Source organism: Microcoleus sp. S13C4 (genome assembly GCF_036700865.1).
Classification (GTDB): domain Bacteria; phylum Cyanobacteriota; class Cyanobacteriia; order Cyanobacteriales; family Microcoleaceae; genus Microcoleus.
In genome coordinates this window covers 1-48,027 of the sequence record NZ_JAUBPS010000051.1, presented here as the reverse complement: position 1 = coordinate 48,027, position 48,027 = coordinate 1, and the positions used below count along the sequence as shown (strand labels likewise).

Here is a 48,027-nt window from a genome sequence, read left to right as displayed (position 1 = left end):
TATTTATTGCACCGCCTCTTAAATGAAGGGCAATTAATAATTAAGTGGGGTCGTAAAATCAAAAATAAGGGCAATGCTTGTATCACAGTTTAAATGTGCAACAGCTTATTGAAGAAGGATATCAAAAGTTATCGATTCCACAATCAGAGACCAAGAGTGGACGGATTGCTATTTCCACGGGTGTAACCCTCCAGAACACTGTTAGGGTAGAAATTTCGGACAACGGTACGGGCATTCCGCAGGGAATACTGGATCGAATTTTTAACCCGTTTTTTACTACGAAAGCTGTGGGGAAAGGTACGGGGTTGGGAATGTCGATCGCGCACTCGATTGTGGTGGAAAAGCACAAGGGCAAGATTGACTGTATTTCGTCCATAGGATACGGAACAACTTTTAAGATTGAGATTCCGATCAACAAAGTGTATAAATAGTAGGGTACACCAGTCGATTTGAGAGTTGAGAGTTGAGATTTGAGATTGACTCCACAGTGGTAGGATGCGTCAGTCGATTTGAGAGTTGAGATTTGAGATTGACTCCACAGTGGTATTATGCGTCACCAGTTCTTGATTTTTAGGCGCGCAGCGATAAGCTGACTCACCTCCAACTTAAAGACTAAAATAGACGCAAGCTGCGAATGAAGCGGTGCTGCATCAAACCTTTAATTGTATAAAAATTGACATGATGGGATTAATCCTGGAAGCGCTGCAAGCAATGGGACACAATGTCCGCTGGATGTCTTGGAATTTGTTTTTGGCTTTAGTACCGCTGGGCCTGAGTTTTTGGCTGTTCCGCAAACCTCGATCGCGCTGGCTGCTGTGGGGTACGGGCATTCTCCTAGGCGCTACTTTTTTGCCCAGTACGCGCCATGTTTTGGCTTATCTGAAGCACATTGTGCAAGATGTGGGCAAAACTTACGTTTTGGGGGCGATCGCGATTACGCTGGCACTGATGGCTCTAGACATCTGGGTACTGCGGCAGCGTGGAGTTCGCTCTCTCCGGTGGTGGGGCGCTTTTTTCTGGTTTATTGCATTTTTGCCCAATGCGCCCTACGTTTTAACTGATATCATTCATCTGATTGAGCAGATTAAAGAGGGGAACTCGGTGTGGATTGTGTCTCTAGCTTTGATCCCGCAGTATCTGGTGTTTATGCTAGCCGGGTTTGGGGCTTACGTTCTGTCGGTGATGAATTTGGGTTACTATTTGAAGCAACAGGGTTTGAGTAGATTTATCCTGGCAACCGAGATGACTATACACGCACTTTCGGCGATCGGCATTTATTTAGGGCGATTTATCCGCTTCAACAGTTGGGATATTCTGACTAACCCCGATGTGCTGGTTAACACCGTAATGAACGATTTGATAGGCAAGCGTCCGGTTTTAGTAATGGCTGTAACTTTTGTAGTAATTGCTGTTTTATATTGGTTAATGAAACAAGTAATTTTAGGAATTAGCCAGCGATTTTACAGGAGCGAATTGCAGTCGGACTTAGCCGGCGATAGCGCAACTTCTTCCAGCTAGAGCGATTTGAGATTTGAGATTAAAGAATTGATTCAACAGATGAATCTAAGAGCTTGAACTAAGCTCCCCCATTTTTTGTCTCCACCAGTTAGCTCGGAAAACAAGTTTCCGTCTGTGGGTGAGACAAATTTTTTCGCCAAACTCCGAAATAAATTACGGCGGCCGTTTGTCACAAGACTTGATATGTTAGAACAGTGAAAGTAGTTTTGTAAACAGCAAAGATGAATCGATTTGACCGTCAGTTGTGGCAGAGATTTATTGCGATCGCCCAACCTTACTTTTATCCTTTAGAGCCTGGAGGCGGCAGAATTTTTTTAGGATTAGTGGCGCTGTTGTTGATATTTCTGTTCGCTGCTATGTTTGTGGCTGTCAGTGTTGTCAGTTTGGGTGCTCAACTCTTTTTTCCAGAGGCTTTTAACGGGGTTGCGGCTGGCTTAGCTACTTTGATCAGAGGAATTATCTACTCACCGACAATTGCGATCGTTGGTTTAATGCTCATCCTCCCGCTGGCTGCTTTTGTCTTTTTTAGAAGCAAGTTGATACCGCGCTGGAAGCAGTGGATAATGTTAGCTCTGCTGCTATTTTTGTCGCTGTCTGTTAGCGGAATTAACGTAGTCATTAGCTATATTAGTAATTTTTTCACGACAGCGCTGGCTGAAAAAGATCAGATTACTTTTTGGCGGTTTATGTGGGTTTATGCTGGAGTTTTTATTGTCGGTACCCCGATAGTTGTTATTTACGGGTATACCCAAGATAAACTGGGATTGTACTGGCGAGAGTGGATGACTGATAGTTTCCTAGGTAGTTATTTTCAAAACCGCGCTTATTACGAAATCAATTCTCAGAACGAAATCGACAATCCCGACCAGCGGATTGCTGAAGATATCAAATCTTTCACTAGCACAAGTTTAGAGTTTTTGCTGCTCATATTGGGGGCAGTTATCGATATTATTTCTTTTACAGGCATTCTGTGGTCTATTTCCAAAGGTCTTTCGCTCGGACTAATTATTTATGCTGTCTTTGGCACGACAGTCATGATATTTTTTGGCCAAAAGTTGATATTTTTGAACTTCAATCAGCTCTCCAAAGAGGCTGACTTTCGCTATGGATTGATTCACATTCGGGACAATGCAGAATCAATTGCCTTTTACCGGGGAGAAGCACAGGAATCTGTTCAGGTAAAACACCGATTTTTAGCAGCAGTTCGGAACTTTAATTTCCTAATTGGTTGGCAGCGAAATCTGGGATATTTTAGAGTTGGCTATAGATATGCAACTTATATTATTCCCTCTTTATTCCTGGCTTCTATCTACTTTGCGGGTCAGATAAAATACGGCGATATTACTCAAGCTGAATTTGCTTTTCGTCAGGCTTCAGAAGCATTTTCTTTGGTTGTATATAGTATTGAAAGCTTGAGTTTATTTGCAGCGGGAATTAATCGTTTGGCCACGTTTAATGAGTCTATAAAAAATGAAAAAAGTGCTGTACAACTAGACTTCAGAACAATCGATACAGTTATAAGTTCGCAATTGACACTGGAACACGTTACTTTAGATACTCCGAAGCATCAAAAGACTTTGATTAGGGATTTGTCGGTAGCGGTGTCGCCAGGGGAAGGACTGTTAATTGTCGGCCAAAGCGGTGCAGGGAAGAGTTCTTTGCTGCGGGCTATTGCGGGTTTGTGGGAGTCGGGAACGGGCCGTTTGGCGCGGCCGGAATTGGGGGAAATGCTGTTTTTACCGCAGCGTCCTTATATGATTTTGGGTAGTTTGCGATCGCAACTTTTGTATCCCAATACCAGCAGCGAGGTTGATGAGGAAAAATTGCGCCGCATTTTAGCATCAGTAAACTTAGCAGATTTGCCAGACCGATTGGGCGGTTTTGATGCGGATTTAGATTGGGGTGAGATTTTGTCGCTGGGAGAACAGCAACGTTTAGCTTTTGCTAGATTGTTATTGACGGAACCGAGATACGCTATTTTGGATGAGGCGACAAGTGCTTTGGATTTGAAGAACGAGCAACATTTATACCAGCAGTTGCAAGCCACTAAAACTATGTTTGTGAGTGTCGGCCACCGAGTGAGTTTAGTGAAATATCACCAGCAGGTTTTGGAACTTTTGGGCGATGGAAGTTGGCAACTGCTTTCGCCGGAAGAATACAGCGCTAGTACGAAGGTTTTTGGCTGATACAGGGCTGCTTTCAAAAATGGTAAATTTACCCGGTTTGTGGTTGGCGGTGAGTGGTGGCGCGGTTGAAGATGTATGGTTTGGTGCTATAAATTAAGCGCCGTGCCTCCACGCTACAATAGGTTTTACGGGTAGGGAAATAGCAACAATTAATGCCGAGCCATTCCCGGTTTCTCCTACCCTTTTAGATTAAAGAATTAAAGAATTGAAGAATTGGGAATGACTGATTCGGTATGGGTTTGGATCACGGGCCTACAGTTGCACTCTTTGTTTAAACTGATATCACAATCGATAATGGGGTATAAATATCTAAAACTGCCCAAACAACAAAAAGCAAGCTGAACGTTTGTAGATTCGATTCAATTGCTCGCCTGCGAGAACTCACACAATATAATAGAAGATAGATTTTTAGTATAGGCGAGATTCCTACTTTGACTACTCCGATTCCTCAAAACTTTGTGCAAACGATCGCCAAACAGCGCGGTGTCACAGATGCCGAGTTAGAAACTGTGTTTATGGCTCTCGACGGTCAATCTACGGCGACGATCGCCACAAAGCTTGGCATTAGCGACATCGCCGTTCGCAAAAGACTCGGCGAAGTTTACAAAAAGTTTCAGATCGGGGGGAACGGCCCTGGAAAGCTTTCGGAATTGAGGCATCAGTTGCTGTTTTCATACCACACCGATCAGGGAACGAGCGATTTTAATCGAGGTAAAGGCTCTCTATTGAAGATGGCGATTGGACACCGACAGGAAGATTGGGGCCAAGCACCGGATGTTTCGGTTTTTTACGGACGGACTGAAGAATTAACTACTTTAAAGCAGTGGATTCTATCAGATAATTGTCGCCTGGTAGCGCTGCTGGGTTTGGCTGGTAGCGGCAAAACAACTCTGTCGGTGCAGTTGGCAAAACAGGTACAGAATGAGTTTGATTTTGTGATTTGGCGATCGCTGCGATCGACACCAGCACCATCCGACTTCCTAGGAAGCTTAATTCAACTTTTTTCTAACCAACAAAAACCCGATGTACCCATCGACCTCAACAGCCAAATTACGCGATTGGTCGAGTATCTGCGGAAACACCGCTGTTTGGTAATTTTAGACGATTTGGAAGCGGTTCTCAGACCCGAAGAATTAGCGGGACACTACCGCGAAGGCTACGAAGGATATCGAGATTTAATTGTGCGGCTCTGTGAAGTCAATCACAATAGCTGTGTAGTCGTAGTTAGTTCAGAAGAACCTACGGAACTGGCTTTGCTGGAGGGAGAAAAAGTGCGGTCTTTAAAACCTGCTATTTCCTCGGAGATAGCCCGGGAAATTTTCCAAGAAAAAGGTTTGTGGCCTCAAGATCAAGAGTTGGAAATCTTGTTATCCCGGTACGGAGGCAATCTCTTAGCATTAAAGATTGTAGCGACAACAATTAACGAGTTTTTCGAGGGAAATGTTTTAAAGCTTTTGGAAGCAACTGCTTTATTTATTGAAGAACATATCAGCAATTTGCTGGCGCAGCAGTTCGATCGAATGTCGAGTTCAGAACAAGATATTGCCTACTGGATTGCTATTGCTCAAAGCCCGATTTCCCTGGCAACTTTACGAGAGCAGATGTTGGTCAATTCATCGCTTTCGGATTTACTGAAAAATCTCGATTCTCTGGGTCGTCGCTCGCTGATTGACAAAATCACTGAGGGCGGCGAAACTGTTTTTATGCTTCAACCTTTAATCGTGCAATATGTGACAGACCGATTAGTCGAGCAGATTCGAGCGGAGGTTTTGGAGACGGTTAAGACGCAAGGAATAGAAAGAATGCGGCTGTTGAAAACTCACAAATTGAGCATCAACGTTGCTAAACGGAAATGGGATAAAGGCGAACCAAGTATCTCTATTTTAGCAGTAGTAAAAAATCGGTTGCAAGTGTTGTTTGTGAAGACGACAGGCTCTGAAGAACCGCTAAATATCTTGAAGAAAGTTGCCTCTTATCTAGAGGATAAATCCATTCTTGAGGTGGGATATGCTAGGGAGAATCTGGCGCAAATTATTTCAGAAATTCAGCGATAAGAAAAAAGCGATCGCTTTTTGACAAAAGCGATCGCCTAATTTTCAACACAAACAGAATTCGATAAAATTATTTGACAATGCCAAAAACCGATGCAGATTCAGACCCTGTAATTTTGCCCAAAGTCGGCGCTTTTTGAGCTTGTGCAATTCTGGGAACCAAAAATCCCTTCGCATAAATCTGAGGATTGTCTTGAGCTATTTGGATATAAGATTGACGGACTGTGGCGTTCACTGCGACAGTCTTGGCATCGTAGACTTGCATCGCCATGTTGGGATAAAAACCAATGCCGACAATCGGTATCAAAAAGCAAAATGCGATCGCCACTTCGCGAGGTTTAGCATCAATAAACTGTGCATCACCAGGCAAAACGCAACTATTACCAAAACAAACCGCTTCATCCAGATTGTTTCTCTGATTCTGCAAATTTAGATCCTCAAGGTCACAAGCCGCTAGTGTCCCACAGTTGTAAAATAACTGTCGCAGCATCGAGAGCAAATAAATCGGCGTCAAAATCAGTCCTACAGCAGCCAGGAACACTGTCACCGCGCGGAAAGAACTGCTGTACATATCGCTAGTTGCGACGCCCACAAACACGGACAATTCGCTAGCAAAACCGCTCATTCCAGGGAGTGCCAAGGATGCCATCGTGCCTGCGGTAAACAAGGCAAACACTTTCGGCATGACTTTTCCAATCTCGCCCATCTCGTCCATGATCATTGTATGGGTGCGATCGTAAGTAACGCCAGCCAGGAAGAATAATACTGAGGCGATTAAACCGTGGGAAATCATTTGCAACAGCGCCCCATTGATTCCCAAATCCGTGAAGGAAGCAATACCCAACAACACGAATCCCATGTGAGAAATCGACGAATTCGCTAAGCGGCGCTTCATATTCGATTGGCCGAAGGAATTCAGCGCGCCGTAGATAATATTGACCACGCCGAGCACCGCCATAATCGGTGCAAAGTAAACGTGTGCTTTGGGAAGAAGTTCCAAATTCAGGCGAATCAGCCCGTATCCGCCCATTTTCAGCAATACGCCGGCCAGAATCATCGACACGGGAGAAGATGCTTCGCCGTGGGCATCAGGTAGCCAAGTGTGGAAGGGGAAAATCGCCAGTTTCACACCGAAGGCAATTAACAATCCCGCATAAAGCAGTAATTCTAAACCCAGTGGGTAGTCCTTCAAGCCTAGTTCTACCATGTCGAAGGTGGGGGTGCCTCCGCCGTAGAATGCCATTGCTAAGGCAGCTATCAAAATAAAGATGGAAGCGCCGGCGGTGTAAATCAAGAATTTGGTAGCTGCGTAGCGGCGGTTTTGTCCGCCCCAAATCGAGATTAGTAGGTACACCGGAATTAGTTCTAGTTCCCAGACAATGAACAGCAGCATGATGTCTTGGGCGACGAACACTCCTATTTGTGCGGAGTACATCACCAGCATCAGGAAGTAGAAGAGTCGGGGCTTGCGATCGACTTCCCATGCGGCAAAAATAGATAGCGTCGTCACCAATCCCGCCAACAGTACCAACGGAACTGAAAGCCCATCAACCGAAACAGACCAGTTGAGGCCTAAAGAAGGTATCCAGGAATATTGTTCTACGATTTGGAAACTAGAGATACTCGGATCGTAATGAGTCCAAAACACCCAGCACATTAATACAAAATCTGCAATACCTACGCCTAGCGCATACCAGCGGACGGTTTTGCCGTCTGTATCGGGCACAAAAGGGATGGCGAGGGAAGCGAGGAGGGGTAGGATGACAATTGCGGTCAGCCAAGGAAATTGATCCGCTATCATGATAGTGAGAATAAATACTTAGTTGGAAGTTACCAAGATTATAATACTAAATTTAATCAAAAATTAAGATTTGTAAATAAATCTTTTTTTTTTAGAGATATACGGAGTAAATTATCTAAACACAACTTGCTGCAAAAGTCAAGAAGTTTTGCAGCTATTAGTCAGGAGTCATTAGTCGCAGTTTAGCGGTTGACAATTACCGATGACTGATTACTCTGTTGCCATGCAGTGAAAAACTGTGGTAAATATTCAGATCGATCGAGATAAAGTCCAGAGTTGTTCGGCGAAAGATGCAATTACAGGGAGATACGCCAATTGCGATCGCCATTTTTCCGGTATACCAGATTCTCCGTAAAAAGCCCCAGCCAACTGTCCGTAAACCGCACCTGTTGTATCAGCGTCGTCGCCCAAATTCACAGCCAACAAACAGCCTTCAGCAAAAGAATCACTGTTGTAAAACGCCCAAAGTGCCGCCTCCAAAGACTTGACAACATAACCCGTACCTTTGATTTCAGGAGGTTGTCGCCGTTTAAAAGAACCCGCCGCAATCTCATCAATCTCTGCTACCAGGGAATTTTCTGCCCAATATCCCGAAATCGGACAATATCTTTCCGAAAGCAACACATCTTTAGCAACTCCATTCACAGCCCCCGCAATTAAAGCACCAAAATAACGGCAAGCATCCACACAAGTAGCAGCAGCGTGAGTAGTTCTCGAACTTTCTCCAGATTTTTCTATTACTTCTAAAGGATTTTTAGCATAAAACAAAGGCACGGGAGCCAAACGCATCATCGAACCATTGCCAGCAGTCTGAGCATCGGTAAAACCGCAGTAAGGTTTTCTTGTATCTTCAAACTTCCAAAGTGCTTGTTGCACCGTATTGCCAATATCAAAACATTCACCCGTACTGCTCAAATGTCCGTCTCGCCACCACCGCAAATAAGTTTCTAACTGATGGACTGGATCGAAACCTTGTTTCTCAATCAAACTTTCAGCCAAACAAAGCGCCATCGAAGTATCGTCCGTCCACTCGCCCGGTTGCAGTTTAAACGGGCCGCCGCCAACCATATCGTTAATAGGCGCAAACGTTCCAGGGCGACAGAATTCTAAAGTTGTTCCGAGAGCATCGCCAACTGCTAAACCAAGAAGACTGCCGCGATAACGTTCTATTTGCTGCATAACCTAATTGAAAATTAATAATTAGTAAGTGTTCTTGAATTCAAAACTATTTCTATCTGCATTTGATCTGCGTGTATAACAATCAATGCCAAAATTGTCAAATTCTCTCTTTCCCTCTTCTCTTAATTCTCTTTCTCTGTGTGTTGCGTCCTCTGCAGTTCATTCAAAAAAAATCTCGTTCACAATCGATACCAAATTTGTGAACCTCTCTCCTTCTATCTTCTGAACTCTTAATTTTCTTTCTCTGTGCCCTCTGCGCCCTCTGTGGTTCATTAAAAAAAAATCTTCTTCACAAACGAAATAGAACTGCCCTAACTGCCGTTAAAAATAAAAAAACAAGACTTTCTCCCCAAATGCTGAGCCAAAAGACGACTCAGGCTAATATTGATGTTAACCTGTCCCTACCCGAGATCAAACTGTCCCATGACACCCGATGCCTCCGCCGCAGCCGCTGCTGCCGCCCCTCAATCAACACCCGAAGTCAGCTTAGAGTTGCAAGTCCGACTCAAGACAGAAGATGGACAGCTACTGTTGCTACTCCCCCCAGAAACCAATAGCGAACCTGCAACAGCCTCCGCCTCGACTTGGACTGAACTTTGGCAGCAGCTAAAAGTCAGGCTGAATGCGGGAGAACGCTTTTGGCAGCCAAACGCAGAAGTACAATTGATGGCGAGCGATCGACTTTTAGATATCCGCCAACTCCAAGAAATCGCTGATGCACTAGCCGAAGTGGAACTGCAACTCAAACGAGTCCACACCAGTCGCCGCCAAACAGCCGTTGCCGCAGCTACGGCAGGCTATTGTGTAGAACAGCAGCCTCCGGTTTCTTCCCTGAATAAAGCCACTGCCGAAAAACCGCAATCGCTGGCGGAACCTTTATATTTGCAGATGACAGTGCGATCGGGCGTAGAAATTCGTCATCCAGGCACCGTCGTACTTTTGGGAGATGTAAATCCCGGCGGCTCAGTCATCGCCGGAGGGGATATCCTAGTTTGGGGCCGTTTGCGGGGCGTCGTGCACGCCGGTGCCGGTGGCAATACCAAAAGTGTGATTATGACCTTGCAGATGGAACCGATGGTGATTAGGATTGCTAAGTATGTTGCCAGAGGCCCAGAAACCTCACCCGCTCAGTTTTTCCCGGAAGTCGCCTATGTGACGCCTCAGGGGATTAGGATCGGCAGAGCCTCTGATTTTGACAAATCGCAGTTAGTCGGGGGTAATGAGTAATCGATAATTGGTCAGTGATAATTGGTAATTGGTCAGTGATAATTGGTAATTGGTAATACTTTTTCTTTTTAATGCTGCACTTGATAATTTTTGCCGGGGCTAAATCAGTCACTAAAGGACGCTTTAAAAATTAAGGGCAGGATTAAAAAGAATTAGTAGAACAAGGAAAGTTGTGAGTTTATGAAGTAGGGGCAAAGGCTTTCGCCGTGTCCCTACGGCGGGGATAGATCGATCGCGCGGTGTCCTTCATAAACCTGCCATCTGCTGTAATTTCCTGAATAACCGATTGCTGCCTAATTACCAAAGAATAATTGCCAATTATCAATTAACAATAAGACCAATTACCACTTAGCCATTACCAATTACCAATCACTAATTCCCAATTCCCAATAAATCTAAAATCGCTTATGGCTCGCATTATTGTTGTTACATCAGGGAAAGGCGGGGTAGGAAAAACCACCTCCACAGCCAATCTCGGCATGGCTTTAGCTAAGCGGGGGCGCAACGTTGCCGTAATTGATGCCGATTTTGGTCTCAGAAATTTAGACTTGCTGCTGGGCTTAGAAAATCGCATTGTTTATACGGCATTAGAAGTTCTCGCAGGAGAGTGCCGATTAGAGCAAGCTTTGGTGAAAGATAAGCGGCAGCCGCGCTTGGTGCTGTTGCCGGCTGCCCAAACTCGGATGAAAGATGCCATTAGCGCCGAGCAAATGAAGCAGCTTGTGGGGATGTTGGGAGCAAAATACGACTATATTTTGATCGACTCTCCTGCTGGAATTGAACAAGGTTTTCAAAATGCGATCGCCCCGGCCCAAGAAGGCATCATTGTCACCACTCCCGAAATCGCTGCTGTCCGCGATGCCGATCGAGTCATCGGCCTGCTGGAAGCCAACAACGTCAAGAAAATCAACCTGATCGTCAACCGGATCAGACCCGCAATGGTGCTGGCAAATGATATGATGTCGGTACAAGACGTGCGGGAAATCCTCGCCATTCCGCTGTTAGGCGTCGTTCCCGACGACGAGCGCGTCATTGTTTCCACAAACCGAGGCGAACCATTAGTATTGTCGGAAACGGCCTCTTTAGCTGGAACTGCCTTCGACAATATTGCCCGCCGCTTAGAAGGCGAAAAAGTTGATTTTCTAGATCTCAATCCCCGTCGCGAAAACTTCTTTACTCGCCTCCGCAAGTTCTTAAATACTAAAATTATGTGATGTGCTCATTGGCGATCGGTTTTGAACCGCAGCAAGTGCATCACAAAAACTGGTCAAGATTTTCCCTCAGTGATACCCGTTCCCCAAAAAAATGAAACTGTATGTCAACTCCAAACCCTTAGGGAATTAGTGATTCCCCAATCGAAAATCGAAAATCGAAAATGGTATGACCTTTTCTATGCCTAACCCTTGACAAACCCGCCAGACCCATGCTATCTACACTTCTCGAACGACTTTTCCCGCGCACCCCTGACAACAGCCGCGACGAGGTAAAACGGCGCCTCAAACTGGTTCTAGCCCACGATCGCTCAGAACTCAGCCCAGAAATGGTTGAGTCGATGCGCCGAGAAATTCTAGAGGTGGTGTCTCGCTACGTGGAAATCGATACCACCGGGTCTGAGTTCTCGCTGGAGAGCGACCAACGGGCCACAGCACTAATTGCAAATCTCCCGATCAGGCGCGTCAGGCTCGAACATCCACCGGAGAATTTGCCCCAGAATTTGCCCGCGAATCGGCCCGAGAATCGACCCGAATATGTACCGGAGTATGTAGTCGAAATTCTCCCCGACACTAGCGAGTGATAGGGATTGAAATTTTATTGTCAGGCAAAGAGTTCGATCGGCTCGATCGCCATTTAAATTAAACTATCTCTCTCGAATTAAAATATTGTGGTGGGCACTCTTAGGCAGCCCAAAATATGTGATTGAAAAGGGAAAAAGTTTCTGATATCTAAAAACTCCTGAAGTTAATCTTAATAACTAATGGCTCTTTCCAAAGGAGCGGGCGTGGACTATCTTAATAACTAATAGCTCTTTCCAGAGGCTCTTGTAACTGAAGTTCTAAGGGTCGGTCGGAGCGAATTTTTAAACCGGGTAACTCATGTTTGACCAACACTTTTTCGCCTGTTTCAGCAGTCGCACTCGGCAAAAGTACCCAGCGGCTGCCAAGGAAAAGAGTGCTTAAAGTTGCAGAGTTTTGAGTCAGCCAAATTATCGGCAATTTCGGCCGATTCTCAACCGCATCTTCTCCAGCATTAACCGCCGCTAAAGTTTCCAAAACTACCCGGTTCCCCGAGACGAGTCCAGTCCCGGCAGTCCAAAGTTTGACGTTTAACAGGCGCTTGCTAGCATAGAAGTACAGAGACGCAGCTACAGTCACGGCTCGTTCAAACTCTTCTGGCTGCCACGCCGCAGCGCTGTCGAGAGCAATAATAATTTCTTGACCGCCGGCTGCAACTTCTAACTCTCTTACCCGCAGTTCTCCGTAGCGGGCGCTGGTGCGCCAGTGAATTAGGCGGGTGGGGTCTCCATGGCGGTAAGGTCTGAGGTTGCGGGTGAGACCTTCGGTAGCAGTTTGCGATCGACTGCGATTGTAAAATTGCGGGCTGTCTTCTTGACCGATGCGATCGATCAAAGGGCAAGTGCTCAAGGGCAAAACTTGTGGATAGACAACCGCCACTCCTTTGGCTGGGCGACTACGCCGGCACCAAAACAACCCTAAAGGTGCCGCCGTCCTCAAGTTTACCTCTTGCCAACGATACACGCCGCGCTGCCGGACTTCTAAATAGTATGTATCCCTGTATATACTTTTAGGCTCTATGACTTCGATGGGGCGGACGACGGGTTCTCCCAATACAAACGGCAAGATGTCTACCACTTGCAACAAAGTCTTAGGTTCGCTGGCGCGATTTTCGATTTCTAGTTCGACGGTGATTTGATCGCCCGCACTCACCGGTTCGATCGGGCGGCGACGGACTTCCAGGGAACGGAGCGATTTTCCAGGCAAAACGGCCGCTACTCCCAACAGCGCCAAACCCCCACCGCTGAGCACATATAGCCACCCAGACATTGTATTAGTCGCCGACCCAAAAAAGAAAACCGTCATCCCCAAGAGCAGCCAACCCGCGTAGGCGGGGGTGACAGCACGATTTTCGAGCCAGTCAGCAATTTTGTGACCGATGTTCATAGGAGTTTAAAGTGTTAATTACTCGATCGCCCCATCAAGCCTAATTGTAAAATATTCTCAGCATTTAACACCGAACTAGCTGCGAGCGATAAGATTAGAAATCGGGCATTTTTTCGCAATAAATCTACATTGACCCCGCCCAAAAACGGATACAAGCCCCCGACACTCAGTCAGGGTCGAACCCCAAATTTTAGACTCTAGTTCATGCTCCCCGATTAATCTGTGGAGTAAATCTAAAATCTAAAATCTAAAATCTAAAATAGACTGACTGGAGACAAAAAAATGAACCCATTAAACAATCCTACACCCGTTCAACCAGAGGCTCAAGCCCGCCGACGAACACCGCCGCCACCGCCGCCCTTGGCTGCAGCAACACCCGCGCCTCCTGCACCCGCGCCTCCTGCACCCGCTCCTGCCCAGCAGCGGCCTGTTGAGACACCCGTCAGTACGATCGAACAAATGGTCAGAGATGCCCATAGCGCAGGAGCTTCCGACATTCACATTCGAGTCGGCCAAGTACCTCGATTTCGGATTCGTGGCGTGATGCAAGTAGCAACTACCCACCCTAAAGTAACGCCAGAAATTTTTGAACATTACCTAGCCGAAATTCTCACCCCCGAACAGCGAAAACAGTTTGCAACTACCAAGGAATTAGATTCAGCAATTTTTTACCCAGGCTTCGTGCGGTGTCGGCTAAACTGTTTTGATTCCCTCAGCGGCGGTGCCCTAGTATTGCGGTTGATTAGTTTGGAAATACCTACTATCGATGCCTTGAGGTTGCCAGAAGTTTTCAAAAATATCATTTTGCGATCGCAGGGATTAATATTGGTTACAGGGCCTACCGGTTCGGGGAAATCGACAACCGTAGCTGCGATGATCGACCACCTGAATCAGATGGAGCAAAAGCACGTAGTTACAATTGAAGACCCGATCGAATTCATTCACCCCTCTAAAAAATGCTTGGTCAGCCAGCGGGAAGTCGGCTTGCATACCCATGAGTTTCAGCAGGCTCTGCGCGCAGTTTTGCGTGAAGATCCGGATGTGATTTTGATCGGGGAAATGCGCGATCGCGTTACCATCAATACAGCGTTGCAAGCAGCTCAAACAGGTCACTTAGTATTGGGAACTCTCCACACTCGCAGCGCCATTAACGCTATTAATCGGTTGTTGAACCTCTACCCGCCCGAAGAACAACAGGCGATGCGGATTCAAATTTGCGATTCTTTAGTAGCGGTAATTGCCCAACTTTTGCTGCCAACTGTTGACAACCGTCGGGTAGCAGTTCACGATATTTTGGTGAATACACCTGCCATGCACGATTACTTGATGAAAGGTGCTGATGATGAAGCTTTCCGATTAATGGAACATGATACTTACGAAGGAATGCAGATTATCAACCAGGGTCTTTACAAACTGGTGCTTGAAGGCAGAGTGACGATCGAAGAAGCAGCAAAAACTTCTCCCGAAGCCAGCGATTTAGACCGTCGCTTGCGAACAGGAGGCTACGATGTTGGGGACGCTCGTGGCTTTGAAGGCAGCAAAAAAGAACGCATTGTTCGCGCCTAGTAGCAGCACACATACAGGGGTAGGCACAGCAGGACTACCCCACCCATGCAGTAACAAGATTTTCAGCAGAGGGAAATATTTGATTACGGGTTGTGTGCGTATCTTTACTTAATACTTAAATATGTTTAGTAACAAAAAATACATTTTAATTAAAAACTAAAATGCTATAATCAATATTAATTGTATTGTTAAGTTTTTTAAAGGTAGACCGTACTTTACATAAACTTTAAAATTGCGTGAAAACTCGCAGGTGATTGCAAAGAAATAGTAAAGATATGTTCGGAGTATTGCCAACACTCAGCAATTTAAGTATATAGTTGTAGTGACAAATTTTGGACAGAGAACATTCCGACTTTGCCGATATTTGCCGATCGCAGAAGTAAGCAGGTTAAAAAAGCGCTTAATAAAACTACAAGCAGAGCCGATTGCCGATATTTCCAATTAAGTAGCTTTCCGTCCAAAAAATCCTACAACCGAGCAGAGTTTTAAAGATTCTGTCCCTCGAAAATTTGTTTAACAACGCGCTTATCAGCAACCGTATTTCTACAATTTAAAGGAGCAAAAAAAGTGAAGAGTGCATTTAACCCATCAGAAGTGTTTGAAGGTGCCAGCAAAGCAGAAATAATTGAGCGCATCCAGCAGCTAGTTCCCCCCGGTTCCCCGGAACCCCAAGATCCTGAAATCCTCGCGGCTTTACAAACTCTCACCGCACAGCTAATCGCAGCCTATCAAGCCGACGGACAATTAGAAAGCGAACCTTTTAGCGATGTGCGTGGTCGCACTATTCACCTATACGCATCCGCAGTCAGCAGCCAAATCAAAGGAAAAACCATCCTCATCACCGGTGGAGAAGGATGTGTCGGTCGTTTCTTGATCGCAAAACTCCTTGAATTAGGCGCAACTAAAATCATTTCTGCAGACAACGCCCGATGTCAAAACCCCGAAGAAAATCTCCCGCTTTTTACCAGAGAAGATGCTGTAACTTTCTATGCGGCCGACATTCGCAACCTCGACGCGCTCAAACACATATTTGAGGTAGAAAAACCAGCAATTGTTTTTCACCTAGCAGCCCAACGCCAACCCGGACTAGCTGAAATCAAAATCCGAGAAACAGTTACAACTAGCCTGTTAGGATGTAAACATGTCATCCAACTCTGCGAAGAATACGGCGTAGAACACTGCATCTTCTCTTCTACAGGCAAAACATCTCGATATTTTACAACCGAAGTTTACGCCGCCTCGAAGAAGTTTGCCGAATGGCAATTTGCCAAAGCAGCTCAAGAAGGAGATGTCACTTACGGGATGGTTCGCTTTACTCATATGTTGGAAAATAGCTTGTTCTGCGAGCAAATGTCCAAAAAAGTAGAGCAAAGTAAAACTGTCAACGTTCACGCTCCCCACCGCTACGTAACTGCTCAAAATCTTTTTGAAGCCGTACATTTATTGCTAAATTCTCTGATTGTGTCGGTTCCCGGAAAACTGAAATTTGTCGCCGTGAGCAATCTCGGGTGGCCCACAGAAACATTGGAAGTAGCTCTTTATAAAATTCTTGAATCAGGCAAAAATCTGCCGATTTATTTTCAAGGACTTTTGCCGGGATACGAAGAACCGTTTTTCCTGGGACAGTTTGACTGGAAAAAACCTACAGACATTCACCTCTTAATTAATGTTTTGGAAGATCCTTTTAGAAGTGTTAACGATACGGGCGACATGGTGAGTGTAGAATTAGCTCCTTTTTCTTTGCGTGTGTTAGATAAACAAGTATCGAAACTGGAAAGCTTAATCATCGATCCTGCTTTCCCGGAAGTGCAAATCAAGCACGCTCTTGTCGCAGCGGAAAAAGAAGTGATTGCTTCCTCTTTTGCGTGGAGCGCCCCCGAAGAATTGTTGAAGATTTTGCAGTGGGGAATCAATCCGAAGAAATTGCAAGGTTACGGAACAGCAATCGCTGACTACAGCGAGATTATTGAGCTCCTACTGCAAGGAATCTGCGGGCGACTTAACAAAGAAGTCTTGCACAGTGCTGGAGTTACGACAGATGAGTTTGATGACTTAGTTGAGAGTCTTTCTACCCTGGATTTGATTCAAGCAGAAGTGGGATATTTGCGCTCGGTGTCGAGATATCTCAGAGAATTTGCACCCCCCGCACAGTTCACCAAAAAATCTGAACCTGTTGCTCTCCCCGATGCAGCGTAGCTTAAACATAGTTTTGAGTTTGGAGATTGCTTCGTGGCTGCCCACCCACAGGGGATGAATGAGTTATATCAAATCCGGTTGCACGAGCGAAATGATTGTTCACTGTTGACTGTAGAATGAGGGGTCGAAAAACTGCATGATTAAGTGTTAACTGTTGACTCGATTTTATTATTCCGATGCAACCGGATTTGATGTTAAACATCGATTAAGTTTTTAGTTGATTAAAAATAGAACACCCAGAAACCTGGTTTCTTTTAGAAACCGGGTTTTTCCAGTCTGGGCTTATTTGAGGTTTAATTAAATTGAGTGAATTAACATTGTCAGAATAGACATGATATGATATAGCCATCGTAAATCATTTGTGAGTTTCTTACTCCCTCCCCTTGATAAGGGGAGGGTTGGGGTGGGGTAAAAAGTTTACGACTCCTGCAAGGATTTCTATATTAGTGACGACCGCACAACCGCACTGAAATTAATTGGTAATAATGACGCTAGTCTTAGTAATTTTAGGATGGCTTAAGTCGTCACAAAAAATGTGAAAATGATGATTTTTGGCGTGCATGATATAATGATAGTTTAGAGAGGGTGGCTTCGTGAGTTAACAAAAGTGCAATAACCTTAAATAAACTCAATGAACGCAACAAATAAAATTAAATTAAGGTAATAGAATTTTGGAAATTAATCAGCTACTGTTCCTATTGATTGATGTTGTGCTATTGGCGATCGCCCTGATCCTTCTAATTCCCGTTGCAGTTCTATTTCTAGAATGCAGTGCAGCTTTCTTGTCCGGCCAGGGCGAGACACGGGAAAGTAAAGCACCCCGCCCCAAAGTAGCAGTTTTAATTCCTGCCTACAACGAAGCAGCAGGAATTGCTGCCACCATCTCTACCATATTGCCACAGCTAACACCTCAAGACCGCCTGTTGGTGATTGCTGACAACTGCACGGACGCCACGGCAGAAATCGCCCGTAACTCCGGTGCCAGTGCGATCGAGCGCCAAGACACCCAACGCAAGGGCAAAGGATACGCACTGGATTTTGGCTTGCAGTCGATCGAATCTGACCCCCCAGAAGTAGTCATCATGGTTGACGCAGACTGCATCTGTCAGCCAGACTCTATAGAAAAATTAGCCCGGGTTGCAGTTGCTGAACAAAGACCTGTCCAAGCAACTTATCTCATGGAACAGCCACCAAATCCTACTCCGAAAGATTCCATTTCTGCTTTAGCATTTCTTGTGAAAAACTTAGTTCGTCCCAGCGGATTAAAACAGTTAGGATTCCCATCATTACTAACAGGTACTGGCATGGCTTTTCCCTGGTCGATAATTCGATCGGTTTCCCTAGCAAGCAGCAATATTGTTGAAGATATGCAGATGAGTTTGGATTTGGCGATCGCCGGACACCCAACAGTATTCTGCCCCGAAGCAAACGTCACCGGGTGTTTACCACAGCAGCAGCAAGCAGCTAAAAGTCAAAGAACCAGATGGGAACACGGTCACATACAGACATTGTTAACTCAAACTCCCCGGCTGACAGCAGCTTCAGTCGAGCAAAAACGTTTTGACTTATTGGCGATCGCCCTCGACTTATCCGTCCCTCCCCTATCGCTTTTAGTCGCTATCTGGCTAGCTGCTTTTGCCGCCTGTTTACTAGCAGCAATTGTGGGAACATCCTCAATTCCAGCCGTCTTGTTAGGAGTACAAGGACTGCTAATTTTAGTTTCAATTGTCAGCGCTTGGGCAAAATTCGGGCGTGCCGACATTTCCGGTGCAACTCTTTTATCTGTTCCTTTTTACATCCTGTGGAAAATCCCTTTGTATCTGGGTTTTATCCTGAAGCGGCAAACCAAATGGGTGCGGACAGAACGCGATGTTTAGTATTCGGTATAGTGCGTCAGCCAGATAGTTGAGTCAACTCAAAAATCTAGTTTATGACGCACTTTACCATGAATAAACTGATAGGCAAAAAACTATAGATTTAGTATTTGTATGGTGCCTCAGCTTGGAAAGTCAGATTGGTTATCTTGGTCAGCAGCAGTAGGCTGCGGTAAACAGACTAAAATCAGTAGGAATCATATTTTGGCGTATTTCTCCAACGCTAGCCCAATGAACAAGTTGATATCTGATTGCATTTCTGCACTCTAAATAATCCTGTATGACAATTCTCGTGCAACAGACTCACGAACGTCGCTGGTGATGAGTTCCAGGTTATTAGTAGCCACTGAATTGGAATGTTCTTTCGCCAGCCCAACAAACACAAAAAATCTGAAGCTGGAAAATTCCAACTTCAGACTTTTACTAACTCCCCGGGTAGGATTTGAACCTACGACCAATCGGTTACACTTATCCCAACGTTTCCGAAGGGGGTGGACTATTTCATCATCCCTACAAATCATGTTTGTGATCTGTCGTCGGATGTCAGGCGCTATGAGATTTATTGGTTAGGCTCCTCATCTCTAGTCTCTGCACCTTTCCGGCTACTTGCGATCGCAACCGCTGCCTTTCGCCAGACTTGGCTCAAGATTGCCGCCACCCAAAGTGCTGCGGTTTCCTTGAATTCACCCGATTTTTCAGTACCCGTTACCGGATAGAGCTGCTATGTCACTAGGGCTTTTGGTTGATGCCAAAGGCTTGCATTCATTACAGCCGACCGCTCTGCCACTGAGCTACCGAGGATTGGGGGTTTTTGTTACCCACATTTACTAACAATAGCTGAACTTACTCGATTTGGCAAGGCCTTTGATAAACTTTTTTTTGTGTCATACAGCGAGCGGGTTTGGGCCGCTAATGCAGCCCCATTCTCAACTTGGCGAGGCGCTTCTGCGATTCTGGATCGAGGGAATTGGCGAGAAAGCGACTGGAGTTGTGTTTGCGGGATTTGTGCTGGCGCTCGCTGCGGCGGGCGGTGGATTCTACATCAGCCGCTAGTTGTTCGGCGGACATCCATTCGGCACCGTAGCCGACTACGGTCAATTGCTGCGCTCGGTCTGAAGTGGCGACAATCATGCGGCCTTTGCCTTTGACCGAGCGCAACTCGTAGCGCAAACTAGCACAAGATTTTTCAATATAGGTATCTGCTGTCTGACCGAAGTCAGTGTAGTGCACTGATAAATTTTTAGTAATAATTTCTTTAACGCCGGGACTATCTCGATAGTGAGCGTCAAACACCAGCCGAGCCTCAAAATCTTGAACGGCGCTGTAGTTAACTAAAACCTCAATCAACTCGCGGCGAGCTGTTTCGAGTTCGTCGCGATCGCGCTTCTCTCGGAGTCGAGGCCAAAGTCCAATTATGTTATAGCCGTCTACAAGTAAAACTGCTTGTGATACATAGGGTGACATGGTTCAAGGCTGAAGAGATCCAGCACGTATAGGACATTATTTGCATTGTTCATCAAAGCTTTTGTTCAATAATATTACCTATTGATGTGTAATTGCTAGGTTACATCGCAATAATTAAACCCCCCAGAGCCAGCTTTACCTGAGTTTTGGGGGGTTAGATTAACCTATAAATTTTCCGGCTTATTCGCCCGATTCCAGCGATACGGGCGATCGTACAACTGTCGGCAGGGATATTTTCTCAACAGCAGGAGTACAACCGAGCCACTGCACCGACAACTCCGCAAACTGCTGCGGGGGGCCGCTCACGCAAAAACGAGTCGGTAGCGCAGTACCAGGATTCCGCAGCCCCAAAAGCTCCAATTCTCTGGCAGCAGCAGCCACCACCCGTACCGCAGGATCGATCAATGTCACCCCAGCAGGCAAAAGCGAGCGAACCACCGGAGCCAACAGCGGATAATGAGTGCAGCCGTAAATCAGCGTATCGATGCGCTGCTGAATCAAAGGAGCCAAATATTCCCGAGCCACCTCACAAGTATAAGGGTCGTGAATCCGGTTTTGCTCCACCAGCGGCACAAAAGCCGGACAGCTAACCTGCCACACCAGGCAAGAATCGTCCATCTCCAAAATCGCATTTCGATAAGCATTGCTAGCAGCCGTAGCAGGAGTTGCGATGACCCCGATCCGCTTGCCTTGCTGCACCGCAGCCTGCGCCCCGGGCAGAATTACTCCCAACACCGGGATATCAAATTCAGCCTGCACCATCTCCATCGCCAAAGCAGAACTGGTGTTACAGGCCATAATCACCATTTTCACATCCTGTTCCACCAACCAGGCCATAATTTCGCGGACAAACTCCACAATTTCTGACGGCGTGCGAGTACCGTAAGGCAGCCTCGCCGTATCTCCAAAATAAAGTATTGATTCGTTGGGCAACTGTTCGTACAACTGGGTCAAAACAGTCAAACCGCCCACGCCGCTGTCAAAAATACCGATTCTTTGTTGTCCAGAGTCTGTTGTCATTTGTTAATAGTTAGTTGTCTGTTGGCAGTTGGCAGTTGGCAGTTGGCAGTTGTTAGTTGGCATTAGTCAACAGTCAACAGTCAACCGTCAACCGTCAACTGCCCATTATCTTTGTTGAAGATAAAGCAAAATGCCGCGAGCGATAGAAGCAGCCATTTGACTGCGGTAAGCTGGGTCAGAAAGTTTAGCAGCATCCTCAGCACCCGTGACAAAACCCACCTCCACCAAAACAGAAGGCATAGAAGTCTTCCTCAAAACATAAAATCTCGCCTGCCGCACCCGGCGGTCAGTCGCCCCCGTCCCTTGCAAAATACTGCCATGAATCACCCGGGCCAAATCTTCCCCGTTCTCGAAATAATAAGTCTCAATCCCGCTAATATCCGGCCGGCTCATATTAATCGAATTAGCGTGAATGCTGACAAACAGGTTAGCATTCACCCGTTCCGCCAGAGAAACTCTTGGTTCTAGGTCGATTTCGCTGTCATCAGTCCGAGTCATCACCGCCTGCACTCCCTGCTGTTCCAGCAGCCTCGCCACCTGAAAAGAGATATCCAAAACAATCTCCTTCTCCTGAATGCTCTGAATCCCGACTGCCCCCGGATCGCGGCCACCGTGACCAGGATCGATCGCTACTACGGCGCGGCGGTTAGAAGCTTGGGGCAAATCCTCGCTTCCCAAAGTCCTTCTTGGCAAAGGCGACAAATTGGGAGTGCGAGTCAAAGGTTGCTGCGCGCTAGCATTCGATCGCAACTGCAAAGACAGCAACTGCGGACTCGGCCTCGTCACCCGGCCTACCTCTACCCCTGATCGTGGCTGCACCCAAATCACCACCGTCTCCGAGTCTTCTTGGCTGGCAGTAAACGATACAGGACTGTTGGCATCGAGCTGAGGAATTTCCCCCGCTAGGGAACTAGAGGCGAGCCTGATCCAGTAAGCTCTCGACCCCTGGTCCCAGCCGCTGGTATAGGAGACTTGGCGGTCAGTTCTCACCACCAGTTGCGTGCCGTTACTGGCTAAATCAATTGACTGAACTCTCGCTAAATTTCCTTGAGCTTGTCTAGCCGGAGGATCTACAGTCAGGCTGCGGGAAACCGAGGGTTGTCGTACTACACTTCCAGGCAATAGCACAACCCCGCCCAAATTGCTCACAGAGGCCCGCCACTGAGTATTAGAATTCTTCATCCGCAAAGTCACGCGGGTAACGGGCGGGTCTGTTGGTAGTTGCCGGACTTCTATCTTGTCAACCCCGTGCTGACCGTTCGTTTGAGGCTGTTGGCTGCTTAGGCCCGGAGCTAAACTAGCTCCTTCAATATCGAGGGTGGCGATGTCCCCAGCCCGACTTTGTTGAAAATTAATTTGGGGGCGACCGCCCGCAGTGCGGACTAAAAAACCGTCCGCCGTCACCTGAACGTTCTGAACTACAGTCGCCTCGGCCGACTGGGCTTGGGATGCTGAAGGTTCAACCGATAACCTTTCTCCCCCTGGCTCTGAAATCGGATTTTGAGTTTCTCCCCGCACCGGCGTTGGCAAATCCACTGTCCACTCGCTCGGAGAAATACCCCGAAATTTTACTTGCTGAGGGTCTATAGTAAACCCGTCTCTGAGCTCGACCACAATTCTGGTCGTATCGTTGTCAAACTGCCCTACCCGCACCGATTCGATCGCCCCTGAGAGCGGTTTGCTGACCGAGGGACGACCCAGACTCGTCCCAGGCAAGTCGATTACCAACCGCATCGGGTTGAAAATCAGTTGAGCCTTGGGTTGTACTCCCCCGTCTGTTGTAATGTAAAGCCGGTTCTCTGAAGCATCAAACCGCCAAGATTGCAGTCTAGCTGCTTCGGCGGCTCCGGCGAGCAAAAATACACTTAAGAAACTCGGTAGTAGCCAGTGGAATTTCACGACAGTTTTTTCCTCGTTTGCGTTACTGCCAAAAGCTGGAAGGGCGCTGCTTGCCCGATCGGCTTTCAGCAGTTAGCCGCCAGCAGACCGGGGGCACGGGGGCCGTCAGTTGTTGGCTAAATTGACTTTTTTATGCGTTAACAGGCTCCCAAATGCCACATAGCGGCATTTTTGAACTTTCCCGTATACTTGGGGGCGATCGGTTATAAGCAGACTGAAAAATTTTTGGCACAAGGGAAGGTATTTATTTTTAGGAGCAAGAAACAAGGTGTTTCTTGAAGTTAGAAGGTACAAGTTAGAGGGTATAATTTTACCGTTCTTCCAGGGAGGGGTTTCATAGCTCTTTAATGTTGCCGAAGCTCGTTACGGCAAGGGTTATAATCCGCTTTACACTTGCGTTTTGTTCTAACTTTTCCTAAACTACCTCAATAACTTAACAACTTACCTTGGTAACAATCCGGATTTTCAACATTTAGGTAACTTTTCCAGGCTGTTAAATGTTTGTCCCACACAAACTGACCTATTCTTTGGAAAAAGCTTTTTTGCTACTTTTTTGCTAACAGATTGACAGTTAAATACAACTACATATCGCCCCTGCTCTCTTTTTTCTGATTTTTTTAATCAGGGATTTTCGGTGCTGCTTGAAACTTAGTGGGGCAATCATGATCGCGCCCCCAATTGGACATTATGATAGCTACTCCATGTTTTCAGCACTAACGCGAGAGTTTTCTGTCTTACTTGGGTGGACAATGCTTTGTCCTTTAGACCCTTTTTGAGTACACGATCGACAGCCAGAGCCTTGGTTGGTTGACCTGAGAAAAAGTTTTGACCGTAGATATAGTTATCGCAGTTGTAAAAGTTGTTGGACAGCAAGGACAATCGATCGGCTTGTGGGTAAAACCTGTGATTTGGTTTAATGACTTGCCTTTCGACTAACTGCACAACTTGGATGTGTACTACCAGTTAGAGAAGATACACTATCTTGGTGAATGTGTCAATCTCTGAGCTTCTCAAAAAAGCAACCATCAATAACAGTAGATACATGACATCACAGAAAGACGGAGACTTACTTTCCAGCAGGAGTCGCCCATAGCAAAAAAGTTGTTTAGGTTAGTTCAAGCCTCCAGATAGCGGCTGGGGAGTCAATCTTGAACCTCAAATCGACTGACTCTCAAGATAGGGAAGTTCTGTAATATAGCAACCGCCCTGACGGTTAGAAGGTTCTTAATTTTTGAAACCTAAGCGGTCGATTGCGCCTTCCCTCCGACTTCTTTTTACCCCCTCCGCTGCGCCGTTATCGCCTTCAACATCTGCTATACCATACCACCGGGTGCGATCGAGTTCTAGCAAATTTATTTTTGAGCGCGATCGATACCCGCAAGTGATTTTTTTCCCTTAGTAATCCACGGCCCCCTGTCTAATCAACAGTGCTGCAATTGGCTCTCGCCGATAGGTGCAAAATTCCGGCTCATCCAGTTCAAAATTGCTTGATTTACTTGTTCCGGGCATTCATCTTGGGGACAGTGGCCCGCATTGTCTAATTCAACTAGCTCTACATAATTGGGATTACATTCAACAAATTGGTGCGGTCGGGCGAACCGAGGGGGAATCATCCGGTCTTGTTTGCCCCAAATTAACAGCATGGGGATTGTTAAATTTCGCATCACAATCTTGACACTGGGGCAAAATTTTGAACTGCCTACAGCTTTAAATAAAGCGCAGAAGGCGCGGGCTGCTCCCCGATCGCCTGCTGGCCCTGCTAGAATTTCCACTAATTCGTCGGTAACAGCTTCCGGGCTGGAGTAGGCAAAGCCAACCCAGCGACGCACAAAGGAAGGCTTGCTGGCAAAATAAAACAAAGGCCTGAGTACGATCGGAGAAACAAACAAACTTTCAATCGCTTCGATCACCGGAAGCAGCCATCCGGGCACCGCTTCGGCTCGCACAGAGGGGTCTGGGAGGCTAATCATTACCGTGCCGGCCACCATGTCCGGATGAGCCGCGGCCACGGCCAGACAAATCAGCGAGCCGATCGAGTTTCCTGCCAATATTACTGGCTCTCTGATAAAAGTTAGCCAAAAATCATAAACTTGATCAACCCACAAAGACACAGAGTAGTTGACCGGAGCTTTTTGGGAAGCGCCAAACCCTAACAAATCCAAGGCGTAAACCGTTTGGTTTTCGGCGAGTTGGGCGAGATTTTGTCGCCAGTGCCCGATCGAAGCTCCAAACCCGTGCAGTAAAATAATTGGCGTTCCCGATGCGCGCGGGGCAATAGGTTGGCCTGCAGAATCTTGAAATTCGATCGCGCCTTGATTTCGTGCGCCCTCCGGCCGCAAATAAGTGTAGCGAGTTTGCCAACCCCGCCACATCCAGTCTCGTTGAGTTCCCACCCGTTGGTGCCACAGCAGAGAATTTGTCAATTTTGCCTCAGCTCGCAACATAAATTTACACTTGCTTATACCTATTCTACAAGGCAGATCAGGCGACTTGGGGGACTTGCCAGACCGGGCGAGATGGGCTACCAAAAGCGGTTGTACCTCATCCTTAAACTTTTACCCTGAATTTTGGACGGTTTTGTCATCAATCGGGCAAGGGGGCAGGCGATCGTGTGTGAAGTTAAAATAAAACTAGGCAGAAACTCAGCCAGACTGAGTAGAATAGCAAGTATTGTAAGAATTCATTTACGATCGTCCAAATATTCCCCAAGGCTTTAGCGGAGGGGACACAGGGCGCGGTAGTACGTCCGGTAAGGGTAACACCTTATAAAACAGTTCGATCGTCCAAGCGAAATATTGAGCGATCAAACCTGTAACTATCAAGAAGCTTCGCTATTAAACTACTGCTTGTAAAACCATTCATGCCTGTGATTGAAAGAAGACAAAATCGCAACCTACCCCAGATCAACGAAAATATTCGATACCCCAAAATCCGGGTAATCGATACCGACGGCGCGCAACTAGGGATATTGACGCCTGCAGAAGCGCTGCGCCTGGCAGAAGAAAAAGAACTGGATCTTGTACTTGTCAGCGACAAAGCTGACCCGCCCGTATGCCGGGTAATGGACTATGGGAAGTACAAATTCGAGCAGGAAAAGAAAGCGCGAGAAGCAAAGCGGAAGCAGCACACTGCGGATGTTAAAGAAGTGAAGATGCGCTACAAAATTGAAGAACATGACTACCAAGTGCGCCTCAAACTAGCAGACCGCTTTATCAAATCTGGGGACAAAGTAAAAGCCACGATCATGTTCAGAGGTCGGGAAATCCAACACAGCAACCTAGCAGAGGACTTGCTTAAGCGCATGGCCACAGATTTGCAGGAAATCGCAGAAGTGCAGCAAGCCCCGAAAAAAGAAGGACGCAGTATGATGATGCTGCTGTCGCCGAAGAAAGTATAAATAGATAGTCATTAGTCAGCAGTCATCAGTCATAAACTGGTGACTGATAGCTGATGACTTCTGAAGTTAGTCAGGAATAAGCTACCACACAGGGAAATCAACGCTGCATGGAAAATTTTCAAATCAGCGGTTCGGCGGGAGTAAGACAAGGAGTGCTGCGATCGCTCAACTTGCGATCGGAAGAAGTAGAGCGAACCGTACTGATGTTCCTCGTCTACACTCTAACCTCCGTCGGGCTGATCTGGCTGGAACTCAGCACAGTAGGTCTGTTTTTAGACGAGTACGGTGCCGACAAAATGCCTTTTATCTACATAGCAAGCGCCTTTATTGGTTCTGGCTTGGGATTTGTCTACTCGTGGCTGCAAAAAATCCTGCCGCTGAGGCGCACCGTGGTAGTGGTTCTGGGCATGATGTCGGTACCGCTATTTTTGTTTCGATTCGGAATTGGCTACGAAAATACTAAGATAGCTGGCATCAGCATCGCTTTTATTACTATTTTTTTGATGTGGCTGTGGGTGGAAGCTTGCTATGTCCTCAATGACCTCAACACTTCTATCACTTCCAACCAACTGTTTAATATTAGAGAAATTAAGCGCACCTATCCGCTAGTCAGTAGCGGCTATCTAGTAGCTGGAGTAGTCAGCGGATTTTCTCTGCCTGTTTTACTGCACGTAGTCGGACTCAAAAACGTTACCCTGATATCGGGGTTAATGGTGGCGACAGGCTCGGTTTTACTCTACTACCTAACGGAAAAATACCGCCAAGCATTCCCGGAAACAGCTCACTGGACGGATGACGACGAAGACGACGACCAAGAAGAATTTACCGCTCGCAAAGTTACGGGCCCGCTCCAAAAATACGCCGTACCTCTAGTCAGTTTCTTCGTCCTCGCAGAAGTCCTCTACGTCCTAGTAGATTTCCAATTCTACAGCCAGCTAGAATACCAAAACCCAGGGGACGGAGCTAGCTGGATCGCTAGCTTCCTGGGCATTTACGAAGGCATACAAGGCCTGTTTCAAGTGGCGACTCAGTGGTTCGCTTCGAGTCGGTTAGTGGAAAGAATCGGTGTGTTCGTGACGGCAATGATTTTGCCGGCGGGTATCGCGATACTCGGGGTGCTGACCATAGGAGCATCCCTCGGCCAGCTAGTATCTGTGTTTATCGGGCTGATATTGCTGAGATTTTTAGACGAACTGCTGCACTACACGCTGTTGGAAACTGTTAGCCCGGTTTTATTTCAACCGATTCCCGACAATATTCGATCGGGCATTCAAACTCTGGTCAACGGTGTGGGCGAACCTTTGTCCTGCGGAGTTACAGGAGTCGGCATCCTGATTATGCTGTGGGTGACAGAGAAGATACTTCCCCAGCAAGACGAAAAGGCATTTCACGACCAGCAAAGCTTGATATTTATTGGCGCGATCGTAATATTGGCACTGTTGTGGGTCTTTGTCGTATGGCTGATCCGCTCTCAATACGTGGGTTTATTGGTCAAAAGTGCGGAGCGGGGGCGCTTGGGCGTCACAGACGTTGACCTCAAAGCTCTCAAGCGCGCAGTGGTAGAAACTCTACAAAAGCCGGGGGGCGAAGATGAAAAGCGCTCTTGCATAGAACTCCTGACGCAAATTGACCCCAAAAATGTCGGAGAAGTTCTAGCTCCCATCCTCGATTCGCTGTCCCCTGGTTTGCAGCGCCAGAGCTTGGAAACGATGCTGCAACACCCGAACCCCGCATATTTAGAATCAGTCCGCGCACTTTCGCAGCAATCCTTGCCACCAGAGGTTCTGGCCTTGGCTTTGCGCTACATCTGGCTGACGGAAGCTGAACCAAATATTGAGAGCTTGCGGCCTTACTTGCAGCCGATTGTCGATCCGGTGGTGCGGGGTACGGCGGCTGCTTTAATTATGAGAAGGGGCGATCGCCAGCAAAAGGCAGAGGCTACTAATACGCTGCGGCAAATGCTGACACACAAGCAAGAGCGGGAACGTGTTATGGGGACGCGGGCTTTGGGAGAAGCTGATTATTTGCAAGGACTGCGGCTGCATATTCCCAATCTGTTGCAAGATGAATCTCTGCGAGTTCGCTGCGCTCTGTTAGACGTGATTTCGTCTACTCATTCAGAAGAATATTATCCTTCGCTGCTGCGCGGACTTGGTTACAAATCGACTAGGGAAGCGGCTTTGCAGGCTATAGTCAAACTTCACAACGACGCCATTCCTTTGCTCGTGTATTTGGCTGAGGATATCCACAAGTCTGATTTGGTCAGGTTGCAAGCTTGGACGGCTCTGGGTCAAATTGGGACTGCGGAGGCGCTCGACATTTTGGTGAGCAATTTGATGACGGCTTGGGGAACGACGAGGCGCAATATCCTCCGCATCTTGTTGAAAATGCCTTCGGAAGCGGGGATAGAAGGGATTCTAGACCGCATCGGCCGTAGTGGCTTGGAAACTCTTATCGAACAGGAGTTAATGTTTATCGGTCAAATTTATGCAGGTCTGGTAGATTTGTCTGGGGTAACAAGCTACGGCAATTTCTCAGAGCGAGAGGCCAACAGCGGCAGGGAACCTGGGAACGATACGGCTCAATTGTTGCAGCGTGCTCTGGCGGGGTTGGAAGCTGATGCTAAGGAGCGGTGTTTTTTGCTGATGAAGTTTCTTTATCCGCTGGACACGGTACAAGCGGCTGCTTTCAACATCGCTTCTGGCCAACCTTCTTTGGTTGCTAGGGGATTGGAAATTCTCGATAATACTGTGGATATAGCTAGGAAGCGATCGCTCATCAATTTGTTAGACCAACACTCGGAAAGAGAAAAATTGAGCAACCTCTCGGAATTGATGGTTTACAAACCTCTAGCCCCTAGCGATCGCTTGCGTCGCTTGCTAGAATTGCGCCACTTCCTTTCGGATTGGGCTTTGGCGTGCTGCTTTCACTTGGCGAGGGAAGCGCGCTGGAGCCTTACCGCTCAACAAACTCTTGTCTGTCTGCAGCACCCGACGGGTTTTGTCCGCGAAGCAGTGTTAGCCTATTTGAAAATAGCCTCGCCGCGGGCCTTGGTCGAATTGTTGCCCAGGCTGCAAAATGACCCCGATAATTTGGTATCCGCTCAAGTTGAAGAGATGATGGCCGAGTTGGGTGCTGGGGGAAAAAGGTAAAGAAGGAAGAAGGAAGAAGGAAGAGGGAAGAGGGAAGAGGAAATAAAAAGAAACTATGCCCAATGCCCAATGCCCAATGCCCAATTCCTTTGTTTAAATTTAAATTAATCACTGCATCTCATTATGTTAACCAGCGTCGAACGCCTATTGTTTGTGAGGGAGGTTCCGATTTTTAAGGAACTGCGGGATGATTTTCTCGTGCGTCTAGCATCAGTAATGGATGAACTTTCGTTTCCTTCCAAGCACAGGATTTTTACGGAAGGACAAGAAGGTCGGTCTCTCTATATTTTGGTATCGGGAACGGTGCGGGTGCATATAGGCGATCGGGATTTAGCACAGTTGAAAGCGGGGGCTTGTTTCGGGGAAATGTCGCTGTTTGATGCAGAACCTCGATCTGCCTCTATTTCTACTCTCGAACAATCCGAGTGTTTGATGCTGACTCAAATGCAGCTATACGATGCGATTGATGAAACGCCGGGAATTGCGGTGAATATTATTCGCTTGCTGTCGCGCCGGATTCGGGAGTTGAATCAAAAGTTGAATGCTAAAGAAGCAATTATGCCTCCTACAGAGACTGTGAGAGTTCCTGAAATGCGATGAAATGGGGGAATGGCGAATTGTGTTTTTAGTCGATCGGTAATTCTGCACAATTTACAGCACTTTGCGATGCTATGAGGTACAGTAGCAGCATTGAGTGAACCAATGTCTTAAATTGTTCTGATTCATCAAATTAATGGCAACTGCTATGATCCTGTCAATCATCTCTGGGGTCGTGGGAGAAAACATTTTCAAAAAAGATTTACAGCACTTTCCGATGTTATGACGTAGAATTAATTGAAAAGCACCTGATAGTTGACGGGGTGGTCACCCCGTCAATATTTAAAGTATCTGATGAGCCAATGTAACGACAAGCGGATAGCATTAATTGGGGATGGCGCTAAATATCATTCTTCTTTTCTAAGGTTAAAGACTTTTTCTCATGGGTGAATAATGATGCAAGATGAATCGGATTGGAAAATCACTTGTTTTAGATTCGCACTCCTACGCTCCGACTCAGCATCCAATAGAAGATATTTGGTTACAAGCTAAACAATTGATTAGGGAGTCCTATCATCTGTATCAGATATTGGCTCTCGTTAAATATATATTTGAGTTAGTTACTCATTATCAGATATTTTATTTCGTCAAGCTTCATAGTTATGATAAATTCTCACAAATCATATAGGATTGCTATAGCAGAGCTAAAGCTCAAACTAAGCCGCCGATCGAACTTCACCCCTAACTCTGCAAAATAACCCAAAGGCGGTAGCATAGTTTGGGAAACGGCATCAACTGAAGATGAACTTAGCGCCAGCAACAGTCCTGCAACAGGGCAAATACAAAATTAACGCGACTTTAGGGATAGGAGGGTTCGGCATCACTTACCGAGCTATCCACACCCATTTAAACCAAACCGTCGTACTCAAAACTCTCAACGAAAGCCTGCGCCAACACCCAGAATCTGCCCAATTTCAGCAGCAGTTTATTGCCGAAGCCCAACGCCGATCGCGGTGTCAGCATTCCAACATAGTCAGGATAATCGACTTTTTTGAAGAAGCCGGACAGTCTTTTATTGCAATGGACTACATTCCGGGGCAAACTCTGGCCCAAATAGTCGAAACCGATCAGCCTCTGCCCGAAGCCCAGGCCCTGCACTATATTCGGCAAATAGCCTCAGCCGTAAGTACAGTGCACCACAGCGGATTGCTGCACGGAGATATCAATCCAGAAAATATTATCCGGCGAGCCGATTCTCACGTAGTAATGTTAATAGATTTCGGAATTGCCCGCGGCTTTACCGCCGGCACCAAACAAACCCACACTAACTTGCTCTCCCCCGGGTACGCGCCGATCGAACAATACCTCTATGACGGTAAATGTACACCGGCCACTGACATCTACGCGATCGCAGCCACCCTCTACTACTTACTCTCCGGCGTGGCGCCCGTAGCAGCACCCCTGCGCGATCGCATTCCCTTGACTGAGTTACGGCAATTTCAGCCCAACCTCAGCTCAGGAATCGAGCGAGCCATCCTTCAAGGACTCGAAATCGACCCCCACAACCGCCCTCAGACAGTCGAAAATTGGCTCACCATGCTGCAAGAAACAGAGCGAGTATCAGTAAAAAGAAAAGACAAGCAAAGTCTAAGATTGCCCGCACCTCCCCCGCCGCAGTTGACTTTTGTGGCGTTTGTCGTAACGGCTGCAATTGCAGGCTGGATGGGTTTTGACCTAGCATGGCACTACAACAGCACCACTCTCAGCAATCGTCCCAAAATTGAATCCTTCCCATCTCTCGAAGATTTGCTCAAATCCCGCGATTTGTCAGGGCCGATGTTCGGACAGCCGTCTGTTGAAAGCAGCCCTCTCTACCCGATCGAACTCAACAAGCGCCCTAAACCCCCCTTAGGCAGCAGCAACATTCCCGAAAAGAGCGACGATCCCTCAGAAACTAGCGCTGCACCTTCTGAGTCTCCAAGTCAGGAAACTCCCGCCCCAGAGTCCAAAGCGCAACCTGAGCCATCCCCGACGCCCGAACCGGCACAGGAGCCTTCTGAGTCCCCCATTCCAGAGCCTCAAACCCAAATCGAGCCAGCTCCCCAACCAAAAGCCGCACCAGTACCGGAAGTTGCGCCCCTGCCTGCAGAACCGCCCGCCGCACCCGCCCTGCCTGCCCCTGGGAGTGCTAGCGCTGAAACCTTGCCGCCGTCGGAATCCGCGCCGCCAGTAATAGCGTCGCCGATCGAGCGATCGCCTGAGCCTGCGATACCCAGCAGCAGTGGCAGCAATTCAGATAGTTCGATCGCACCTGATTCACCACCCCCGGTGGCAGAGCCCACAGTGCCTTTTCCCGAACCTGCGACAAATTAGTATGGTTTTTGTTGGTTCAAAGTGCGGACAAATACTTGGTTTTATGAGTCAGCAAATATCTGCTCAGTAGTTGAGATAATAATGCCCTACCTAGCCCACTACTATCTTCCCAAAACTTCCGTCGAATCTGAAAATCCCAACAGTCGCCGTCTGAGTTTATCGAATATTTCCTATTCCCTCTGCAATCTAAATGCCCGCAAAAAAATGCAGGACGGTGTTCTATTTTGATTTAAATTATGTTAGAATATGTGCGCGGCGCTGAGGTGGTGAGAGGTCGCGTGTTAATACTGCCAAGCTGCAAACATTTTGGTACAAAGCAACCCCAACCTCGAATTTGAGCGAGTGTAAGCGACGCTTTTGGGCTAAGCCGTTGCGCGTTAGACTGTTCTAACTCTCAAGAATCCCATCCCCGAGACTCGGGGTGGGAGTGTCAATTCCCCCAAACTTCCTTCCTTTGGGAGCAAGCATCATCGGGGACAAGCAAGTTATAATTTGTTGCGGAAGCGCACAGAGATTTTTTATGAGTAAACCCCCAGTTCATGCTTTTTTTGTAGGCAGAGCACTTGCCGAAGCACTGTACGAGCAATTAGAAAGCGCAGCAACCAACGCTTTCTCTGAACTCGGCAAATTTGACGCAGAACAAAGAGAACGCCTGCGACAGTTCACCGATCGAGTTGTGGAACGGGCAAATCGAGCTTCGGATGAGGCGATGCAGACCAGAACTGGCACTGCAAGCACCACCACCATTCAAGACATCCATCCTGCAGAGTTGCAAGCGACTATTGACGAGCTGCGCGCCGAAGTGGCTCTGGTGCGATCGGAATTGCAGCGTTACCGCAGCAGTTTGCCCTAGCGCTCGATTCGACCACAACTATTATTTACTACGTGAGCGCATTGCTTTGCGCTCCTGCGCTCCTACTTTCAATCAAAGCAAAAACATAAAATAAGCAATTTGGGAACCCAAGTGTCTGCTCTCCTTGATGACTCTGTTAATCGCCAGCGCTCCCCCAAGCACACTGGCGAAACCGATGAGCGAAAAACTGCTAGTAAATCCTACAAAAGTAAAGCTTATCGCTGGAATCGCGAAAAATACTCCCGGAAGCGGCGCTTCTTCGACATTTGGGCCTTTGTCTTGCTCTGGCTGGCTTCGCTGTGGCTCGACAGCAAAAATTGGAGCTACTGGGGAGGCGTGACTGAAGAAAAGAAAGTTGCCAGACGCCGCTTTCAAGCTATCTGGGTGCGAGAAACACTATTGGATTTGGGCCCTACTTTTATTAAAGTTGGGCAGTTATTTTCCACCCGCGCCGATTTGTTCCCGACAGAGTTTGTCGAGGAACTTTCTAAGCTGCAAGATAAAGTGCCTGCTTTCAGCTACGAGCAGTTGGAAGTAATTGTCGAGCAAGATTTGGGCAAGACAGTTCAAGAACTCTACCACAGCTTTGATCCAGTGCCCCTGGCTGCTGCAAGTTTGGGTCAGGTACACAAAGCTCAACTGCATTCGGGCCCGGAAGTGGTGGTCAAGGTGCAGCGACCGGGACTGCGGAAGCTGTTCGAGATCGATTTGCAAATTCTTAAGGGAATTGCCCGTTACTTTCAAAACCATCCTAAGTGGGGCCAGGGCCGAGACTGGATGGGGATTTATGAAGAATGCTGTCGCATTCTGTGGCTGGAAATTGACTATCTCCATGAAGGCCGCAATGCTGATACTTTTCGCCGCAATTTTAGCAACTGTGACTGGGTGCGGGTGCCGAGGGTTTATTGGCGGTACGCGGCTCCGCGAGTGCTGACTTTGGAATACCTGCCGGGGATTAAAATCAGCCATTACGAAGCTTTGGAAGCGGCCGGTATCGATCGCAAGTTAATCGCTCAGTTAGGGGCAAAAGCTTATTTGCGGCAGTTGCTCAACGATGGCTTTTTCCACGCTGACCCACACCCTGGCAACATCGCTGTTAGTGCTGACGGTTGTCTGATTTTCTACGATTTTGGCATGATGGGGCAAATCCAGTCGAACGTCCGCGAAGGACTAATGGAGACGCTTTACGGTATTGCTTCCAAGGATGGACAGCGGATTATGGATTCTCTGATCAATTTGGGAGCTTTGGTGCCGACGGGTGATATGAGTCCGGTGCGCCGATCAATCCAGTATATGCTGGACAATTTCATGGACAAGCCTTTTGAAAATCAGTCTGTGAGCGCGATTACTGACGACCTTTACGATATTGCCTACAACCAACCTTTTCGCTTCCCAGCTACTTTTACTTTTGTAATGCGAGCTTTTTCCACAATCGAAGGGGTGGGCCGAGGTTTAGATCCCGAGTTCAACTTTATGGAGGTGGCACAACCTTTTGCCATGCAGCTTATGACTAATGGAAATGGCCATGATACAAGTAGCAGCATTTTTAACGAAATCGGTCGTCAGGCGGCTCAGGTGAGTTCGAGTGCTTTGGGTTTGCCCCGCCGGATTGAGGAGACTATTGATAAACTCGAACAGGGAGATTTGCGGATTCGCGTCCGTTCTGCAGAAACAGAGCGCTTGCTCCGTCGCATGAGCAGCGCTCAAATGGGCACGAATTATGCTTTGCTGATGAGTGCTTTTACTTTGTCGGCGACAATTTTGTTTGTCAGCAATCAAGTCTGGCCGGCTGTCGCTGTGGCACTGCTGGCAGCGGGTGCAGGGTTTGCTATGCTGCGTTTGTTCAAGCGGATCGATCGTTTAGACAGGATGTCATAATTGTGCAATTTGCGAGGGGAAATTTCAGGTTTGAGATTTCTCGCCAGCCAAAATTTGACATCGAATGTTAAGTTTTGGCTGGCTGACCACAGATTGCTGAAATTTACAACACATACGCGCTTTGAGGCTAATAACCCGGTTGCTGCCTAGATTTTTCGCCAGCAAAACCTCTAATTTTGGGTAGAAATCCAGTTTTTTTTTTGCAGGTGCTGCTGAATTTACTGGATTTACCAAAATTTTAAGATGGGATTACCATCATACGATCTACAATATGAGGTCAAGGAAGTGCAATTTTTCCAAAACTGGCGATCGCGGGCAGCAGAATTTCAAGTTCGTTCGGGATTTAAGTTTTGGAATAAAAAATCGCACCCCATTAAATCAAGCTTTCAAGTTCGATGAGTCCAATCACCCAATCTATGAAACGCTCTTTCGCAGGTAAGACAGACACAGGGCTAGTTCGTTCCGTAAATCAGGATTCGTACTACATAGACTCTGACGGGCGATTTTTCATAGTGGCCGATGGAATGGGAGGACACGCCGGAGGTCAAGAAGCCAGCCGGATTGCGACTCAGGCGATTCAATCTTATTTGCTCGAACATTGGGAAGAACCTGAGGATTCTCCGCTGTTGTTAGAAAAGGCTTTTTTAATTGCCAATCAAGCAATTTTGACGGATCAGCTCGACCATCCGGAGCGTGCTGATATGGGAACTACGGCTGTGGTTCTAATGTTTAGGGATGAGGGCAGACCCTGGTGCGCTAATATCGGGGACTCTCGCTTGTATCGGCTACACGGCTCTCGCTTGGAGCAGATTACTGAAGACCAGACTTGGGTGGCTCAGGCTGTGAAAAGAAAGGCCCTAACTCCCGACCAGGCTCGCAGTCATCCTTGGCGTCACGTTTTGTCCCAGTGTTTGGGCCGCGATGATTTGCGGGAAATAGATATTTTGCCGGTGGACGTGCAGCCAGGGGATCGCTTGCTGCTCTGCAGCGACGGCTTGACTGAGGAACTTTCCGATCCTTTGATTGCTTCTCCTCTGAAGTCGATTCGCGCCTGCGAGGGTGCTGCAACTGCTTTGATTCAAGCAGCTAAGGATAAAGGTGGACGCGATAATATTACTGTGGTCATCGTGACGATCGACCTCAAATAATATTCGCTCGCCCGATCGCACCCGACCATCTAAAATCGAAAAATCGAAAAATTGAACAATCTAAAATCTAAAATCTAAAATCTAAAATTGAATGGCCCGCGTTATCGGTTTGATCAGCGGCACGTCGGTGGATGGCATTGATGCTGCTTTGGTGGATGTGGTCGGTTCCCAAACAGACTTGAAAGTGCAATTGGTGGCCGGCGAGACTTTCCCTTATCCTGCTAATTTGCGCTCGCAAATTCTCTCGGTTTGCAGTGGCTCAGCTTTGTCAATGGCTGAACTAGCGCAATTAGATGATGCCATCGCCCAAGAATTTGCTACGGCGGCATTGACAATTCAAGCAGAATATGATAATAAAGCCGAATTAATCGGCTCTCACGGTCAAACCGTCTACCACCGACCTGCTGGGAAAGCCCAGAAAGACAGCGCCGGTGGGTTAATGGGCTACAGCTTGCAAATCGGGCGGGGCGCGCTAATTGCGGAATTGACAGGAATTACTACTGTGAGTAACTTTCGCTCGGCAGACATTGCTGCCGGGGGTCAAGGAGCACCCTTAGTGTCCATAGTTGATGCCTGCCTGCTGGCGGAACCCAACCGCAGCCTCTGCATCCAAAATCTGGGGGGAATTGGCAATGTTACCTATCTTCCGGCAAGAGGAAAAGGGGGAAACAATGACGAGTCTGAGATTTTCAGTCTTGGGGATGGCATATCGGGGTGGGACACAGGCCCGGCGAATTCCCTGTTAGATTTGGCAGTACAGCACTTCTCAGGGGGCACTAAGACGATCGACGAAGGTGGAGCTTGGGCGGCATCGGGAACTCCCTGTCAAGCTTTAGTCGAGGAGTGGCTCGCATCAGAGTTCTTCCGCCAAGCACCGCCGAAATCAACGGGGCGAGAGCTATTTGGTGTAGACTATTTTGACAGGTGTTTGGTCGAGGCCCAAGGTTACAACCTCAGTCCTGCTGACGTGCTGGCTACTCTGACAGAACTGACTGTTGCCTCGATCGTTCACAGTTACCAAACTTTTTTACCGGCTATGCCCGATCGAGTTTTACTATGCGGGGGTGGCAGCCACAATCTCTACTTAAAACGCCGATTGCAATCTCAATTGCATCCAGTGCAAGTGTTGACTACTTCTGAGGCAGGCTTGAATGTAGATTTTAAAGAGGCGATCGCTTTTGCGGTTTTAGCCGCATGGCGGGTTCGGGGCATTCCCGGTAATCTGCCTCAAGTTACTGGTGCCCGGGCACCGGTACTTTTAGGGGAAATTAACTCTTGTTGGCACAGTTGGGCGTGATAGCATAGAGTCTGAGGGACAACGGCTGTGCGTTGTTGCACCAGCATTGTAGCCAGCAGGAAAAGCATAGGAACAGCACTGTGGCTCACACGTTTTTAATGGAATCTGGCCAATGGACGCTCGAAGGAAGCTGGATTGAGCGCAATGGCGTGCCAATTACGGTTAAAGGCAAAACTTTAGTGAGCTGGAACCGAACAGATTGGTTCAGTATGGTGACAAAGCTCGTATTTCCTGGAGGCGATCGCGAAGAGATTATTTTGCAGTACCGAGGACACCTCAACAGCGATGAACGGCAGTATACTTTTGTACTCCAACACAGCGAACTCGCCCGCGTCGAGGGCGAAGGTTGGATTGCTCCCCAGTCGATCGTCCAGCGTTATTGGGTATTGGGAGACGAACGCCAGCGGCGGACGGGTTTTGATACCCTTCACCGCGTTGATGACAACCGATACTACCAATCTAGTGGCATCATGTCGGGTCATTACCTGACGAGTACAATGGAAGCGACTCTCGAACGTCAGGGGGAATAACTCTTTCTAGAGTCAACACTTGCGAGTTCTAGGGTTTGATGTGAAAATTCAAGGTTTTGCTAGTCGGAGGTCCAGCTCAGATGTCCGACTAGCGCCATTGCTGTCAAACCTCATCCGCTGCAACTAAAGACAAATATATTGAATTTGTTAAAAAATTTAAGGGATTAAAAAATTAACACTTATTATTAATAGTTATCCAATTTTTGCGTTGAGGCGCGATAAATTATATTTGCACTCTCTGTATCTGTAGTGTCGATCGACAAACTGCTTAGCTCGACTCCCCAAATAGAGTGAAATCCACAAAGAAACTGTCAAATTTTCCTCAAGTCTGTACAGAGGGCTTCTACCTTCTGCCTTCGAGTGACGCCCCATCACCCCCAACTCCTTTCCGCCTGAGGGAAGAGAGTAAGAGACGGAGGTCGCCGACTGCGACTGTTTCCTACTCAAGGCCTGGGTTAGGTTCTAAACCCCAGTGGTGTTTCAGAAAATGGCGGTACATGGTTTCCCGCAGCATCATTTGCTCGTAAAGCTTGACCAAAAACTCCTGAGCTTGTTCGCGGCTCATGTCACTTACCTGTGTTTTGAAGGAACACAGGCTAAATTGCTGTTCCAAAGACAATTCTGCTGGTTGGCTCATGACTTTGACTCCTCTGTAAGTAAAGGTGACTTAAAAGTGAACACCTGGATTAACCAGATTTGTAAGTTGTTTCAGCGATTAACCGTTGGTTTCGGGATGTCCGATTGCCCATCTGGCTTTAGTCTATATTACAAAAGGTAACAATCATTTGACAAAATTACCATCTGTCCCAGGAAATAACTTAGTGAGAGAGATGGCGAAATGCCTGCAAAAGTTCCTTCTGCAGGCATATACAAGTGTATCTACTTGTCAAGAGAAAAAAGGCTCAGTACGAACCAAAAGAATTGAAGCGCTTTATACCAAATCGGGTGGAGCTTCTCTCCGCCGGGGGAGAGGGGGAGATGAGGAGAGCTGGATAGCGGAAGATGGGGAGAAGGGAGAATTTCTTTTTCTCTGTTCTCCCTTCTTCCTTATTCCTTCTAACTAATTCGAGGACCCGCCATCCTGGGGTGGAGTGGCCACTCCGGATCTGAAATTGGGAGCAGCAGGTGCAGGCGAAACAGGAGGAATGCCCTGATTTGCCCCAAAGTTGCTACGCTGCTGCCCCGGAGCCGGGAGAGGAGATTGAAACTGATTGGGATTGAACTGCTGCTGCCCCGGAGCCGGGAGAGGAGATTGAAACTGATTGGGGGGATTGAACTGTTGCTGCCCCGGAGGCACAGGAGACGGCAGAGGTTGACCGGAATTGCCGATCGCAGGTGCCGCAGGAATGCCAGAATTGGGAAGCGAGGGATTGGGCAATGGGGAGGCAGCCGAACTAGGAAGAGTTGCTAGGGCCACTCGATCGCCCCCTACCTCTCTCAATTTGTCTAAAACCTCGACAACTTTGGCATATCTAGCATTTTGAGGAGCGTACAGCACCATCAACCCCGTAGGATTTTTGCTTTGGAAACTCTTTAAAACTCGATCGAGCTGTTGGTAATTAACAGGCAATTGGTCGATATAAGTTTGCCCGAAATCGTCAATGCTGACAATCAGCATCTCTCGCATCTGCGTTTGTCCAGTCTTCGCTTTAGGCAAATCCACATTAATGGCTTGCTGGCGAGTCAGTTGCAAAGCCGCCAGCAGAAAAAACGTCAGAATGCAAAATATCACGTCAATTAAAGGGACCAGTTCTATCCGAGCCTCTTCAGCAGGAGTATCTAAGTGAATCTTCATCAGTTCTCCTTGGTTCTAATTATTAGAAGGTGAATCTTCAGCCGGATCGGAACCTTTCAATTTCGGCTCCCGGTTTCGTTCTCCCGATTCTTGAGAATTGAGAGAACGCCTGTTCAAACCATCTGCACCAAAGGAAGAATTGCTGTGTTCTACACCGGGCGATCGACCCTTACCATTAGCTGACGGCCAGTATTGCCTGTAGAGCAATTCCATTTCATTTCCAGCTTTGCGAAATATTTTTGCCTGGTTGAACAAAAAAGCTTGAAATATCCTATAAAACGCCAAGGTAAAAATTGCTACTACCATCCCAGTAGCAGTGGTGATCAGCGCTTCGCTAATCCCCAAAGTTACGCCAGTTGTTGCCGAGGTGCCGATGTCGCCCAGACGGATGGAACTGAGCGAGTTAATCAAGCCCAGAACTGTTCCCAGCAAGCCCAGCAAAGGGGCTAGAGCGATCGTAGCTTCTAAGATTTTGTCACCGCGGCGCATCGAAGCCAACTCTTCATCGGCTGCAGCTTCGAGTGCGAGTCGAAATAAGTCGGGTTCAGGATTGTACAGTCGAAGTGGTGCAGAAAGAAATCGCCCGATCGGCTGTCGGTTAGCTTGTCTGGCCATCTCGCTAGCCGCCCCCCAATCGCTGCGAGCGGCTTCAAGAATGCGGTTAACTATTTGCTTTTCTTTGCTCAGGAGGCTCGCCCAAAACCACAAGCGCTCGATAATTGTACTCAAAGATAGAATCGATAACACCAACAGGGGCCACATGGCGGGGCCACCTTTTTGAAACAGTTCTTGAATATTCACAGTATTTTTACTCCTGCATAACCGGCTTGGCTTTGCTTCTGTTGTACTTTTTTTAACAAATTTAAGGCCATTTAATTTTAGCTATTAATGTACTGTGCTCCGGGGTCGATCGACCGATCGCGATCGACTATTTCCTCAAACCTCTTCTAAGTCGTCTTGACACCTATCTTGCAGCGACTGGTGTTGAAGGCGGCGGGAAGAGCGGCGATATTTTTTAGTTTGTAGCTTGGGTTCGTATTGCTGCGTACCGTCCGACTTAGTTTGCTGCTTCAAACTCGCCTCAGCACTACTAGAGTTTTGCTCTTGTTGCTGGCGGACGATCGCCTCTTCGAGAAACTGCAAGTAATACTCATAGCGCTCCCAACCGCCCCGCACCACACAGTTAGGCTCACTTCGGTGCGAACAGTCGCTAAACTGGCAGCTACCCAAAGCCAGCCTCTGGCGCGCTTCTGGGAAATATTCAGCTAACTCTGAGGGATCGCATTCGAGAGCCGGCTGATTAAATCCCGGAGTATCCGCCAAAAGCCCGCCGCCGGGGAGTTCAAATAGTTCGACGTGGCGAGTCGTGTGGCGCCCGCGGCCGAGTTTGCCGGAAACAGCGTTCACTCGCAGATTCAGGGCCGGGATCAGTTGGTTGATCAAGCTGGACTTGCCGACCCCAGAAGGGCCGCAAATTATCGTTATTTTCCCTTGGATGTGACCCTGAAGCAAGTTCGGCAACTGACTTTGTACAGGATTTAACGGATGTAATGGATAAACCGAATTTGCCAGCATGGGTTTATCTTCAGAAGGCAAGAGAGAACTATCTATTTTGTCGGATAAAGGTTGGGAAGCTACTTTCTCTACAGAAACTTTATTTTGAAAATTAGCGGCAGGTTCCTGGACTCCTAAGCCGCTACGGACGCTAATAAACATTGGTTCGTAGCCCCAGCCTAAAAGCCGATCGCGCCACTGTTCCAACTCCTGGGGCGTGACCAAATCGCATTTGTTCAGGCACAAACTCACTTCTAAACCTGTAGATTCGGCCTTGACTAAAAACCGAGTTAATGATGCCGGATCTAAGTCGGGTTCAGCAAGGGCAAAAACGAGGAGAATGCGATCGGCATTAGCTACAGGCGGGCGGTTGAGTTCTGTTTGGCGCGGGAAGACTTCAGAAATTGCTCCCCGGCGCTCAGTCCAGTCCGGTTCGTCTACCACCACGCGATCGCCCACCATCACCTGTTGGCCAATTTTTTTCAGTCGAGTGCGACGAGTGCACAGGAGAATCGGAGAATCAGCAAGGGGGGCATTTTTCCCGTCAATGGAGACAGCGGGATCTAACCTGACTTGGTAGAAGTTAGCCTGAACAGCAATTACAGTACCCACGATCGAGGGTGAATTCAGGCTCATCCTGCTTCCTTGTCTTCTGGGCGCTGCACTTTCATTGAAAAAAAGCCCGACTCCGGCTCATCCGCGACAAATTGCGTTTCCAGAATCTGGTAGCCTTCCATTTTGAGACTATCGGGCACTTGTTCGATCGGCTCCCCAGCGTCCAGCCACACCTCCAACACTGCTCCCGGTGCCATTTGCTCCAAGCGCAGTTTAGTGCGGACAAAATTCAGAGGACACGGAGTACCCCGCAGATCGATTTTGGCATCTGGGGATTTAGGATTTTCAATTTTCGATTTTGAATTCATAATGCTTTTTGCAATCTCAAATCCTGAAAGCCTTAGTTTGTTAAACAAGTTGCCTGGAAAAGGGAGAATCTCAAATTTTGTGTCCAATTGGACACAGATTATTATTTCGGGAAAAAGTGAGCGCAATTGCGCTCACTTTTTTGAGCGCTGCTGAAACCTAATGCCCAGGAAGCGTCCCACCTGAGATTTTTGTGAGCAATTGCACACAATTTTTTGACAGACACTAAAACAAATGGCCGGGGAATTCTCAAAGAGGAAAATTTGACACCCATGGGTGTCAAAAATTGCTTATTTCTGAAACAAATTGCCCAGAAATCCTTCCAAGCCGCCTTTACCGGTACGATCGCCCTTCAGCTTAGCAAGCTGCATCAGCAACTCCCGTTCCTCAGCCGTCACCTTAGTCGGAATGTCAATAGAAACCGTAATCAAATGATCGCCGCGACTAACCGGATTTCCCAATCGAGGCACCCCTTTTTTCTCCAAAGTCAGAACAGTATTCGCCTGAGTTCCGCTAGGAATCAACAATTCCGTCGGCCCGTCTACGGTTTCCACTTCCAACCGGCACCCTAAAATTGCTTGCAAATAACTAATTTTAACTTCCGAGCTAACGTTAGTGCCGTCGCGCTTAAATAGCGGGTCTTCATTCACCGCTAAGAACACGTAAAGATCCCCGGGCGGCCCGCCCAGTTTGCCTGCATCCCCTTCATTAGAAACGCGCAAGCGAGTACCGTTGTCAACCCCAGCCGGAATTGTGATTTTCAGTTTTTTCATCACTTCTTTCTGGCCCCGGCCGCCACAAGTTTCGCACTTATCCTCAATCACTTGCCCCGTGCCGTTGCAAGTGGGGCAAACTGAAACTTGAGTAAAGCTGCCGAAAGGAGTGCGGGTAGCGCGTCGGACTTGACCACTGCCGGTACAAGTCGAGCAAGTTTGGGGTCGGGTTCCCGGTTTGGCGCCCGTCCCGGTGCAAGTTTCGCAGGTTTCTAGATGCTTGATGCGGAGTTCTTTTTCGCCACCAAACACTGCTTCCCGAAAATCCAGCCGCAAATCGAGGCGCAAATCGTCTCCGCGCACCGGCCCGCTGCGCCTGCGACCTTGCTGTTGTTGGCCGACACCTCCCTGAAAACCCTGAAAGAAGCTTTCAAAAATATCGGCAAAGCTGTCACCGAAGTCTTGGAACCCCGGGGCGCCTGCACCGCTGACGCCTGCTTCGCCGAAACGGTCGAAACGGGCGCGGGTTTCTGGTTCTGAGAGTACCTCGTAGGCGCGGTTAATTTCTTTAAACCGCTCCTCAGCACCTGATTCTTTGTTGACATCTGGATGGTACTTGCGAGCTAGGCGGCGGTAAGCACGCTTAATTTCTTCTTTGTCTGCGCTGCGAGAAACGCCTAATATTTCATAGTAATCACCGGCCATAGAGCTGCTTGCCTGGAGGTAAATAACAAAAAGTGTACGAAAAAGAAACGGGCGACCTTTCCTGAAATTACAGATTAAAAATCAAAAATTCTCATTGTTAATTTTTAACTTTTAATTCTTAGCTTTTCAGTTTTAAAGGAAAGGATTCATATCATCAACTTCTGGTTCGGGAACCTTCTGTTTTTGTTTTGACTGTGGATTGGACTGTGGACTTGGCTGTGGATTTGACTGTCGTTTTGACTGTCGCTCCGGCTTTGATTCCGGCTTTGATTCCAGCTTTGGTTCCGGCTTTGGTTCCGGCTTTGGTTCCGGCGGAGCTTGGGGCGCCACCAGCAGCTCTTCTTTCAGCAAAATGCTGTCGTCGTCCGCTTTAACCTCTTCTGGTTCTGATGATTCTACTTCTGACATCATCTCGCTTTCAACAACAGCTCCTGACGGGGCTACCCCGCTGCGGGCTTGGTCGTAGACTGCGGTCCCCAGCGAGTATAGCAGTTGCTTGAAAGATTCGATTGCGGGGGTGAGTTCCTCGATTGTGATGTCGGGGTTAGTCATCGCTGCCCGCAAGGCTGCTGCGGCTGTTTCCGCTTCGGCCTTGAGATCGTCGCTCAGCAGTTGCGCGTTGGTTTTTAAAGTTACACCACAATTATAGACGAGGGAGTCAGCTTGATTTTTGAGTTCGACGAGTAGAGCGCGCTTGATGTCCTCGTCGGCGTAAAGTTCGGCTTCTTGTCGCATCCGCTCAACTTCGGTTTCGCTCAATCCCCCTGTATTAGAAATTTGGATGCTTTGTTCTTTCCCGGTTCCCTTGTCTTCAGCAGCCACTTTGAGAATCCCGTTGGCATCGATTTCAAAGGTAACTTCGATTTGAGGTACGCCACGGGGAGCTGGGGGAATGCCTTTGAGCAGGAACTTGCCGAGACTTTTATTGTCTTTAACCAATGCCCGCTCGCCTTGGAGCACATGAATTTCTACCGAGGTTTGCCCGTCTGCCGCCGTACTGTACATTTGCGATCGGCTGGTGGGAATAGTTGTATTGCGCTCGATTACTTTGGTGAACACCCCGCCCAAGGTTTCGAGTCCCAGAGAGAGCGGCGTCACATCGAGCAGCAGCAAGTCTTTGACTTCACCACCCAGCACCCCGGCTTGAATTGCCGCGCCTACCGCTACAGCTTCGTCGGGATTGACGGATTTATCGGGAGAAACGCCCCCAAAATACTTGCTAATTGCCTTTTGAACTGCCGGAATCCGGGTTGAGCCTCCCACTAAAATAATTCTGTCTATGTCTTTGGGGGTCAAACTTGCGTCTTTGAGGGCTTGAGTCACCGGATCGATCGTCGCTTGCACCAAATGAGCCACCAGTTTTTCAAACTGAGCTTTGGAGAGTTCCATTTCCAAATGCTTCGGCCCTTTCTCGTCAGAAGAGATGAAGGGCAAATTGATTGAGGTGGATTCGCGGTTGGAGAGTTCGATTTTTGCTTTTTCCGCAGCTTCTCGGAGGCGCTGCAAGGCCATTTTGTCTTGTGAAAGGTCACTGCCTTCTTGAGTGCGGAAAGCTTCTACCAGCCACTGGACTATGCAGTCGTCAAAGTCATCTCCTCCGAGATGGTTGTTACCAGAGGTAGCGTTGACTTCAAAAATTCCGTCTCCCAGTTGCAGGATCGAAACGTCGAAAGTACCGCCACCCAGGTCAAAGACCAAGATTTTCTGTTCTATATTTTGCTTGTCCAGCCCGTAGGAAAGGGCTGCAGCCGTCGGTTCGTTGACGATCCGCAGGACTTCTAGGCCCGCGATCGTACCGGCGTCTTTAGTAGCTTGCCGTTGGGCGTCTGTGAAGTAGGCTGGCACTGTAATCACGGCTTGGGTAACAGTTTGTCCCAAATAAGCTTCGGCATCTTGCTTGAGCTTTTGGAGTACCATTGCCGAGATTTCTTGGGGAGTGTGAACCTTGTTCCGAATTTGGACGTTAACGGTATCGTCTTTGCCTTTTATGCAGGTATAGGGAGTTCGGGCTCGTTCTTCTTCCGTGTCGTCCCACCGCCGTCCGATAAATCGTTTGATACTGTAGACAGTATTTACAGCATTAGTTACAGCTTGCCGCTTGGCCAATTGACCTACTAAGCGATCGCCCGCTTTGCCGAATCCTACTATACTCGGAGTTGTGCGGCCGCCCTCGGAATTGGCGATCACGACGGGTTTACCGCCCTCTAACACAGCTACGCAACTGTTAGTTGTGCCTAAGTCAATTCCAATAATTTTTCCCATAGCGCCTCATAAAACTTTGTGGGATGTTTGGAAACCTCCAACTACAAGTTGGGGGAGGAAAAACGACTCAGCTTGTTTAAACAAGCATTACCAGACTAGATTTGTAGGAAATAAACTTAATGTCCTAAGGCAATATCAAAGACTGGTAAAAACATTTTTCAGAATTTTTGGATAAAGCGCTGACCTGCTTTTAGTCATCTTTAATTAAGAAGTTGGTGAGTCTGCCACCTTGGAACCCCCGAATTCTATTCGGGGGTCAGTGACTTTGAGGAATGCAGTAGCTTGTATCCCGATTAACCTTCCGAACTATCGGGATTTTCATCTGAGGCTACCACAGATAGCCCAGCCGCTGCAACTTTCACTTTGGCGTGCCGCAAGACGCGATCGCCCAGAATGTAGCCGCGTTCTAGTTCTTGGATAATTGTTCCTTCCTCGTGTTCGTCAGTTGGCTCGCTCAGCAGAGCTTCGTGGAGGTTGGGGTCAAACTGTTCACCTTCGGGGCGCATCGGAGAAACCCCGATTTGCTTGAGGCCGTCTACCATTTGCTTGTAAACGCTTTGGTAGCTTTTGTGAATGTTCATTTCGCCATCGGTTTGCGGCTTGATGTGCGATCGAGCGCGCTCGAAATTGTCAATTACCGGCAACAGGGGTTTGATAGTGAGACACCTTGCCTGTAAATCTAGCTCTTCTTTTTCCTTTTGGGTACGCCTGCGGAAGTTTTCAAAATCTGCTGCTAGGCGGAGATTTTGATTTTTCAGTTCTTCTAGTTGAGCGGATGCGGCTTGCAACTGAGTTTTTAAAGCCTCTTTTTCATCGTTTGCCTGGGCCAGTTCCTTCTTCCAAGGCTCCGCCGCGTCTGCAGTCGGACTGTTGGTTGAACTGCCGGTGACGGTAGGCCCCGATGCGTTTGCTGGGGTGCGATCGCCCTGAGCACTTTGATAAGCTCGAGCAAGTTCGAGCTCCCAATCCGCCGATTCGTTCGAGTTTCCTGATGCCGCCGGATTTTCGCTTGCCATTGGCGAACCCTCTGGGGAGGTTTCCCCAGTTGAGTTAGGATCTTGATCTTGCTGTTTTTCCTCGTCAATCATAAAAGCTGCGCGACAGAACCCTATCAATTCTAGCAGATACAGTTAACCCGGTAAATCTAGAGGACTCGAATTTACTGTGTATGGCACAATGTGAAAAGAGGAAGTCTCGCCCGCTCTGGAGACATTGCTCAAAGCTTTCCATAAAATATTCAAAGGCTGGTTTAGATATTTACGTATAATATGGCAGCAATGGGGGCAACCCAACGTTTGTTGGTTTCTCATTTTTCCTTAGCGCGATCGCATTTACAACAATTTTTATAAGTATATTTTGCTATTAATTCTACTACCAAATTTCCCACTTAGGAGGCTGGATGTTTCTAGGTTTGATTAAAACGATAGGGTCTTAAATTTATCATCGGTCAGGCTGTTTTAGTTGCAATCTGACGCTGGCACTTTTTACCATTTTCTGAGTTTCCCAAGTCTGGAGAAAAAGGAATTTGTATGGAGTGAGTAAGTAAGTAGTTAGGTGTGTGCTTGTGTAACTCAGATAGTAAGTTGTTAATTTTGATGCGAATTGGGGCTGTGGTTTTTCTGATTCAATAACGCCGAATTCGCTTGATATCTCGATTTTTGGTCAGCCCAATGATACAGGGTAAGAGCATCTCAATCAGCCTTGACAAAAGCACTTGAGAATTTGCATCATATAGTCATTGTTCATTGCGGC

35 protein-coding genes are annotated in these 48,027 nt (G+C 47.6%); 20 read left to right on the top strand and 15 right to left on the bottom strand.

Going from position 1 to position 48,027, the window contains the following annotated elements:
- The first annotated feature begins 95 nt into the window (after positions 1 to 95).
- The 4 genes from QT996_RS20130 (at position 96) to QT996_RS20115 (ending at position 5,758) form a co-directional block, all read left to right on the top strand.
- Positions 96 to 431 carry an ATP-binding protein gene (locus tag QT996_RS20130; RefSeq protein WP_333048529.1) on the top strand — a complete coding sequence of 112 codons (336 nt, stop codon included), beginning with the start codon at positions 96 to 98 and terminating at the stop codon, positions 429 to 431.
- Between the two features lie 247 nt (positions 432 to 678).
- Complete coding sequence (locus QT996_RS20125) at positions 679 to 1,518, top strand: DUF1361 domain-containing protein (RefSeq protein WP_333048528.1); 840 nt, start codon at positions 679 to 681, stop codon at positions 1,516 to 1,518.
- Positions 1,519 to 1,739: 221 nt separating this feature from the next.
- Positions 1,740 to 3,704, top strand: a complete 1,965-nt coding sequence (locus QT996_RS20120; protein ID WP_333048527.1) for an ABC transporter ATP-binding protein/permease — start codon at positions 1,740 to 1,742, stop codon at positions 3,702 to 3,704.
- A 431-nt stretch (positions 3,705 to 4,135) separates the two neighbouring features.
- Entirely contained in the window at positions 4,136 to 5,758 is a 1,623-nt protein-coding gene (locus QT996_RS20115) for an NB-ARC domain-containing protein (RefSeq protein ID WP_333048526.1), read from the top strand.
- Between the two features lie 67 nt (positions 5,759 to 5,825).
- Here the strand turns inward: QT996_RS20115 and QT996_RS20110 are convergent, their stop codons facing one another.
- Entirely contained in the window at positions 5,826 to 7,556 is a 1,731-nt protein-coding gene (locus QT996_RS20110; protein WP_333048525.1) for an NAD(P)H-quinone oxidoreductase subunit 4, read from the bottom strand.
- Between the two features lie 249 nt (positions 7,557 to 7,805).
- Positions 7,806 to 8,735 carry an ADP-ribosylglycohydrolase family protein gene (locus QT996_RS20105; protein ID WP_333048524.1) on the bottom strand — a complete coding sequence of 310 codons (930 nt, stop codon included), beginning with the start codon at positions 8,733 to 8,735 and terminating at the stop codon, positions 7,806 to 7,808.
- Between the two features lie 423 nt (positions 8,736 to 9,158).
- Here QT996_RS20105 and minC point away from each other — a divergent pair, with 423 nt between their 5' ends.
- From minC to minE, 3 genes are all read left to right on the top strand, one after another.
- Entirely contained in the window at positions 9,159 to 9,962 is an 804-nt protein-coding gene (gene minC, locus QT996_RS20100) for a septum site-determining protein MinC (protein WP_333048523.1), read from the top strand.
- A 407-nt stretch (positions 9,963 to 10,369) separates the two neighbouring features.
- A complete protein-coding gene (gene minD, locus QT996_RS20095; protein ID WP_006635273.1) occupies positions 10,370 to 11,176 on the top strand; it encodes a septum site-determining protein MinD in 807 nt (268 codons plus the stop codon).
- A gap of 209 nt (positions 11,177 to 11,385) precedes the next feature.
- Complete coding sequence (gene minE, locus QT996_RS20090; RefSeq protein WP_333048522.1) at positions 11,386 to 11,757, top strand: cell division topological specificity factor MinE; 372 nt, start codon at positions 11,386 to 11,388, stop codon at positions 11,755 to 11,757.
- 214 nt (positions 11,758 to 11,971) lie between these two features.
- Here minE and QT996_RS20085 read toward each other — a convergent pair whose 3' ends face one another.
- Positions 11,972 to 13,141 carry a DUF58 domain-containing protein gene (locus QT996_RS20085; protein WP_333048521.1) on the bottom strand — a complete coding sequence of 390 codons (1,170 nt, stop codon included), beginning with the start codon at positions 13,139 to 13,141 and terminating at the stop codon, positions 11,972 to 11,974.
- 282 nt (positions 13,142 to 13,423) lie between these two features.
- On the opposite strand from QT996_RS20085, the gene QT996_RS20080 reads away from it, so the two are divergent.
- The 4 genes from QT996_RS20080 (at position 13,424) to QT996_RS20065 (ending at position 19,493) form a co-directional block, all read left to right on the top strand.
- The gene (locus QT996_RS20080) at positions 13,424 to 14,707 is read left to right on the top strand and encodes a PilT/PilU family type 4a pilus ATPase (RefSeq protein ID WP_333048520.1); all 1,284 of its coding nucleotides are present in this window, start codon (positions 13,424 to 13,426) and stop codon (positions 14,705 to 14,707) included.
- Between the two features lie 567 nt (positions 14,708 to 15,274).
- The gene (locus tag QT996_RS20075; RefSeq protein ID WP_333048519.1) at positions 15,275 to 16,903 is read left to right on the top strand and encodes a polysaccharide biosynthesis protein; all 1,629 of its coding nucleotides are present in this window, start codon (positions 15,275 to 15,277) and stop codon (positions 16,901 to 16,903) included.
- Positions 16,904 to 17,574: 671 nt separating this feature from the next.
- Positions 17,575 to 18,780 (top strand): glycosyltransferase family 2 protein, encoded by a 1,206-nt coding sequence (locus QT996_RS20070; protein ID WP_333048518.1) that lies wholly within the window; start codon positions 17,575 to 17,577, stop codon positions 18,778 to 18,780.
- 488 nt (positions 18,781 to 19,268) lie between these two features.
- Entirely contained in the window at positions 19,269 to 19,493 is a 225-nt protein-coding gene (locus QT996_RS20065) for a hypothetical protein (protein ID WP_333048517.1), read from the top strand.
- Positions 19,494 to 19,686: 193 nt separating this feature from the next.
- Here the strand turns inward: QT996_RS20065 and QT996_RS20060 are convergent, their stop codons facing one another.
- From QT996_RS20060 to QT996_RS20045, 4 genes are all read right to left on the bottom strand, one after another.
- Positions 19,687 to 20,241, bottom strand: a complete 555-nt coding sequence (locus tag QT996_RS20060) for an NYN domain-containing protein (RefSeq protein ID WP_333048516.1) — start codon at positions 20,239 to 20,241, stop codon at positions 19,687 to 19,689.
- 180 nt (positions 20,242 to 20,421) lie between these two features.
- A complete protein-coding gene (gene murI, locus QT996_RS20055; protein WP_333048515.1) occupies positions 20,422 to 21,261 on the bottom strand; it encodes a glutamate racemase in 840 nt (279 codons plus the stop codon).
- A 105-nt stretch (positions 21,262 to 21,366) separates the two neighbouring features.
- Positions 21,367 to 23,160: an N-acetylmuramoyl-L-alanine amidase gene (locus QT996_RS20050; protein WP_333048514.1), complete on the bottom strand. Its 1,794-nt coding sequence runs from the start codon at positions 23,158 to 23,160 to the stop codon at positions 21,367 to 21,369.
- A gap of 1,421 nt (positions 23,161 to 24,581) precedes the next feature.
- On the bottom strand, positions 24,582 to 25,604 hold the full coding sequence (locus QT996_RS20045) for an alpha/beta fold hydrolase (protein ID WP_333048513.1): 1,023 nt from the start codon (positions 25,602 to 25,604) through the stop codon (positions 24,582 to 24,584).
- Between the two features lie 416 nt (positions 25,605 to 26,020).
- Between QT996_RS20045 and infC the strand changes: the two genes are divergently transcribed.
- From infC to QT996_RS20000, 9 genes are all read left to right on the top strand, one after another.
- Positions 26,021 to 26,557: a translation initiation factor IF-3 gene (gene infC / locus QT996_RS20040; RefSeq protein WP_006635262.1), complete on the top strand. Its 537-nt coding sequence runs from the start codon at positions 26,021 to 26,023 to the stop codon at positions 26,555 to 26,557.
- Between the two features lie 107 nt (positions 26,558 to 26,664).
- Positions 26,665 to 29,709, top strand: coding sequence for a HEAT repeat domain-containing protein (locus tag QT996_RS20035; RefSeq protein ID WP_333048512.1), 3,045 nt, complete (start codon positions 26,665 to 26,667; stop codon positions 29,707 to 29,709).
- 123 nt (positions 29,710 to 29,832) lie between these two features.
- The gene (locus QT996_RS20030) at positions 29,833 to 30,309 is read left to right on the top strand and encodes a Crp/Fnr family transcriptional regulator (protein ID WP_015176146.1); all 477 of its coding nucleotides are present in this window, start codon (positions 29,833 to 29,835) and stop codon (positions 30,307 to 30,309) included.
- Between the two features lie 738 nt (positions 30,310 to 31,047).
- The gene (locus tag QT996_RS20025) at positions 31,048 to 32,619 is read left to right on the top strand and encodes a protein kinase domain-containing protein (RefSeq protein ID WP_333048511.1); all 1,572 of its coding nucleotides are present in this window, start codon (positions 31,048 to 31,050) and stop codon (positions 32,617 to 32,619) included.
- Positions 32,620 to 33,139: 520 nt separating this feature from the next.
- Complete coding sequence (locus tag QT996_RS20020; RefSeq protein ID WP_333048510.1) at positions 33,140 to 33,472, top strand: DUF6825 family protein; 333 nt, start codon at positions 33,140 to 33,142, stop codon at positions 33,470 to 33,472.
- 111 nt (positions 33,473 to 33,583) lie between these two features.
- Positions 33,584 to 35,350, top strand: a complete 1,767-nt coding sequence (locus QT996_RS20015) for an AarF/ABC1/UbiB kinase family protein (protein WP_333048509.1) — start codon at positions 33,584 to 33,586, stop codon at positions 35,348 to 35,350.
- Between the two features lie 416 nt (positions 35,351 to 35,766).
- A complete protein-coding gene (locus tag QT996_RS20010; RefSeq protein WP_333048508.1) occupies positions 35,767 to 36,498 on the top strand; it encodes a PP2C family serine/threonine-protein phosphatase in 732 nt (243 codons plus the stop codon).
- Between the two features lie 91 nt (positions 36,499 to 36,589).
- On the top strand, positions 36,590 to 37,795 hold the full coding sequence (locus QT996_RS20005) for an anhydro-N-acetylmuramic acid kinase (protein ID WP_333048507.1): 1,206 nt from the start codon (positions 36,590 to 36,592) through the stop codon (positions 37,793 to 37,795).
- Positions 37,796 to 37,875: 80 nt separating this feature from the next.
- The gene (locus QT996_RS20000) at positions 37,876 to 38,325 is read left to right on the top strand and encodes a hypothetical protein (RefSeq protein ID WP_242722026.1); all 450 of its coding nucleotides are present in this window, start codon (positions 37,876 to 37,878) and stop codon (positions 38,323 to 38,325) included.
- Between the two features lie 439 nt (positions 38,326 to 38,764).
- On the opposite strand, the gene QT996_RS19995 is transcribed toward QT996_RS20000, so the two are convergent.
- The 8 genes from QT996_RS19995 to grpE all read right to left on the bottom strand — a co-directional run bounded on the left by QT996_RS19995 (position 38,765) and on the right by grpE (position 47,363).
- A complete protein-coding gene (locus QT996_RS19995) occupies positions 38,765 to 38,962 on the bottom strand; it encodes an NblA/ycf18 family protein (protein ID WP_106150106.1) in 198 nt (65 codons plus the stop codon).
- A 423-nt stretch (positions 38,963 to 39,385) separates the two neighbouring features.
- Positions 39,386 to 40,120, bottom strand: coding sequence for a biopolymer transporter ExbD (locus QT996_RS19990; RefSeq protein WP_333048506.1), 735 nt, complete (start codon positions 40,118 to 40,120; stop codon positions 39,386 to 39,388).
- A gap of 15 nt (positions 40,121 to 40,135) precedes the next feature.
- Positions 40,136 to 40,921 (bottom strand): MotA/TolQ/ExbB proton channel family protein, encoded by a 786-nt coding sequence (locus QT996_RS19985; RefSeq protein ID WP_333048505.1) that lies wholly within the window; start codon positions 40,919 to 40,921, stop codon positions 40,136 to 40,138.
- Between the two features lie 135 nt (positions 40,922 to 41,056).
- A complete protein-coding gene (gene rsgA / locus QT996_RS19980) occupies positions 41,057 to 42,310 on the bottom strand; it encodes a ribosome small subunit-dependent GTPase A (protein WP_333048504.1) in 1,254 nt (417 codons plus the stop codon).
- On the bottom strand, positions 42,307 to 42,597 hold the full coding sequence (locus QT996_RS19975) for a sulfurtransferase TusA family protein (protein WP_333048503.1): 291 nt from the start codon (positions 42,595 to 42,597) through the stop codon (positions 42,307 to 42,309). The genes rsgA and QT996_RS19975 overlap by 4 nt, the downstream gene beginning before the upstream one ends.
- A 288-nt stretch (positions 42,598 to 42,885) precedes the next feature.
- Positions 42,886 to 44,013: a molecular chaperone DnaJ gene (gene dnaJ / locus QT996_RS19970; RefSeq protein ID WP_333042223.1), complete on the bottom strand. Its 1,128-nt coding sequence runs from the start codon at positions 44,011 to 44,013 to the stop codon at positions 42,886 to 42,888.
- Positions 44,014 to 44,145: 132 nt separating this feature from the next.
- Positions 44,146 to 46,275 (bottom strand): molecular chaperone DnaK, encoded by a 2,130-nt coding sequence (gene dnaK / locus QT996_RS19965; protein ID WP_333048502.1) that lies wholly within the window; start codon positions 46,273 to 46,275, stop codon positions 44,146 to 44,148.
- 293 nt (positions 46,276 to 46,568) lie between these two features.
- Entirely contained in the window at positions 46,569 to 47,363 is a 795-nt protein-coding gene (grpE, locus tag QT996_RS19960; RefSeq protein WP_333048501.1) for a nucleotide exchange factor GrpE, read from the bottom strand.
- Positions 47,364 to 48,027: the final 664 nt, after the last annotated feature.

What these genes read in the sequence shown, in the direction of transcription:
- QT996_RS20125 (WP_333048528.1), top strand. Translation starts at nt 679, where the DNA reads ATGATGGGATTAATCCTGGAAGCGCTGCAAGCAATGGGACACAATGTC.
- QT996_RS20120 (WP_333048527.1), top strand. Translation starts at nt 1,740, where the DNA reads ATGAATCGATTTGACCGTCAGTTGTGGCAGAGATTTATTGCGATCGCC.
- QT996_RS20110 (WP_333048525.1), bottom strand. Translation starts at nt 7,556, where the DNA reads ATGATAGCGGATCAATTTCCTTGGCTGACCGCAATTGTCATCCTACCC.
- QT996_RS20105 (WP_333048524.1), bottom strand. Translation starts at nt 8,735, where the DNA reads ATGCAGCAAATAGAACGTTATCGCGGCAGTCTTCTTGGTTTAGCAGTT.
- minC (WP_333048523.1), top strand. Translation starts at nt 9,159, where the DNA reads ATGACACCCGATGCCTCCGCCGCAGCCGCTGCTGCCGCCCCTCAATCA.
- minD (WP_006635273.1), top strand. Translation starts at nt 10,370, where the DNA reads ATGGCTCGCATTATTGTTGTTACATCAGGGAAAGGCGGGGTAGGAAAA.
- minE (WP_333048522.1), top strand. Translation starts at nt 11,386, where the DNA reads ATGCTATCTACACTTCTCGAACGACTTTTCCCGCGCACCCCTGACAAC.
- QT996_RS20085 (WP_333048521.1), bottom strand. Translation starts at nt 13,141, where the DNA reads ATGAACATCGGTCACAAAATTGCTGACTGGCTCGAAAATCGTGCTGTC.
- QT996_RS20080 (WP_333048520.1), top strand. Translation starts at nt 13,424, where the DNA reads ATGAACCCATTAAACAATCCTACACCCGTTCAACCAGAGGCTCAAGCC.
- QT996_RS20060 (WP_333048516.1), bottom strand. Translation starts at nt 20,241, where the DNA reads ATGTCACCCTATGTATCACAAGCAGTTTTACTTGTAGACGGCTATAAC.
- murI (WP_333048515.1), bottom strand. Translation starts at nt 21,261, where the DNA reads ATGACAACAGACTCTGGACAACAAAGAATCGGTATTTTTGACAGCGGC.
- QT996_RS20045 (WP_333048513.1), bottom strand. Translation starts at nt 25,604, where the DNA reads ATGTTGCGAGCTGAGGCAAAATTGACAAATTCTCTGCTGTGGCACCAA.
- infC (WP_006635262.1), top strand. Translation starts at nt 26,021, where the DNA reads ATGCCTGTGATTGAAAGAAGACAAAATCGCAACCTACCCCAGATCAAC.
- QT996_RS20035 (WP_333048512.1), top strand. Translation starts at nt 26,665, where the DNA reads ATGGAAAATTTTCAAATCAGCGGTTCGGCGGGAGTAAGACAAGGAGTG.
- QT996_RS20030 (WP_015176146.1), top strand. Translation starts at nt 29,833, where the DNA reads ATGTTAACCAGCGTCGAACGCCTATTGTTTGTGAGGGAGGTTCCGATT.
- QT996_RS20025 (WP_333048511.1), top strand. Translation starts at nt 31,048, where the DNA reads ATGAACTTAGCGCCAGCAACAGTCCTGCAACAGGGCAAATACAAAATT.
- QT996_RS20020 (WP_333048510.1), top strand. Translation starts at nt 33,140, where the DNA reads ATGAGTAAACCCCCAGTTCATGCTTTTTTTGTAGGCAGAGCACTTGCC.
- QT996_RS20010 (WP_333048508.1), top strand. Translation starts at nt 35,767, where the DNA reads ATGAAACGCTCTTTCGCAGGTAAGACAGACACAGGGCTAGTTCGTTCC.
- QT996_RS20005 (WP_333048507.1), top strand. Translation starts at nt 36,590, where the DNA reads ATGGCCCGCGTTATCGGTTTGATCAGCGGCACGTCGGTGGATGGCATT.
- QT996_RS19995 (WP_106150106.1), bottom strand. Translation starts at nt 38,962, where the DNA reads ATGAGCCAACCAGCAGAATTGTCTTTGGAACAGCAATTTAGCCTGTGT.
- QT996_RS19990 (WP_333048506.1), bottom strand. Translation starts at nt 40,120, where the DNA reads ATGAAGATTCACTTAGATACTCCTGCTGAAGAGGCTCGGATAGAACTG.
- rsgA (WP_333048504.1), bottom strand. Translation starts at nt 42,310, where the DNA reads ATGAGCCTGAATTCACCCTCGATCGTGGGTACTGTAATTGCTGTTCAG.
- QT996_RS19975 (WP_333048503.1), bottom strand. Translation starts at nt 42,597, where the DNA reads ATGAATTCAAAATCGAAAATTGAAAATCCTAAATCCCCAGATGCCAAA.
- dnaJ (WP_333042223.1), bottom strand. Translation starts at nt 44,013, where the DNA reads ATGGCCGGTGATTACTATGAAATATTAGGCGTTTCTCGCAGCGCAGAC.
- dnaK (WP_333048502.1), bottom strand. Translation starts at nt 46,275, where the DNA reads ATGGGAAAAATTATTGGAATTGACTTAGGCACAACTAACAGTTGCGTA.
- grpE (WP_333048501.1), bottom strand. Translation starts at nt 47,363, where the DNA reads ATGATTGACGAGGAAAAACAGCAAGATCAAGATCCTAACTCAACTGGG.